The organism is Achromobacter sp. RW408 (genome assembly GCF_003184165.1).
Taxonomy (GTDB): Bacteria; Pseudomonadota; Gammaproteobacteria; order Burkholderiales; family Burkholderiaceae_B; genus Achromobacter; species Achromobacter xylosoxidans.
In genome coordinates, this window is sequence record NZ_QHHO01000049.1 from 1572579 (window position 1) to 1630249 (window position 57671).

General features: G+C 65.9%; 46 protein-coding genes, 2 tRNA genes and 4 rRNA genes (2 of these 52 cut by a window edge). 24 read left to right on the forward strand and 28 right to left on the reverse strand.

The annotated features are described in order from the left end of the window. Positions 1 to 737, forward strand: the 3' portion of a protein-coding gene (locus tag DK459_RS26695) for an ABC transporter ATP-binding protein (RefSeq protein ID WP_006385642.1). It extends 28 nt beyond the left edge of the window; 737 of the gene's 765 nt are visible here — the last part of the coding sequence; its start codon lies off the left edge, out of view; it ends in the stop codon at positions 735 to 737. Between the two features lie 7 nt (positions 738 to 744). Here the strand turns inward: DK459_RS26695 and DK459_RS26700 are convergent, their stop codons facing one another. The 4 genes from DK459_RS26700 to DK459_RS26715 all read right to left on the reverse strand — a co-directional run bounded on the left by DK459_RS26700 (position 745) and on the right by DK459_RS26715 (position 5244). Beyond that, the gene (locus DK459_RS26700) at positions 745 to 2532 is read right to left on the reverse strand and encodes a SulP family inorganic anion transporter (protein ID WP_083301376.1); all 1788 of its coding nucleotides are present in this window, start codon (positions 2530 to 2532) and stop codon (positions 745 to 747) included. A 34-nt stretch (positions 2533 to 2566) separates the two neighbouring features. Further along, positions 2567 to 3439, reverse strand: a complete 873-nt coding sequence (locus DK459_RS26705) for a phosphonopyruvate hydrolase (protein WP_054444430.1) — start codon at positions 3437 to 3439, stop codon at positions 2567 to 2569. Positions 3440 to 3522: 83 nt separating this feature from the next. Further along, positions 3523 to 4071: a hemerythrin domain-containing protein gene (locus DK459_RS26710; protein ID WP_054508466.1), complete on the reverse strand. Its 549-nt coding sequence runs from the start codon at positions 4069 to 4071 to the stop codon at positions 3523 to 3525. A 15-nt stretch (positions 4072 to 4086) separates the two neighbouring features. Then, a complete protein-coding gene (locus DK459_RS26715; RefSeq protein WP_006385646.1) occupies positions 4087 to 5244 on the reverse strand; it encodes a D-alanyl-D-alanine carboxypeptidase family protein in 1158 nt (385 codons plus the stop codon). A 121-nt stretch (positions 5245 to 5365) separates the two neighbouring features. On the opposite strand from DK459_RS26715, the gene DK459_RS30550 reads away from it, so the two are divergent. The 11 genes from DK459_RS30550 to DK459_RS26765 all read left to right on the forward strand — a co-directional run bounded on the left by DK459_RS30550 (position 5366) and on the right by DK459_RS26765 (position 15661). Further along, positions 5366 to 5617 carry a hypothetical protein gene (locus tag DK459_RS30550; protein WP_131727722.1) on the forward strand — a complete coding sequence of 84 codons (252 nt, stop codon included), beginning with the start codon at positions 5366 to 5368 and terminating at the stop codon, positions 5615 to 5617. A gap of 2 nt (positions 5618 to 5619) precedes the next feature. Continuing rightward, the gene (locus tag DK459_RS26720) at positions 5620 to 6078 is read left to right on the forward strand and encodes an HU family DNA-binding protein (RefSeq protein ID WP_006385647.1); all 459 of its coding nucleotides are present in this window, start codon (positions 5620 to 5622) and stop codon (positions 6076 to 6078) included. A 164-nt stretch (positions 6079 to 6242) separates the two neighbouring features. After that, on the forward strand, positions 6243 to 6755 hold the full coding sequence (locus tag DK459_RS26725) for a MarR family winged helix-turn-helix transcriptional regulator (RefSeq protein ID WP_006385648.1): 513 nt from the start codon (positions 6243 to 6245) through the stop codon (positions 6753 to 6755). Positions 6756 to 6807: 52 nt separating this feature from the next. Beyond that, the gene (locus DK459_RS26730; protein WP_006385649.1) at positions 6808 to 8022 is read left to right on the forward strand and encodes an MFS transporter; all 1215 of its coding nucleotides are present in this window, start codon (positions 6808 to 6810) and stop codon (positions 8020 to 8022) included. Between the two features lie 86 nt (positions 8023 to 8108). Continuing rightward, on the forward strand, positions 8109 to 10766 hold the full coding sequence (gene leuS, locus DK459_RS26735; RefSeq protein ID WP_110135173.1) for a leucine--tRNA ligase: 2658 nt from the start codon (positions 8109 to 8111) through the stop codon (positions 10764 to 10766). Between the two features lie 11 nt (positions 10767 to 10777). Further along, entirely contained in the window at positions 10778 to 11440 is a 663-nt protein-coding gene (gene lptE / locus DK459_RS26740) for an LPS assembly lipoprotein LptE (protein WP_006385651.1), read from the forward strand. 3 nt (positions 11441 to 11443) lie between these two features. Beyond that, positions 11444 to 12502, forward strand: a complete 1059-nt coding sequence (gene holA, locus DK459_RS26745) for a DNA polymerase III subunit delta (protein ID WP_070541125.1) — start codon at positions 11444 to 11446, stop codon at positions 12500 to 12502. Between the two features lie 88 nt (positions 12503 to 12590). Then, on the forward strand, positions 12591 to 13871 hold the full coding sequence (locus DK459_RS26750) for a glutamate-5-semialdehyde dehydrogenase (RefSeq protein ID WP_024070010.1): 1281 nt from the start codon (positions 12591 to 12593) through the stop codon (positions 13869 to 13871). 50 nt (positions 13872 to 13921) lie between these two features. Further along, entirely contained in the window at positions 13922 to 14302 is a 381-nt protein-coding gene (locus DK459_RS26755) for a hypothetical protein (RefSeq protein WP_020929079.1), read from the forward strand. A 5-nt stretch (positions 14303 to 14307) separates the two neighbouring features. Next, complete coding sequence (locus tag DK459_RS26760; protein ID WP_054444427.1) at positions 14308 to 15090, forward strand: 2-keto-4-pentenoate hydratase; 783 nt, start codon at positions 14308 to 14310, stop codon at positions 15088 to 15090. Positions 15091 to 15121: 31 nt separating this feature from the next. Then, complete coding sequence (locus DK459_RS26765; protein WP_024070012.1) at positions 15122 to 15661, forward strand: GNAT family N-acetyltransferase; 540 nt, start codon at positions 15122 to 15124, stop codon at positions 15659 to 15661. 13 nt (positions 15662 to 15674) lie between these two features. Here the strand turns inward: DK459_RS26765 and DK459_RS26770 are convergent, their stop codons facing one another. Together DK459_RS26770 and DK459_RS26775 are read right to left on the reverse strand one after the other, a co-directional pair. Beyond that, positions 15675 to 17078, reverse strand: coding sequence for an amidase family protein (locus DK459_RS26770; RefSeq protein ID WP_110135174.1), 1404 nt, complete (start codon positions 17076 to 17078; stop codon positions 15675 to 15677). Positions 17079 to 17192: 114 nt separating this feature from the next. After that, a complete protein-coding gene (locus tag DK459_RS26775; RefSeq protein ID WP_020929083.1) occupies positions 17193 to 18059 on the reverse strand; it encodes a LysR family transcriptional regulator in 867 nt (288 codons plus the stop codon). Positions 18060 to 18206: 147 nt separating this feature from the next. Between DK459_RS26775 and DK459_RS26780 the strand changes: the two genes are divergently transcribed. Continuing rightward, positions 18207 to 19610, forward strand: coding sequence for an MFS transporter (locus tag DK459_RS26780; RefSeq protein WP_024070014.1), 1404 nt, complete (start codon positions 18207 to 18209; stop codon positions 19608 to 19610). Between the two features lie 85 nt (positions 19611 to 19695). Here the strand turns inward: DK459_RS26780 and DK459_RS26785 are convergent, their stop codons facing one another. Beyond that, positions 19696 to 20328, reverse strand: coding sequence for a hypothetical protein (locus DK459_RS26785; protein ID WP_024070015.1), 633 nt, complete (start codon positions 20326 to 20328; stop codon positions 19696 to 19698). Between the two features lie 146 nt (positions 20329 to 20474). Here DK459_RS26785 and DK459_RS26790 point away from each other — a divergent pair, with 146 nt between their 5' ends. The 3 genes from DK459_RS26790 to DK459_RS26800 all read left to right on the forward strand — a co-directional run bounded on the left by DK459_RS26790 (position 20475) and on the right by DK459_RS26800 (position 22178). Next, the gene (locus tag DK459_RS26790) at positions 20475 to 21419 is read left to right on the forward strand and encodes a 3-hydroxyacyl-CoA dehydrogenase NAD-binding domain-containing protein (protein ID WP_054471113.1); all 945 of its coding nucleotides are present in this window, start codon (positions 20475 to 20477) and stop codon (positions 21417 to 21419) included. Between the two features lie 82 nt (positions 21420 to 21501). Next, on the forward strand, positions 21502 to 21774 hold the full coding sequence (locus tag DK459_RS26795) for a GNAT family N-acetyltransferase (protein ID WP_006385666.1): 273 nt from the start codon (positions 21502 to 21504) through the stop codon (positions 21772 to 21774). An 8-nt stretch (positions 21775 to 21782) separates the two neighbouring features. Next, a complete protein-coding gene (locus DK459_RS26800) occupies positions 21783 to 22178 on the forward strand; it encodes a YchJ family protein (protein WP_006385667.1) in 396 nt (131 codons plus the stop codon). Here the strand turns inward: DK459_RS26800 and DK459_RS26805 are convergent. After that, positions 22170 to 23057, reverse strand: a complete 888-nt coding sequence (locus DK459_RS26805) for a LysR substrate-binding domain-containing protein (protein WP_054483411.1) — start codon at positions 23055 to 23057, stop codon at positions 22170 to 22172. The genes DK459_RS26800 and DK459_RS26805 overlap by 9 nt on opposite strands. Positions 23058 to 23252: 195 nt before the next feature. Between DK459_RS26805 and DK459_RS26810 the strand changes: the two genes are divergently transcribed. Both DK459_RS26810 and DK459_RS26815 read left to right on the forward strand, forming a co-directional pair. Continuing rightward, positions 23253 to 23966, forward strand: coding sequence for a haloacid dehalogenase type II (locus DK459_RS26810; protein WP_054499964.1), 714 nt, complete (start codon positions 23253 to 23255; stop codon positions 23964 to 23966). 123 nt (positions 23967 to 24089) lie between these two features. Next, positions 24090 to 24854, forward strand: a complete 765-nt coding sequence (locus tag DK459_RS26815) for an aldolase (RefSeq protein ID WP_026384027.1) — start codon at positions 24090 to 24092, stop codon at positions 24852 to 24854. A 134-nt stretch (positions 24855 to 24988) separates the two neighbouring features. Here the strand turns inward: DK459_RS26815 and rrf (DK459_RS26820) are convergent. The 6 genes from rrf (DK459_RS26820) to DK459_RS26845 form a co-directional block, all read right to left on the reverse strand. Further along, a 5S ribosomal RNA gene (gene rrf, locus DK459_RS26820) occupies positions 24989 to 25101 on the reverse strand. 176 nt (positions 25102 to 25277) lie between these two features. Next, a 5S ribosomal RNA gene (rrf, locus tag DK459_RS26825) occupies positions 25278 to 25390 on the reverse strand. Between the two features lie 199 nt (positions 25391 to 25589). After that, a 23S ribosomal RNA gene (locus DK459_RS26830) occupies positions 25590 to 28470 on the reverse strand. Positions 28471 to 28766: 296 nt separating this feature from the next. After that, positions 28767 to 28842: transfer RNA gene (locus DK459_RS26835), tRNA-Ala, on the reverse strand. Between the two features lie 30 nt (positions 28843 to 28872). Beyond that, a tRNA-Ile gene (locus DK459_RS26840) sits at positions 28873 to 28949 on the reverse strand. Between the two features lie 130 nt (positions 28950 to 29079). After that, a 16S ribosomal RNA gene (locus DK459_RS26845) occupies positions 29080 to 30610 on the reverse strand. Together the 16S, 23S and 5S rRNA genes with 2 tRNA genes alongside form the textbook arrangement of a ribosomal RNA operon. 1251 nt (positions 30611 to 31861) lie before the next feature. Between DK459_RS26845 and rng the strand changes: the two genes are divergently transcribed. Next, positions 31862 to 33325, forward strand: a complete 1464-nt coding sequence (gene rng, locus DK459_RS26850; protein ID WP_026384722.1) for a ribonuclease G — start codon at positions 31862 to 31864, stop codon at positions 33323 to 33325. Between the two features lie 334 nt (positions 33326 to 33659). After that, entirely contained in the window at positions 33660 to 34361 is a 702-nt protein-coding gene (locus tag DK459_RS26855) for a DUF3053 domain-containing protein (RefSeq protein ID WP_006384024.1), read from the forward strand. 90 nt (positions 34362 to 34451) lie between these two features. Here the strand turns inward: DK459_RS26855 and DK459_RS26860 are convergent, their stop codons facing one another. The 4 genes from DK459_RS26860 to msbA form a co-directional block, all read right to left on the reverse strand. Beyond that, positions 34452 to 35924 carry a sensor domain-containing diguanylate cyclase gene (locus tag DK459_RS26860; protein WP_054448397.1) on the reverse strand — a complete coding sequence of 491 codons (1473 nt, stop codon included), beginning with the start codon at positions 35922 to 35924 and terminating at the stop codon, positions 34452 to 34454. Between the two features lie 266 nt (positions 35925 to 36190). Further along, on the reverse strand, positions 36191 to 36418 hold the full coding sequence (locus DK459_RS26865) for a hypothetical protein (protein WP_006384026.1): 228 nt from the start codon (positions 36416 to 36418) through the stop codon (positions 36191 to 36193). 146 nt (positions 36419 to 36564) lie between these two features. Continuing rightward, positions 36565 to 38382 (reverse strand): monovalent cation:proton antiporter-2 (CPA2) family protein, encoded by a 1818-nt coding sequence (locus DK459_RS26870; protein ID WP_054500050.1) that lies wholly within the window; start codon positions 38380 to 38382, stop codon positions 36565 to 36567. A gap of 50 nt (positions 38383 to 38432) precedes the next feature. Continuing rightward, entirely contained in the window at positions 38433 to 40208 is a 1776-nt protein-coding gene (msbA, locus tag DK459_RS26875; RefSeq protein ID WP_054448396.1) for a lipid A export permease/ATP-binding protein MsbA, read from the reverse strand. A gap of 108 nt (positions 40209 to 40316) precedes the next feature. Here msbA and DK459_RS26880 point away from each other — a divergent pair, with 108 nt between their 5' ends. From DK459_RS26880 to DK459_RS26890, 3 genes are read left to right on the forward strand one after another with little or no spacing between them, the layout of a single operon-like run. Further along, positions 40317 to 41288, forward strand: coding sequence for a glycosyltransferase family 9 protein (locus DK459_RS26880; protein WP_026382735.1), 972 nt, complete (start codon positions 40317 to 40319; stop codon positions 41286 to 41288). 15 nt (positions 41289 to 41303) lie between these two features. Then, complete coding sequence (locus DK459_RS26885) at positions 41304 to 42068, forward strand: YdcF family protein (protein WP_006384031.1); 765 nt, start codon at positions 41304 to 41306, stop codon at positions 42066 to 42068. Between the two features lie 2 nt (positions 42069 to 42070). Next, the gene (locus tag DK459_RS26890) at positions 42071 to 42343 is read left to right on the forward strand and encodes a YkgJ family cysteine cluster protein (RefSeq protein ID WP_024068310.1); all 273 of its coding nucleotides are present in this window, start codon (positions 42071 to 42073) and stop codon (positions 42341 to 42343) included. Between the two features lie 51 nt (positions 42344 to 42394). Here the strand turns inward: DK459_RS26890 and DK459_RS26895 are convergent, their stop codons facing one another. The 7 genes from DK459_RS26895 to dnaE are packed head-to-tail and all read right to left on the reverse strand — an operon-like array spanning position 42395 to position 51552. Next, complete coding sequence (locus DK459_RS26895) at positions 42395 to 43543, reverse strand: glycosyltransferase family 4 protein (protein WP_024068309.1); 1149 nt, start codon at positions 43541 to 43543, stop codon at positions 42395 to 42397. Beyond that, on the reverse strand, positions 43518 to 44243 hold the full coding sequence (locus DK459_RS26900) for a polysaccharide deacetylase family protein (RefSeq protein WP_006384034.1): 726 nt from the start codon (positions 44241 to 44243) through the stop codon (positions 43518 to 43520). Before DK459_RS26900 ends, DK459_RS26895 begins: the two co-directional genes overlap by 26 nt. Before the next feature lie 17 nt (positions 44244 to 44260). Then, positions 44261 to 45376, reverse strand: coding sequence for a glycosyltransferase (locus DK459_RS26905; protein WP_110135175.1), 1116 nt, complete (start codon positions 45374 to 45376; stop codon positions 44261 to 44263). Continuing rightward, positions 45373 to 46128: a glycosyltransferase family 2 protein gene (locus DK459_RS26910; protein WP_006384036.1), complete on the reverse strand. Its 756-nt coding sequence runs from the start codon at positions 46126 to 46128 to the stop codon at positions 45373 to 45375. Before DK459_RS26910 ends, DK459_RS26905 begins: the two co-directional genes overlap by 4 nt. After that, on the reverse strand, positions 46125 to 46973 hold the full coding sequence (locus DK459_RS26915; protein WP_006384037.1) for a polysaccharide deacetylase family protein: 849 nt from the start codon (positions 46971 to 46973) through the stop codon (positions 46125 to 46127). Before DK459_RS26915 ends, DK459_RS26910 begins: the two co-directional genes overlap by 4 nt. Then, positions 46970 to 48061, reverse strand: a complete 1092-nt coding sequence (locus DK459_RS26920; RefSeq protein WP_054500048.1) for a glycosyltransferase family 4 protein — start codon at positions 48059 to 48061, stop codon at positions 46970 to 46972. The genes DK459_RS26915 and DK459_RS26920 overlap by 4 nt, the downstream gene beginning before the upstream one ends. After that, positions 48061 to 51552 (reverse strand): DNA polymerase III subunit alpha, encoded by a 3492-nt coding sequence (gene dnaE / locus DK459_RS26925; protein ID WP_006384039.1) that lies wholly within the window; start codon positions 51550 to 51552, stop codon positions 48061 to 48063. The genes DK459_RS26920 and dnaE overlap by 1 nt, the downstream gene beginning before the upstream one ends. A 129-nt stretch (positions 51553 to 51681) precedes the next feature. On the opposite strand from dnaE, the gene lpxO reads away from it, so the two are divergent. Then, the gene (gene lpxO, locus DK459_RS26930; protein WP_020924404.1) at positions 51682 to 52581 is read left to right on the forward strand and encodes a lipid A hydroxylase LpxO; all 900 of its coding nucleotides are present in this window, start codon (positions 51682 to 51684) and stop codon (positions 52579 to 52581) included. A 72-nt stretch (positions 52582 to 52653) separates the two neighbouring features. On the opposite strand, the gene DK459_RS26935 is transcribed toward lpxO, so the two are convergent. From DK459_RS26935 to hrpA, 3 genes are all read right to left on the reverse strand, one after another. Continuing rightward, positions 52654 to 53949, reverse strand: coding sequence for an AAA-associated domain-containing protein (locus tag DK459_RS26935; protein ID WP_006384041.1), 1296 nt, complete (start codon positions 53947 to 53949; stop codon positions 52654 to 52656). Positions 53950 to 53957: 8 nt separating this feature from the next. Beyond that, complete coding sequence (locus DK459_RS26940) at positions 53958 to 55691, reverse strand: ABC transporter permease subunit (protein ID WP_070542628.1); 1734 nt, start codon at positions 55689 to 55691, stop codon at positions 53958 to 53960. 171 nt (positions 55692 to 55862) lie between these two features. Further along, on the reverse strand, positions 55863 to 57671 hold part of the coding region annotated (gene hrpA, locus DK459_RS26945) for an ATP-dependent RNA helicase HrpA (RefSeq protein ID WP_233256866.1) (this coding region is incomplete at its 5' end). The annotated region continues 2056 nt past the right edge of the window; 1809 of 3865 annotated nt are visible.

Genomic DNA, 57671 nt, shown 5'->3' on the forward strand with positions numbered 1-57671 from the left:
TCCAGGGACTGCGCAAATCCTTCGGCGGCATCGACGCGCTGGCCGACGTCTCGTTCGAGCTGGAGGCCGGCCGCATGCTGGCGTTGATCGGCCCGAACGGCGCGGGCAAGTCCACCTGCTTCAATGTGGTCGGCGGGCAGTTGCGGCCGGACGCCGGTTCGGTGCGGCTGGACGGTCGCGAACTGATCGGCCTGTCGGCCGGCAGGATCTGCCGCCTGGGCGTGGGACGGACCTTCCAGACCGCCGCCACGTTCCGTTCGATGACCGTGCTGGAAAACGTGCAGACCGCGCTGCTGTCGCGCGACCGCCTGCTGCTGCGGCCCTGGCGCCGCGCCGCGTCACACCGCGCCGACGAGGCCCTGGCGCTGCTGGAGCAGGTGGGCATGGCCGACCGGGCCGGCGCCCATTGCGGCGCCCTGGCGTACGGCCAGGTCAAGCGGGTGGAACTGGCGATGGCGTTGGCGCACCGGCCGCGGCTGTTGCTGATGGACGAACCCACCGCCGGCATGGCCACCAACGAACGCCACGCGCTCATGCGCCTGACACGTGAACTGGCCGATACGCAGCGCATGGCCGTGCTGTTCACCGAGCACAGCCTGGACGTCGTTTTCAAGCACGCCGACCGCATCGCCGTGCTGGTGCGCGGCAGCCTGCTGGCCGAAGGCCCACCGGGCCGCATCGCCGTCGACGCGCGCGTCAAGGCAGCCTATCTGGGCACCGACGCGCCGCGGGCCTGAACCACGCTCAACCGCCGGCCTGGGGGCTGTCCGGCTGGCATTCCCAGAACACCTTGGCGCTGCAGCGCGCGCAGATGCCGCGATCGAGCCGCGCATAGATGGCGTGCAGCGCCGTGGCCTTGTCGGGAAACACGTGGTCCGCGCCCAACCGCTCCAGGAATCCCGTGCGGCGCCACATATCCAGCACTTCCGGCCGCGGCCGGTGGAAATACAGGTCGCCGCCCATCGCGCGGCGCGCCGCCAGCTCGTCTTCCCAGACCTGGGCGCCGGCCAGGTCGATGAAATTCATGCTCTTGGCCATCACCAGCAAATGGCGCGGCGCATCGGGTCCGCTGCGCAGGTCCTGCAGCCGTTGCGCCACATGCTCGGCGGCGCCGAAATAAACCGAGCCCTCCATGCGCAACAGCTTGAGCTGGGGGCATTCCGGCAGCGCTTCGGGCTGCTGCGCCAGCACCACGAAGCGGCGCTCCAGCCCGCGCGAATCGAAGCCCATGGTGCGCATCGCCGGCCGCGAGGTGCGATGCAGATACGCCATCAATGACAACACGGTGCCCAGCAGGATCGCGACTTCCATGCGGATCGTCACCGTGGCCGCCAGCGTGGCGGCGGCTATGGCGCTTTCGCCCCGCTGGGTACGGATCGACTGCCGCCAGCGCGGCACATCCAGCAAGGTCCAGGCGACCAGCAACAGCAGGCCGGCGATGGCCGCGTGCGGAATCCGCGCCAGCAAGGGCCCGCTCAGCGCCACCAGCGCCATCAGCAGCAGGGCCGAGAACACCGCCGCCAGCGGCGTCTTCGCGCCCGCCTCGTAGTTGGGAATGGAACGGTTCAGCGAACCGCAGGACAGGTAACAGGAAAAGAAGCCACCGACCACGTTCGACAGCCCCTGCCCGATGAATTCGCGATTGGCGTCGATGCGCTGGCCCGAACGCGCGGCCACGGCCTTTGCAATCGAAATGGACTGCGCCAGCGCCACGATGGTCAGGGCGAAGGCCAGGCTGAGCAGATCGGGCAAGGCGCGCCAATCCACACGGGGAACATGGAACGGCGGCCAGGGTTGGGCCAGGTCTCCCAATACCGGCACGGCGGCGGCGCCCCAGCGCGGCGCCAGGGCATTGAACGCGGCCGCGGCCAGCGCGCCCGCCGCCAGGCCGGCCAGCATGTAGGGCTTGCGTTTGTCCAGCCGCTTGAGCAGCAGGGCCGCCGCGATCGTCACCGCCGTGACCAGCACGGCCCCCGCTTGCGCCTGGTCCGCGCTGGCGGCCAGGCCGACCAGCAAGGCGCCAGCCCCGTGCGACGCGGGCGCCGGCAATCCGAGCGCATCCTTCAAGGCGTGGACCGCAATCAGCAGGGCCGCGCCGCTGGTGAAGCCGAACAGCGCCGACGGCGAGATGAAATGCGCCAGAGACCCCAGGCGCAGGGCGCCCACCAGCCACTGCATCAAGCCGACCAGCACCGTCACCGCCAGGGCCAGCTCGATATAGCCCGGGCTGCCCGCCACCGCCAGCGGCGTCAGCACGGCGAACAAGGCCAGCGAGTTGGCATTGGTGGGACCGGACATGACGTGGCGGCTGGAGCCGAACAGCGCCGCGACGATACAGGGCACGATGGCCGAATACAGGCCGTACTGCGGCGGCAGGCCGGCCAGCGTCGCAAACGCCACGCCCTGCGGCAACACCAGGAGCGCCCCCAGCAGTCCCGCCGCCAGGTCGGCGCGAAGTGTCGCGGGGCCGACTTGCGGCACCCAATCGCCAAACACCCGCACCAGCCACGCCCCGCGTCCCGCCGCCATCATTCCCCGTCCTTGTTCTTCTCGATGCCGGGCGCGCTCAGCGCAGGAACCTGCGCTCCAGTTCGCGCATGTCCGCATCGCCCTGCAGGTCGATGATATCGCGCACCGTGGGCAGGCCGGCATCGACGCCATGGATGCCGCCGTCCTTGCGGATGCGGGCGAACACCTCGCGCATGGCGCCCACGGCGGCGCGGATCGCGTGATTGCCGTAGATCACCAACCCCACCTTGCCCAGGGCCTGGATATCGGCCTCGCGCAATTGCGGATAGGCGGTCGGCACCAGCACCAGCGGCACGCGGCCGGACCAGGCCGCGATGAAGGCCAGCACCTCGTCAGGCGTGGTCTGCTTGGAATGGATCAGGATGGCATCGGCGCCGGCGGCCTCGTAGGCCGCCGCGCGCGCCAGCGCCTCGGCCTGGCCGAGCCCGGCGATCAGCGCCTCGGTGCGGGCAATGACGCAGAAATCCGGATCGCGGCGCGCCGCGCAGGCAGCCTCGATCTTGCCCTGGAATTCCGCGACGCGCACCAGTTCCTGGCGGCCATCGGCGCGCAGGCTGGTGTCCTTGGGAAAGGTCTTGTCTTCCATGACCACGGCCGATACGCCCGCCGCTTCGTATTGCGGCACGACATAGGCGACATTGATGGCGTTGCCGAACCCCGTATCGATATCGGCGATGACCGGCACATCGACCACCGCCGCGATGGCCCGCATCATCTCCAGGTGCAGCCCGGCCGACAGGATGTTGGCGTCCGGCACCGCATGGCTGGCCGACAGTTCGAAGCCGCTGCCCCAGATCGCGTCGAAGCCCGCCTCGGCCGCCAACTTGGCCGACAGCGGGTTGTGCGCCGACATGGCGTGCATCAGGACGGGGGCCTGCAATTTCTGGCGAAAGCGTGCGTGGCGGTGCATGGCGTGAGGGTCCGGAGATCCGGCGCCCAGAGCGCCGGCTGTGGATCATTTAACACGAAAAGCGGCCGCGGGTGCGACGGCGTTCAGCCCGCTCCGCCGCCGCGGCGCGCCCTCATCGCCCGGCTGATCGCGGCCAGCGCCTCATCGGAAACCAGGCGCGCGGCCATCGGCAACAATTCGTCCTCCTCGCGCCGGATGTGCTCGGCGTAGGCAGCCGCGAAAGCCTCCACTTGCGCCGCCGGCAGCTCGGCGGGACGGCCGTCGGCGACCGCTTCCAGGGTTTGCCGCAGCGGCGCCCACAGCGCCGCCAGGCGCGCATGGTCGGCAACCAGGCCATCCACCAGCGCGCGCAGGCAAACGGCGTCCGAGCCGGCCATGGACTCGATCAAGGCCGGAAACAGATCCTCTTCCTCGTCCTCGTGGTGGTGCAGCGCGGCGGTCTGGAAATAGCGCACGACAGCCGCCGCCGCCACCTGGGCCGCGGCATCGCTGCCATGCGCCGGCAAGTGCGCCGCCAGCCGGCGCAAGGTTTCGCATTGGCGCGCTATGCGCCCATGACAGGCCGACAGCAGGCCCAGCGGATCATCGGGGGTCGGCGCCGCCACCGGCCCGCCGGGAAAATTCACTGCCATGGCGCCCCTCCTTGATCAAGAATGCCCGCGCCACCACAGCCGGATGGAATCCCAGGCGCGTCCGGCCAGGCCCGCCTCGGCCACCGGTTCCAGCGCCACCACCGGAAACTGCATCGCGGGCTTGCCGTCGACCATGACGCGCACCGAACCCACCGTGGCCTGGGCCGGAATCGGCGCCACCAGCGGATCCTGCGGCGTCCACACCGGTTCGACCTTGGCGCCCGCGGGCACCGTGACGTAGGCGTCGCGCGCGAAGCCGGCCTTGAGCGTATCGGCCTGGCCCTTCCAGACCTCGGGCGTGGCCACGGCCTGGCCCTTTGCATATAACTTGATGGTATTGAACCCCTGGAAGCCCCATTCCAGCAACTCGCGGCTTTCCTGGGTGCGCAGCTTGTCCGACGCCGTGCCGACCACCACGGTGATCAGGCGGCGCTGCTCCTTGCCGTTGGGCCGGTGCGCGGTGGCCACGATGCAATATCCGGCCGCGTCGGTGTGGCCTGTCTTGAGCCCGTCGACGCTGGGATCGAGCCACAGCAGCCGGTTGCGGTTGGGCTGGGTGATGTTGTTGTAGGTATAGGTCTTGGCCGAATCGTAGGTCTTGTACAGCTGGGGGTAGTCGCGGATGAAGCGCGTGGCCAGGATCGACAGGTCGCTGACGGTCGAGTACGTGCCCGGATCCGGCAGGCCGTGCGGGCTGGCGAAATGCGTGCCATGCAGGCCCAGTTGCACGGCGGTGTCGTTCATGCGGGCCACGAACGCCTCGACGCTGCCCGACACCGCCTCGGCCAGGGCGATGGCGGCGTCATTGCCGGACTGGATCATCAGGCCGCGCAACAGTTGGTCGACCGAGACCCTGGAGCCCGGCTCCAGGAACATCTTCGAACTGCCCGGCGGCACTTTCCACGCCCGCGTCGAGATCACCACTTTCTGGTCCGGCGACAGCTCCTTGTTGTGGATCGCGCCGAACACCACGTATGCCGTCATGATCTTGGTCAGGGACGCCGGCTCGATCCGGGCAGTGGCCGCGTGCGACGCGATCACCTGGCCGCTGGTCTCATCGAGCAGCAGCCAGGCCTTGGCGGACAGGTCCGGCTGCGGCATCGATTGCGCCAGGGCGCCGGACATACACGCGGTCGCAACGAGCAGGCTCGCCGCCAACTTCTTCATCAACATAAGGGGCTTCACTTCCATGCAGGGTAAGGATGGCGCGCGGGCAACGCTCGCAGGCGGCCTTCCGGCCGCCCTCGCGCAGCGCCGACGCGCGGCGCGAAGCATTGGAACATGGGAACCGGGGATGGTTCAAAACCCCATTGCACAGGCACTTTGCGTGAAGCAAGCAGCACTGAAAAAATCGCAGCGATTGTCACCGCATTTTGCAGAACCCCTTGTAGAAGGGGTTTTTCTGCCTGGAAAACAACAAAGATTGATCGAAAGGCCTTGCGAAAGCCGCTATAACCGCCACTCTTCCGCTATCATCGGGCGCGTGGCGTTAAACGTCGATACCCGGCGCGCGCGCTGCTCCATGTCCTCAACATACGGATTTTGACCATGGCCACGAAAGCTAAAGCTCCTGCCAAGAAAGTCACCAAGCCCGCCGCCAAGGCGCCCGCAAAGAAGGCTACCGCCGCCAAACCCGCTGTGAAGCCCGCAGCCAAGAAGGTCGTCGCCGCCAAGAAGGTCGCTGCCGCGCCCAAGGCTATCAAGGCTGCTCTGAACAAGACCCAGCTGATCGCCTACATCGTCGAGCAGTCCGGCGTTGAAGCCAAGTCGGTCAAGGCCGTCCTGGCCAGCCTGGAAACCTCGGTGCTGAGCTCCGTGGACAAGAAGGGCGCCGGCGAATTCACGCTGCCCGGCCTGTTCAAGGTTGCCGTGCAGAAGGTTCCCGCCAAGGCCAAGCGCTTCGGCAAGGATCCGTTCACCGGCGAAGAGCGCTGGTTCCCCGCCAAGCCGGCTTCGGTCAAGGTGAAGGTTCGCCCGCTCAAGAAGCTGAAGGACGCCGCGCAGTAATTCCGCACGGTTATCCGGTCAAGCCGGAAAGGGCCTGCCCCGCATGGGGCGGGCCCTTTCTTTTTTTGCGCGCGCTTTTCCCGCGGCGAACGCGCGCCTTGCGCCATGTGGGGCCGGGCTGCTAGAATTTATCTTTACGTGAAGATACTTTATATAAAAACATCATGAACGATCTGGTCGACCTGGTGCTGTCGCAGTGGGAACGGGAATGCCCCAACCTGGACATCTCGCCCATGAGCGTTGCCAGCCGCCTGTTCCGCCTCCACGCCTTCGCCGCGCGCGACGTGGGCCGCGCGTTCAAGCGCTACAACCTGCACCAGGGCGAATTCGACGTGCTGGCGACCCTGTACCGGACCGGCGCGCCGCACGCCATGAATCCGCAGAAACTGGTCGCGGCCCTGCTGCTGACCTCGGGGGCCATGACCAACCGGCTGGACCGGCTGGAACAGGCCGGCCTGCTCGCGCGCACCCCCAACCCGGAGGACCGCCGCGGCGTCATCGTCGCCTTGACCGCCGAAGGCGTGCGCGTCATCAAGCTGGTTCTCAAGGACTATCTGCGTGAACTGGAAACGCTGCTCGCCCCCCTGAACGCCACCGAGCGCCGCCAGATGGCCGGCCTGCTGAAGAAACTGCTGATCCCGCACGACCGGGAAACGCCCGGCGGCATCGCCGCCTAGGGCCTGTTCACACCAAGCCCTTGCCCCGCAACACCCAGACTCCCTGCCCCACATGAACGCCGCACCCGCCCAACCCGCTCCGCTCACCGCGCCCGTCATCCTGCTGATGTCCGTGGCCACCGGCCTGGCGGTCGCCAGCAACTATTACGCGCAGCCGCTGCTGCACACCATCAGCCAGCAATTCTCGCTGTCCAACGCCACCGCGGGCAGCATCGTCATGATCGCGCAGCTCAGCTACGCGCTCGGCCTGATCCTGCTGGTGCCGCTGGGCGACCTGTTCGAACGCCGCGGCCTGATCGTGCTGATGACCCTGCTGTCTTCCGGCGGCCTGCTGCTGTCGGCCTTCGCCCCCAATATCCAGATGCTGATGCTGGGAACTGCAGTGACCGGCATGCTGTCGGTGGTGGCGCAGGTGCTGGTGCCGTTCGCGGCCACCCTGGCGGCGCCGCACGAGCGCGGCAAGGCGGTCGGCACCGTCATGAGCGGCCTGTTGCTGGGCATCCTGCTGGCCCGCACCGCGGCCGGCGTGCTGGCCGACCTGGGCAGCTGGCGCACCGTCTACTGGGTCGCCGCGATCCTGATGCTGGCCATGTCCGCCGCGCTCTGGAAGGTGCTGCCGCGCCACAAGAGCCACGCCGCCATGAGCTATCCGCGCCTGCTCGGCTCGATCTTCCGCCTGTTCGCCGAGGAGCCGCTGCTGCGCGGCCGCTCGCTGCTGGGCGGCCTGCTGTTCGCCGCCTTCAGCATGCTGTGGACGCCGCTGACCTTCCTGCTGTCGGGCCCGGACTACGGCTTCAACAACACCACCATCGGGCTGTTCGGGCTGGCGGGCGCCGCCGGCGCCTATGCCGCCAACCGCTTCGGCCGGCTGGCAGACCGGGGCCTGGGCAACCAGGCCACCCGCATCGGCCTGCTGCTGTTGCTGGCTTCCTGGGGCCTGATGGCCTTCGGCCAGGCCTCGGTCATCGCGCTGCTGGTCGGCATCCTGATCCAGGACCTGGCGATCCAGGGCGTCCATGTCACCAATACCAGTTCGCTGTACCGCACCCGGCCCGAGGCTCGCAGCCGCCTGACGGCCGGTTACATGACCAGCTACTTCATCGGCGGGGCGAGCGGATCGCTGGTATCGTCCTGGCTGTACTCCCATTACGGCTGGCCCGGCGTGGTCACCGCGGGCGCGGTTCTGGCGGCCATGACCCTGGCCTACGGCATGCTGGGCGCCAGTGCCCGCATCCCGGAAATCGCCCCGTCCCCTATCCGCGCCTAGCACCTCCTATAATCAGGGGTTTTGGCCGCCCCCGCGCCTGGCGCGCGGGGGCGGTTCACCCATTTTTCGCCATCGCGCACGAGCCCATGCAGGAACGTTACCTCCCCACTACCGTCGAAGCGGCCGCCCACCAAGACTGGCAGGCCCGCGACGCCTATCTGGTCCATGAACACGCGAAGAACCCGGACGGCTCCGAGAAGCCGAAGTTCTACGCCTGCTCGATGCTGCCCTATCCCAGCGGCAAGCTGCACATGGGCCACGTGCGCAACTACACCATCAACGACATGATGGCGCGCCAGTTGCGCATGCGGGGCTACAACGTGCTAATGCCGATGGGCTGGGACGCCTTCGGCATGCCCGCCGAGAACGCCGCCATCAAGTCCAAGGTGCCGCCCGCCAAGTGGACCTACGACAACATCGCCTATATGAAGAAGCAGATGAAGGCGATGGGCCTGGCGATCGACTGGTCGCGCGAGATGTGCGCCTGCGATCCCGAGTACTACAAATGGAACCAGTGGCTGTTCCTGAAGATGCTCGAAAAGGGCGTCGCCTACCGCAAGACCCAGGTCGTGAACTGGGACCCGGTCGACCAGACCGTGCTGGCCAACGAACAGGTCATCGACGGCCGCGGCTGGCGCTCGGGCGCCCCGGTCGAAAAGCGCGAGATCCCGGGTTACTACCTGCGCATCACCGATTACGCCGACGAACTGCTGGGCGCGGTGCAGAACGACCTGCCCGGCTGGCCCGAGCGCGTGCGCCTGATGCAGGAAAACTGGATCGGCAAGTCCGAGGGCCTGCGCTTCGCCTTCCCGCACCAGATCACCGGCCAGGACGGCCAGTTGATCCAGGACGGCAAGCTGTACGTCTTCACCACCCGCGCCGACACCATCATGGGCGTGACCTTCTGCGCCGTGGCGCCGGAACACCCCCTGGCCACCCACGCCGCGCAGTCGAACCCGGCGCTGGCCGCCTTCATCGAACAGTGCAAGCTGGGCGGCACCACCGAGGCCGAGCTGGCCACGCGTGAAAAGGAAGGCCTGCCCACCGGCCTGTTCGTGACCCACCCGATCACCGGCGACCAGGTCGAGGTCTGGGTCGGCAACTACGTGCTCATGACCTACGGCGATGGCGCCGTGATGGGCGTGCCGGCCCACGACGAACGCGACTTCGCCTTCGCCAAGAAATATGACCTGCCGATCCGCCAGGTCGTGGACGTGGCCGGCAAGGCCTATTCCACCGACGCCTGGCAGGAATGGTACGGCGACAAGCAGAGCGGCCGCACCACCAACTCCGGCAAGTACGACGGCCTGTCGCACAAGGAAGCCGTGGACGCCATCGCCGCCGACCTCGGCGCGCAAGGCCTGGGCAAAAAGCAGACCACCTGGCGCCTGCGCGACTGGGGCATCTCGCGCCAGCGTTACTGGGGCACCCCGATCCCCATCATCCACTGCCCCGATTGCGGCCCGGTGCCGGTCCCCGAAAAGGACCTGCCGGTGGTGCTGCCGGACGACCTGATCCCGGACGGCAGCGGCAATCCGCTGGCCAAGAACGAAGCCTTCCTGTCGTGCGCCTGCCCCAGCTGCGGCAAGCCGGCGCGCCGCGAGACGGACACGATGGACACCTTCGTGGACTCGTCCTGGTACTTCATGCGCTACACCTCGCCGGGCAACGACAAGGCCATGGTCGATGCGCGCAATGACTACTGGATGCCGATGGACCAGTACATCGGCGGCATCGAACACGCGGTCCTGCACCTGCTGTACGCGCGCTTCTGGACCAAGGTCATGCGCGACATGGGCCTGCTCAACTTCGACGAGCCCTTCACCAAGCTGCTGTGCCAGGGCATGGTGCTGAACCACATCTACTCGCGCAAGAACGCCCAGGGCGGCATCGAGTATTTCTGGCCCGAGGAAGTCGAGAACGTCTACGACGCGCGCGGCGCCATCACCGGCGCCAAGCTCAAGTCCGACGGCTCCGAGGTGACCTACGGCGGCGTGGGCACCATGTCCAAGTCCAAGAACAACGGCGTCGATCCGCAATCGCTGATCGACACGCTGGGCGCCGACACCGCGCGCCTGTTCGTCATGTTCGCCAGCCCGCCCGAGCAGACCCTCGAATGGTCCGACTCCGGCGTCGAAGGCTCGAACCGCTTCCTGCGCCGCCTGTGGTCCATCAGCTACGCGCAGCGCGACGCGATCGCCCGCGGCCTGGCCGCCGGCGCCGACTGGACCGACGCGCCCGCCGCCGTCAAGGACCTGCGCCGCGAGGTCTACAACCTGCTCAAGCAGGCCGACTACGACTACCAGCGCATCCAGTACAACACCGTCGTGTCCGCGTGCATGAAGATGCTCAACGCCATCGACGACGCCAAGCTGCCCGAAGGCAAGCACGCCGACGCCGCCTACGCCGAAACGCTCGGCGTGCTGCTGCGCGTGCTGTATCCGGTGGTGCCGCACATCACCTGGCAACTGTGGCGCGACCTGGGCTACGCGCACGAGCTGGGCGACCTGCTCGACGCGCCGTGGCCGCACGTCGACGAAGCCGCGCTGGTGGCGGACGAAATCGAACTGATGCTGCAGGTAAACGGCAAGCTGCGCGGCTCGATCCGCGTCGCGGCCAAGGCCGCCAAGGAAGACATCGAAAAGCTCGCCGCCGCCCAGGACGAAGTCGCCCGCTACCTGGAAGGCCGCCCGCCCAAGCGGGTCATCGTGGTTCCGGGCAAACTGGTCAACGTCGTAGGCTGATGAGGTCAAGCATGCACTTCGCCGGGCAACAAACGCACTCCCCCCGCCAATCCTGGCTGCTGCGCGGCGCCTGCCTGGCGCTGTTCATGCTGCTCTCCGCCTGCGGTTTCGCGCTGCGCGGTGTCACGCCGATGCCGTTCAGCACGCTCTATGTCGGCATAGCCGACAACACGCAGTTCGGGGCCGACGTGCGCCGCGCGTTGCGGGCGGCCTCGCCCGATACCAAGCTGGTCGCTTCGCCCAAGGATGCGCAGGCGATCCTCCAGGAAGTATCCAACACGCGCGCCTTGCGCGAGGTGTCGCTGAACGCCCAGGGCCGTGTCGAGGAATACGAACTCGGCATCAACTACACCTTCCGCCTCATCGACGCCCAGGGCCGCGCCCTGATCCCGGACACGACGCTGTCGATCTACCGCGAAATGCCCTATGACGACCAGATCGTGCAGGCCAAGCAAGGGCAGATCGAATCCCTCTACATCGCCATGCAGCGCGACCTGGTCTCGCGCCTGCTGCGCCGCATGACGGCGCCGGAGGTGCGCAAGGCGTTCGAGAATCGCGAACAGCGCGGCGAAGACGGCGAAATACCGTTGTACGACCCCGCCGCGCCCATGCCGCGCAGCACGCCGGCGCCGTGGCAGACGCCGTCCACCACCGATCCGGCCTATACGCGCTGACCGATGGCACAACCCCTGGACGCGGATCGCCTGGCCGACCACCTGCAGCGGGCGGGCAACCGCCTCGCCCCGCTGTACACGGTGTCCGGTGACGAACCTCTCCTGGTGACCGAGGCGGTGGATGCGCTGCGCGCCGCCGGACGCGGCGCCGGCTACACCGAACGGCTGTCGATGGTGATGGATGCGCGCAGCGACTGGAGCGCCGTCATCGCCGCGACCCAGAGCGTGTCGCTGTTCGGCGAACGCCGCATTCTCGAACTCAAGATCCCCACCGGCAAGCCGGGCAAGTCGGGCGCCGACACACTGGCACGCCTGGCCGAGCAGGCTGAAAAGCAGGCCGACAACCCCGATACGCTGATCCTGGTGGCGCTGCCTCGCCTGGACAAGGCCACCCGCGAAAGCCGCTGGATGCAGGCCCTGGCCCGCGGCGGCATGACCGTCGACATCGCCAACGTCGAACGCGGCCGCCTGCCGGCATGGGTCGGCCAGCGCCTGGCGCGCCAGAACCAGCGCACCGACAACGCCACCCTGCAATGGATGGCCGACAAGGTCGAAGGCAACCTGCTGGCCGCGCACCAGGAAATCCAGAAGCTGGGCCTGCTTTATCCCGAAGGCCAGCTGGCGCCCGAGGACGTCGAGCGCGCCGTGCTCAACGTCGCCCGCTACGACGTGTTCGGCCTGCGCGACGCCATGCTCGCTGGCGACATCGCCCGCACCATCCGCATGATCGACGGCCTGCGCGCCGAAGGCGAGGCCCTGCCGCTGGTGCTGTGGGCGGTGGGCGAGGAAATCCGCCTGCTGGCGCGCGTGGCCGAGGCGCGCAGCCTGGGGCAGGACGCCAATGGCTTGATGCGCCGGCTGCGCATTTTCGGAGCGCATGAACGGCTGGCGCTGCAGGCGCTGGGCCGGGTCCGTCCCGACGTCTGGCCGGCCGCGGTGCAGCATGCCCACGAGGTCGACCGTCTCATCAAGGGCCTGTCGGTGCCGGGGCGCCTGTCCGATCCCTGGGAAGAAATGACCCGCCTGGCCCTGCGCGTGGCCGCGGCCGGCACCCGACCGTGAAGGCGGCTGCGGCCGCCGCCTCGTCCTCCCGGCCCCCGGCCGGATAAACTAATCCCATCAGCGGCGCCCTCGCCGCCCCCTCTTCACTATGAATGACGCCGTCATGTCCTCGTCCTCCATCGAACAAGCCATGCTGACCCTGGGCGAGAATGCGCGCCGGGCCTCGCGCGCCATGATGCGCGCCAACAGCGCCGCCAAGAACCAGGCCCTGCTGGCCATGGCCGAAGCGCTGGCAGCCAACCAGGCCGAATTGCTGGCCGCCAACGCCAAGGACGTCGCCGCGGCGCGCGCCAATGGCCTGGAGCCGGCCTTGCTCGACCGCCTGACGCTGTCCGAGAAAACACTGGCCCATATGGCCGAAGGGCTGCGCCAGATCGCCGCCCTGCCCGACCCGATCGGCAGCGTCACCGCCACCACCGTGCGCCCCAACGGCATGCGCGTGGCGCAGATGCGCGTGCCGCTGGGCGTGATCGGCATCATTTACGAATCCCGGCCCAACGTCACCATCGACGCGGCGGCGCTGTGCCTGAAGTCCGGCAACGCCGCCATCCTGCGCGGCGGCAGCGAAGCCCTGCACTCCAACGTGGCGCTGGGTCGCATCGTCCAGATGGGCCTGGCCGCCGCCGGCCTGCCGCAGGACGCGGTGCAGGTGGTGGCCACGGCCGACCGCGCCGCGGTCGGCAAGCTCATCACCATGACCGAGCACATCGACGTCATCGTGCCGCGCGGCGGCAAGGGCCTGATCGCCCGACTGTCGCAGGAGGCGCGCGTGCCGCTGATCAAGCACCTGGACGGCAACTGCCACATCTACATCGACGCGGCCGCCGACCCGGACAAGGCCCACGCCATCGCCTTCAATGCCAAGACCTATCGCTACGGCATCTGCGGCGCCATGGAAACCCTGCTGGTGGACGCCGTGGCGGCCGTCTCGATCCTGCCGAGCCTGGCCGCGGCGCTGACCGAACACGGTGTCGAACTGCGCGGCTGCCCCCGCACGCTGGCGCTGCTGCCGCACGCCAAGCCGGCCACCGACGAAGACTGGGCCACCGAATACCTGGGCCCGATCCTGGCAATCCGCATCGTCGACTCGCTCGACGACGCCATCGAACACATTGCGCGCTGGGGCTCCGGCCACACCGACGCGATCGTCACCGAAGACCTGTCGGCGGCGCAGCGCTTCCAGCGCGAGGTCGACTCCAGCTCGGTCTATGTCAACCTGCCGACCTGCTTCGCGGACGGCTTCGAATACGGCCTGGGCGCCGAGATCGGCATTTCCACCAACCGCCTGCATGCGCGCGGCCCGGTCGGCCTGGAAGGCCTGACCACGCTCAAATGGGTGCTGACCGGCGAAGGCCAGACCCGCGGCTGATCTTCCACTTTCTTCAAGCTCGCGGCCTGCCGCGCACTACCGGGATTTCCATGCATTCACCCGCCATGGCCATGGCCTTCAGTCTGTTCGTGCTGTGCTTCATCACCTGCTCGCTCTGCGGCCTGGTGCTGTTCTTCGTCAAGAGCAAGCAGATCAACGCCGCATTCAAGCACCCCTATCTGCAGCATCGCCCGTTCGAGCGCTACCCGCTGGCGATCAAGGCAGCGATCATGCTGGATTATTTCTTCCGCCTGATGTTCCCGGGCACCCGCTTCTGGCTGATTGGCAACGCCAATGACCTGCTGGCGCACCTCGATCCCAAGAAAGCGCCGTTGGCCTTGAAGTGGCCGATCGTCGGTTTCTGGGGTTCGTGCTGGCTGGGCCTGATCGCAATGATCGTGCTGTGGACGATGCTGTTCCTGGGAGCCTGAGGCCCATGCGGATCGAGATCGAAGACTACCCGGGTTGCACGGAAGCCGCGCGCATCCTGATCGCCGCCCGCGAGGCCGGCATCGCCGGCCCGCGCCTGCCCGCCGCCTGCCGCCCCCAGACCCAGGGCCAGGCGTTCGCCGTGCAGCAACGCACCGCGCAGTTGCTGCGCGAGACCCGCCGCGATGGCATCGGCGCCTGGAAAAGCGCCCTGCCGTCGCCCGAGAAAACCGTGGTCGCCCCCATCTACGCCTCGACCGTGGCGCTGGCCGGCAGGCTGTCCGCCTCCACGCAGGTGGTGCGCATCGAACCGGAAATCGCGTTCGAACTGGCGCGCGACCTGTCCGCCCGCGCCGAACCATACAGCCCAGCCGAGATCGACGCCGCCATTGGCGGCGCGCGGCTGGCGCTGGAAGTGCTGGGTTGCCGCTATGCCGCGCCCGAGCACGCCAGCCTGCCCGAGCTGCTGGCGGACCACATGTTCAATGCCGGGCTGGTGCTGGGCCCGCGTATCGCCTCGCCGGACGCCGCGCCGGCCAGTATGACCATCACCCTGTCCGTCGATGGCGCCGAAGTCGAGCAGCATCCCGGCATCCATCCCAACGGCCACGCCAAGGCCGGACTGTACTGGCTCGCCAATTTCCTGCGCGAACAAGGCCTGGCGCTGGCCGCGGGCCAGCACGTCATCACCGGCTCGTACGCGGGCTATCTGGACGTGCCCGCAAACCGCGACCTGGAACTGGCCTATGGCGACCTTGGCGTCCTGAAACTGCGCTTTATCGTCGATTGAATCGACACCCGCCATCGCCCGAGGCCATGCCATGCTGACCCTGCGTCCCTTTGCTCCCGCGGACTACGCCCTGCTTTCGAGCTGGTTCAATTGCCTGTCCGACGTGGTGCAATGGGGAGGGTCGCATCTCTCGTACCCGCTGGCACAGGCCGATCTGGATGCCATGCTGCGCGAAGGACAGGTCCAACCGCCCACCCGGCGTTGCTGGATGGCATGCCGCGGCGACACGCCGGTGGGTCACGCGCAACTGGCGTACGACTGGCGCGACGGCAATGCCCGCCTGGGCCGTGTCGCCATCGCCCCGGCCGAACGCGGCCAGGGACTGGCCGGCCCGATGGTGACGCTGCTGATCGACGAGGCCTTTCGCACGCCAGGCATCGAACGCCTGGAGCTGAATGTCTACATGTTCAATCAGCCCGCCATCCGCACCTACCAGAAGCTCGGCTTCACGCTCGAAGGCGTGCGGCGCTCATCCACGCGCGCCGGCGAGGCGCGCTGGGATACCGGCATGATGGGACTGCTGCGTACTGAATGGCGGCCGGCTGACGCCGCCATTCAGCGCGCAACCTGAGCTGCTCCGCCGGCTAGCGGACCACCGGCTCCGCAATGCCGACGGCGGGGCCACCGGCCTCGATCGCTGCCCCGGCAGCAAGGCACAGATCCTCGCGGTAGCGCCCCGCCACCACCTGGACGCCCACGGGACTGTCGCCGGCGCTGCCCATGGCCACGGTCAGCCCGGGCAATCCCATGAAAGGCAGGCCGATCTGCGTCATCTGCGCGCGCCATACGCGACGGTAGGCCGCGTCGCCCTCCAGGTCCAGGTTGTCGGAAAACGGCAGCTCGGCGGACACCGGCAGCAACAGCACGGGATATTCCGTCAGGAACAGCTCCCACAGGCGCGTCAGCGTCGCGCGGCGCGTCAACACCGCCGAGAACCCGGCCATGTCCATGCCGGCCACGTTTTCACGCTGGCCCTCCAGGGCCACCTGCGCGCCGCGGTCTCCTTCCTTGCGCGCGGCCTCGACCATGGCGTCGTAGCCATCCGCCATCCACATGCGGATCTGCAGGTCGGCGGCCTCCTGCAGCGGCGGCAGGGTATCGATCGTATCCACCGCCCAGCCCGCCTCGCTCAAGCGCCGGGCGGCATCCTGCAAGGCCTTGACCACCGCCGGCGCGGTCTCCATGCCGTCGGGATTCAGGCAAAGCGCCGCGCGCCGCGGCCGGTCCGGACCGGTCAATGGCGCCGGCACCCACCACGGATCGCGCGGATCGGCCGCGGCCATCACGGCCAGGCCCAGCCGCAGGTCGGCGATGCTGCGACCCAGCGGACCGGACACCGCCGTGATCTGGCCGCCGATGGTGCGTTCGGGCAGGGCTGCGTTGTAGGCGGGCACACGGCCCAGCGACGGACGCAGGCCGTGCACGCAGCAAGCATAGGCGGGGTAGCGGATCGAGCCCGCGATATCGGTGCCATGCGCCAGATGGCCAATGCCCGCCGCCACCGCCGCCGCGGCGCCGCCGGACGAGCCTCCCGGCGTCAGCGCGGGATTGCGCGGGTTCAAGGTATTGCCGTGCAGCCGGTTGCCGGTGAACCATCGCAATGAAAACGCGGGGGTGTTGGTGCGGCCGATGATCACCGCGCCCGCCTTGCGCAGGTTGTCCACCACCGGGTTGTTGACCGTCGCGATCACGTCCTTCTGCAACGTCACGCCGTTGGTGGTGGCAAAGCCGGCCTGGTCCACATTGACCTTGACCGTCACCGGCACGCCCGCGAGCGCGCCGGGGTCTTCGCCGCGCGCCAGGGCCTGGTCCACCAGGGCAGCCTGCGCCAACGCATCCTCGGGCCGGTGATCGACCACGGCGTTGATCAGGGGATTCACCGCCTGCAGGCGATCCAGCGCGCTCTGCGCGGCCTGGACTGCGGAAACATCGCGCCGGCGGATACGGGCGGCAAGCTCAACTGCGGACAAACGCCAAAGATCGGACACGCGGCACTCCTCTATCTGGTCAACGGAAACCGGCGGCCAGGCGCCGCCGGACGGCCAACCTTAGCGCCCCTTGCACGCGTCCACAAGCCGGAACGCGCCGCCAGGCCATGCGCCTCAGTCCTCTTCGAACACCTCGACAATCGCGTCCGCGACGGCGCGCACCCGCGCTGTCCGGTTCAGGTCGCCATGCATCACCAGCCATAAATCATAGGGCTCGCTGCGATGAGGCCAGATCCGCACCAGGTCCGGATACTGCGGCGCCATATGGATGGGCAGTTCGCCGATGCCCAGGCCCGCCGCCACCGCCTCGATGATCATCAGGCCCGAATTCAATTCCATGGCAATGCGGCCATTCCCGGTGGGCTCGCCACAGAAGGTGTCCGACCAGCCCGGCAGCACGGCCTGCTGGTAGGTCACCAGCGTATGGCCGGCGAAGGCGGTTCCGGGACGCGGCTCGCCATGCGCCTCGAGATAGGAGCGGGAGGCATACAGCCCGACTTCCTTGCGCGCCAGATGGCGCTGGATCAGGTCGGGATTGTCCGGCTTGATATTGCGGATTGCCAGATCGGCTTCGCGCCGGGTCAGATTGCTCAGCTGAATCGAGGTCGACAGCGCGATGCGGATGTCGGGATGCTGCACGTGCAGCCGGCTGATGGCTTCCATGATGAAATAACTGGCCACGGTCTCGGACGTCGCCACCCGCACCACGCCCGACAGCCGGTGATCCAGCCCTTGCATCTGCCGTTGCAGCTGATCGGCGGCCTGCTCCATGCGCTCGGCCGCGGCAAATGCCTGTTCACCCGCGGCGGTCGGCACATAGCCCGACGGCGTGCGCAGGAACAAGCGGGCGTCCAGCGAAGCCTCCAGCGCCGCCAGCCGGCGGCCGGCCGTGGCCTGATCGATCTGTAAGAGGGCCGCGGCGCCACGCAGGGTGCCATTGCGGTAGATCGCCAGGAAGATGCGCGCGTTGTCCCAATCCATGCAGGCGGCTCCGCCAAGGCCCCGGCGGATCGCCACGGCGCCAAATGTTGATGCAATTTTGCATCACTATAAAGCAGATTCTCCTATTTTTTTGCATCAACGGAACCCCTAATCTGTGCACCTCGGAAGTCCCCGGAAGTTCCTGTCATGCGCCCCGCCTGTTCCACTGCCCCGCTCCCCGTCGAACCCGCCCTTCGTCCCGCCGCGACCGGCCTGCTGCCCCTTGTCACCCTGGCCATCGGCTTCGTCATGGCCATGCTCGACGTCACCGTCGTCAACGTCGCCCTGCCCAGCATCGCGCAGCAGTTCACCGTGCCGCTCACCGATCTGGTCTGGATCGTCGACGGCTACACCCTGACCTTCGCCGCCCTGCTGCTGGTGGCCGGCGCCTTGGCCGACCGCTATGGCGCCAAGACCGTCTATCTGGCGGGGCTGGGCGTCTTTACCCTAGCCTCGCTGCTATGCGGCATCGCGCCCGGGGGAGACCTGCTGATCGCCGCCCGCATGCTGCAGGGCCTGGGCGCCGCGCTGTTCATGCCCAGTTCGCTCAGCCTGCTGACCCATGCCTATGAAGACGACCAGGTGCGCAATCGCATGCTGGCCGCATGGTCGGCCATCGTGGCCGTGGCCGGCGCCGCCGGTCCGCTGCTGGGCGGCGTGCTGATCCACCAGTTCGGTTGGCGCGGCATCTTCCTCATCAACCTGCCGCTGGGCCTGGCAGGCCTGTGGCTGGCGCGGCGCCGCATCCAGGCGGCCCCGCGCCGCCCTCGCGCGCTCAATCCGCTGAGCCATGTGTTCGGTGTCGTCGCGCTGTCATCGCTCTGCTTTGCGTTGATCCAGGGCAACGCCTACGGATGGGACTCGTTGCCCATCCTGGGCGCGGCGCTCGTGTTCCTGCTCGCCGCCACGCTGCTGATACACCGCGAGCGGCGCCACGCCGAGCCGATCATTCCGCGCGCGCTGTTCCAGACCACGCAGTTTGCGGCGGCCAACGGCGTGGGCTTTCTCATCAACCTCGCCTCGTACGGCCAATTGTTCCTGCTCAGCCTGTTCCTGCAACAGGCCCGCGGCGCCGACGCCCTGGAGACCGGCATCCAACTGGTGCCCATGCTGGCGGTGTTCTCCATCGGCAACCTGATCTCGAGCCGCATATCGGCGCGCTGGAACGTATCCGCCTCGCTGCTGGGCGGCATCCTGTTGGCGACGGTCATGAGCCTGGCGGGCCTGGCCGCGTTCACGCCCGACATGCCCTACCGGCCCTTCGCCGCCGTGGTGGCGCTGGCGAACCTGGGAGTCGGTATCGCGGTGCCGGCGATGACCAGCGTGGTCATGCAGGTGTCGGGCAAGCATCACGCCAATAGCGCCGCGGCCGCGCTCAACGCCAACCGGCAATCGGGCGCCCTGGTGGGGGTGGCACTGATGGGCACCATCCTGCACCTGCTGCCGGACTGGCATGCCCGCCTGCCCGCCTCCTACGTCATCATCGCCGCCGCTTATCTGGTTGCCGCGATGCTGGTATGGCGGCACCTGCGTCACGCCCGCAACACCTGACGGGCATCGGCGGCGGGCCGTCATCTGGCGGCGAGGCCGCGCCGCCGTGAAGCCACGCTGCCTGAACGGCGCGCGGCGCGGCCGATCAATCTCGACGCAGGATCGCGATCCCGCGGCCGGCAAAAAAACGGTCGAAGACATCCAGCGGCACACAGGCATCGGCCTGCGCGCCCGGCTCGCCGGAAGGATTGTGGAAAGTCACGTGCTCCGGCGTGGCCCGCGTCACCAGCACCAGGTGGCCGCCCCGGGCGGGCGGTTCACGATCCGGCCATCGGATCCACGGATGAACCGATGCCATGAAATAGGCGGCGCGGCTCATCATTGCCGGCAGCGCCTCTCCCCGCAGGTCCACGCACACCTCGGCTTCGAGCCCGAACTCCTCGGCCACGAAGCGCACGAACGGCGCGTAGATCAGCCCTTTGATGCGCCCCTCGCCGTCCTCGGTGTAGGCGCCGTGGGGCATGCCGCGACGCGCCAGTTCCAGGGTCGGATGTACCTGCCCGGTGGTGGCGGCCAGCACCATCTTCAAGCAGGCCATGCCGCAGACATGGCTGGCCCAGCGGGCATATTCCGCCACGTCCCGCGCGCCGGAGGCGCGCCAGGAAGGATCGTCCTCCAGCCGCAGTTCCTTGCGTATGATGGCGCCGGCCAGATGGGCCGATTCCCATTGGCAGAAATACGGCACCGCCCGCCGTTCGGCTGACCGCGACACGTCCATGAATCGCTCCGGCAAAAAGTGGATGGCGGTGTTGCGCAAGCAGGGGCCGCCGGCATCCCGCCATCTTGCCCGCCGAGGCCCCGCGTGGCAACCCAGCCCGCTTTGCTTCACAATGGACCTTCCTTGGACACCTTCCGGAGCCTCGCATGACCGACACGTCCCCCTCCCCCGCCATACGCCGCGTCGCCATTGTCGGCGCGGGCACCATCGGCGCCAGCTGGGCCGCGCTGTTCCTGGCGTATGGACTCGAAGTCGTGGTCTGCGATCCCGCCGCCGACGCGGAATCCCTGACACGCGCGCGCGTCGCCGCCGCCTGGCCGGTGCTGACCGAGCTCGGCCGCGTGGCCGCCGGCGCCAGCCCCGAGGCGCTGCGTTTCGATGCCGACCTGGCCGGCGCGTTGCGCGGCGTGGACTTCGTCCAGGAAAACGGTCCTGAACGCGAAGACTTCAAGACCGACCTGTTCGCGCGCATGGACGCGCTGCTGCCGCCCGAAGTGATCGTCGCCTCCAGCTCCTCCGGACTCATCATGAGCCGCCTGCAGGCACGCTGCCAACATGCGGCGCGCTTCGTCATCGGCCATCCGTTCAACCCGCCTCACCTGATCCCGCTGGTCGAGGTGGTGGGCGGCAAGCAGACCTCCGAAGCGACGGTCGAGCGTTGCATCGCTTTCTACCGCCAGCTGGGCAAGCATCCGATCCGCGTCAACAAGGAAGTCCCGGGCCATATCGCCAACCGCCTCCAGGCCGCGCTGTGGCGCGAGGCGATCCACCTGGCCGCCGACAATGTCGCCAGCGTCGCCGATATCGACGCCGCGGTGTCGCAAGGCCCGGGACTGCGCTGGGCCCTGTTCGGGCCGCACATGACCTTCAACCTCGGCGGCGGCCCCGGCGGCATGGCACATTTCATGGACCACCTGCTCGGCCCCATCCAGACCTGGTGGGACGACCTGGGAACGCCCGAGGTCACGCCTGAGCTGCGGCGCCGCCTGATCGAAGGCGTCAACGCCGAAGCCGGCCAGCGCGACATCGCCGACCTGGTGCGGGATCGCGACGCGCAGCTGACGGCGCTGCTGAAGGTCCTGCAGCGCTGATCCGGCCCGGCGGCCCGCCGCTGTTATGCTGTCCGTTGCCCGGGACGCCACGCCGCCCGCTCTTTCATACGCAGGGATTCCCATGCTTTCCGTCATCCACGACACCGCCCATTCCCGCTACACCGCCACCGTCGACGGCGTGCTGTGCGTACTGGACTACCACCTGCGTGATGGCGTGATGACCATCACGCACACCGGCGTGCCCAGCCAGGTGGGTGGACGCGGCATCGCCGCCGAGCTCACCCGCGTCGCCCTCGACACAGCCCGCGCGCAAGGCTGGAAAGTCCGTCCGCAGTGTTCCTATGCCGACGTCTACATGCGCCGCCACCCCGAATACAACGACCTGCTGGCCTGAGCCCTGCCGTGACCGCGCCTGATTCCACCGCCTGTCCCTGTGGCACCGGCAAAACCTACACCGCCTGCTGCGGCCGCTGGCACCAGGGCCCCCAAGCCTTGCAGGCTCCCACCGCGCAAGACTTGATGCGTTCGCGTTACAGCGCCTTCGTGCTGGACAAGCTCGACTACCTGCTCGAAACCTGGCATCCCACGACCCGCCCGGCCTCGCTCGAACCCAATCCGCCCGCGATGAAGTGGCTCGGCCTGGCCATCAAGCAGGCCCGCGACCAGGATGCCGATCACGCCACCGTCGAATTCGTGGCCCGCAGCCGCCTGGCCGGACGCGCCAGCCGCATGCATGAGGTCAGCCGCTTCGTGCGTGAAGCCGGGCGCTGGTATTACCTGGATGGCGACCTAAGCTGAAGCCCGCCGGCGCGGCGGCATCTGCACGTCCTGGCCTACCGCCTGCGCCAGCACCGTCACCAGGTTCTTCAGCGCCGCATCGGCCGCGGCGCCCGCTCCTCCCACGATCGCCAACTCCGTCCGAGGCGCTGGCGCCAGCCCCGACTCCGGCCCCAACACACCATGCTCGGGCAGACACGCGAAAGCCGGCAGCAGCGAAATCCCCAGCCCCGCCGCCACCGCGGCCTGCACGCCAGCCAGGCTCTGGCTGTGATACGCGACGCGCCACGACCGACCGGCGCTTTCCAGCGCATAGATCATGCGCTTGCGATAGATGCAGCCGTGCGGAAACAACACCAACGGCAGCGGCTCCACGCCCTGCAGCAAACGCTCATCCCCGACCCACGCCAGTTGCTCGGGCCACGCCGCCAGGCAAGGGCCTTCGCCGGGCTCCCGCTTGATCAGGGCCAGATCCAGTTCCCCGGCGCCGAGCCGGGCTTTCAGCTCCATGCTCATGCCACTGCCGGTCTCCAGGCGGATATCCGGATGGCTCACGGCAAACCCCGCCAGCAGCGCCGTCAGTCGCGCCACATCGAAGTCCTCGGGAATGCCCAGCCGGATCGCCCGCGTGCGACGCGGCGTCGCCAGCGCCAGTTCCGCCTCGTCCGCCATCGCCAGCAGTTTGCGCGCGTAGGCCAGCATCAGCTCGCCATCGTCGGTGGCCTGCACCTGGTTGCCCGCGCGATCGCGCAGCAACAGGGTCCTGCCCACGGTCTGCTCAAGCTTGCGTACCTGCTGACTCACGGTCGATTGTGTGCGGTGCACGCGACCGGCGGCCCGTGTGAAGCTGCCTTCATCGACCACGCAGACCAGGGTGCGGAGCAATTCGAGATCGAGCATGAGATATCCGTTTGAGAAGCCTCGGGGTCGCGGTTTCCGCGAACCTCGCCGAGGGGCCAAGCGTTTTCGCGTTCGTTTTCACCTGCCAGGAATGATATTTGAAATATCACTGAAAGCAGTTTTATTATTAATTTTACAACTTACCTGAGCAATCCTAAGCTGGCACCCGTCTTCAACGATCTTCAAGGAAACGCCATGCCCCTGGATCACCTCCCGCGCCCGCAATGGCTCACTTTCGACTGCTACGGCACCCTGATCCAATGGGATGAAGGCCTGCAAGCCGCCGTGGCCCGCATTCTGGCCGCCAATCAGGAGGCACAGCGCGCCCCGACGCCCGCGCGGTTCCTGCGTATCTACGACGAGCACGAACATCGGTTGGAGCGCACCCCGCCCCATCGGCATTTCGCCGACATCACGCGCGAAGCGCTGCGGCTGACCATGCACGACCTGGGACTCGAATATCGCCCGCAGGATGCCGCGCTGCTCACCGACAGTATTTCGGCCATGCCGCCATTTCCCGAAGTGGTCGACACGCTTGCGCTGCTCAAGCGCGCTGGCTTCCGCCTCTGCATCATCTCCAATACCGACGACGCCATCATCGCCGGCAATGTGGCGCAATTGGGCGGTCACGTCGACCGCGTCGTCACCGCCGAACAGGCGGGCGCCTACAAGCCGTCGCGCCGCATCTTTGCCCACGCCCATGACAGCCTCGGCGTCACCCCGGACGAAGTCGTGCACATTTGCGCCAGTCCCCACCTGGACCATGCCGCCGCGCGCGACATCGGCTTTCGCTGCGTGTGGATCGACCGCGGTACCGGCCGCCAGCCCTTGCCGGACTACCGTCCCGACGCTACCGTATCGACTCTGGACCAAGTACCCGGGCTGTTGCGCCAGGCCGGCTGGATGTAGGGAATCGGGCGGGCGCATATCACCGCCCGTTCCGATCCGGCATCCCGGCCGGCTCGACGCCGCCGCCCGGCACTCTCGCTCACGACGCCATCCTGGCGATTTCCAACTTCAATCGGGCAGCCAATGAACCACGATCCTCATTTCGCCAACGCGCTGTTCCACGCCGAGCACGTCAGCGCCCTGCGCGATGACCTTGCGCTGGCGCTGCGCGCCGCCGCCGCCCACGGGCTCGGCGAAGGCGTCTGCAACCATTTCAGCGTGGCGCTACCGGGAGACTCCGACCATTTCCTGCTGAACCCGCGCGGCCTGATGTGGCATGAGGTCCAGGCTGCCGATATCGTGCTGGTCGATGCCGAGGGTCGCAAGCTGGCGGGACGCCACGAAGTCGAACCCACGGCCATGTTCATCCACGCCGCAATCCATCGCATCGCCGGCAAGGCCTGTGTATTGCATACCCACATGCCCTACGCCACCGCATTGACGCTCACCAGCACCCGCGCCCTCGACACCACGCTCTCGCAGAATGCGATGCGCTTCCATGGCCGCATCGCGGTCGATGACGAATACAACGGCCTGGCGTTGGACGCCAGCGAAGGCGAACGCATTGCCCGCGCCATGCAGGGCGCAGACATTGCTTTCCTCGGCAATCACGGTGTGGTGGTCTGCGGCGAGCGGCTCGACTACGCCTACGACGATCTCTTCTTCCTCGAACGCGCCTGTACCGCGCAAGTGCTTGCCGAATCCACCGGCCGCGCCTTGGCCCCGGTGGATCCGCTGATCGCCGGCAAGGTGGCCGCGCAAATACAGAGCGAACGCCTGCAGTCGGAACTGTTCTTCGCCGCATTGCGGCGCCAGTTGCCGGACGCCGCGCAGCGTCAGCCCGGCTGAACTTCCTTCTTCCCCGGGGAGGCCGGCACCTGCCTGGCCCCCGCCCGCGGCGCCAGATCGTAGTAGCCGGAAAGCAACCGCCAATGAAAAAACCCCGCAGGCGTCAGCCTGCGGGGTTTTCTTCTTGAATAACTGCCTGATACTGACCTACTTTCACAGACGTCCGTCCACTATCATCGGCGCGAAGGCGTTTCACTGTCCTGTTCGGGATGGGAAGGAGTGGTACCACCTTGCTATGGGCATCAGGCTTGACCTGCCGAGCATCCCGCCTCGATGGCGAGCGCTCCAATCCTGGGTACTGCATGGCCAGCTTTGTTCGCGACGATCAGAGCCGGGCTCGATAATCGTGGCGCACGCATGAACGGGCTTTTCATAAAAACAAAACCCCACAGGCGCGAGCCTGTGGGGTTTTGAGCAATAAAAGCCTGACGATGACCTACTTTCACAGACGTCCGTCCACTATCATCGGCGCAAAGGCGTTTCACTGTCCTGTTCGGGATGGGAAGGAGTGGTACCACCTTGCTATGGTCGTCAGGCGTAACGGGTTGAGAGATTGTCTTTGGGGACAACCGCTCCAATCTTGGAAGAAGCGCAACGTGTGGGGATCAGAGAGTGTCTCGATGATCCCGCACAGTGGGTGTAATTGGTGTTGGCTGGCTGCTGACGGGGCAGCCAGATTTTGTATTGAACGACACTTGGAACGCTATACCACCAGGTCATAACCATCAGTGTTATAGGATCAAGCCTCACGAGCAATTAGTATCGGTTAGCTTAACGCATTACTGCGCTTCCACACCCGACCTATCAACGTCCTGGTCTCGAACGACTCTTCAGGGGGATCAAGTCCCCGGGATACCTAATCTTCAGACGAGTTTCCCGCTTAGATGCCTTCAGCGGTTATCTCTTCCGTACTTAGCTACCCGGCAATGCCATTGGCATGACAACCGGTACACCAGAGGTACGTCCACTCCGGTCCTCTCGTACTAGGAGCAGGCTCCGTCAAGTATCCAACGCCCACGGCAGATAGGGACCAAACTGTCTCACGACGTTTTAAACCCAGCTCACGTACCTCTTTAAATGGCGAACAGCCATACCCTTGGGACCGGCTACAGCCCCAGGATGAGATGAGCCGACATCGAGGTGCCAAACACCGCCGTCGATATGAACTCTTGGGCGGTATCAGCCTGTTATCCCCAGAGTACCTTTTATCCGTTGAGCGATGGCCCTTCCATTCAGAACCACCGGATCACTATGTCCTGCTTTCGCACCTGTTCGACTTGTCAGTCTCACAGTCAAGCACGCTTATGCCATTGCACTATCAGCACGATTTCCGACCGTACCTAGCGTACCTTCGAACTCCTCCGTTACACTTTGGGAGGAGACCGCCCCAGTCAAACTGCCCACCATGCACTGTCCCCGATCCGGATAACGGACCAAGGTTAGAACCGCAAACAAACCAGGGTGGTATTTCAAGGATGGCTCCACGTGATCTAGCGACCACGCTTCAAAGCCTCCCACCTATCCTACACAGGCCGGTTCACAGTCCAATGCAAAGCTACAGTAAAGGTTCATGGGGTCTTTCCGTCTAGCCGCGGGTAGATTGCATCATCACAAACACTTCAACTTCGCTGAGTCTCAGGAGGAGACAGTGTGGCCATCGTTACGCCATTCGTGCAGGTCGGAACTTACCCGACAAGGAATTTCGCTACCTTAGGACCGTTATAGTTACGGCCGCCGTTTACCGGGGCTTCGATCAAGAGCTTGCACCCCATCACTTAACCTTCCGGCACCGGGCAGGCGTCACACCCTATACGTCGACTTTCGTCTTTGCAGAGTGCTGTGTTTTTAATAAACAGTCGCAGCCACCGATTCTCTGCGACCCCATCATGCTAAGCGCGCAGGCGCTTCACACTACCGGGGTATACCTTCTCCCGAAGTTACGGTATCAATTTGCCGAGTTCCTTCTCCTGAGTTCTCTCAAGCGCCTTGGAATATTCATCCCGTCCACCTGTGTCGGTTTGCGGTACGGTCTCGTACAGCTGAAGCTTAGAGGCTTTTCTTGGAACCACTTCCAATCACTTCGCAAGCAATGCTCGCTCGTGCCGTACCCTTGATTTACGCGCCCGGATTTGCCTAAGCGCCATCTTCGATACGTCAACAGGGACATCCAACACCCTGATGATCTTCCGCGATCCGTCCCCCCATCGCACTGTACGACGGTGCTGGAATATTAACCAGCTTCCCATCAGCTACGCATCTCTGCCTCGCCTTAGGGGCCGACTCACCCTGCGCCGATGAACGTTGCGCAGGAAACCTTGGACTTACGGCGAGGGGGCTTTTCACCCCCTTTATCGCTACTCATGTCAGCATTCGCACTTCTGATACCTCCAGCAGCCTTTACAAGCCACCTTCGCAGGCTTACAGAACGCTCTCCTACCGCGTGCACAAAGTGCACACCCGCAGCTTCGGTTTATCGCTTAGCCCCGTTACATCTTCCGCGCAGGACGACTCGATCAGTGAGCTATTACGCTTTCTTTAAAGGATGGCTGCTTCTAAGCCAACCTCCTGACTGTCTATGCCTTCCCACTTCGTTTCCCACTTAGCGATAATTTGGGACCTTAGCTGGCGGTCTGGGTTGTTTCCCTCTTGAGTCCGGACGTTAGCACCCGGTGCTCTGTCTCCCAAGCTGTACTTGCGGGTATTCGGAGTTTGCCATAGTTTGGTAAGTCGCCATGACCCCCTAGCTATAACAGTGCTCTACCCCCCGCAGTAATACTTGAGGCACTACCTAAATAGTTTTCGGAGAGAACCAGCTATTTCCAGATTTGTTTAGCCTTTCACCCCTATCCACAGCTCATCCCCTAATTTTTCAACATTAGTGGGTTCGGTCCTCCAGCACGTGTTACCGTGCCTTCAACCTGGCCATGGATAGATCATCTGGTTTCGGGTCTACACCCAGCGACTGAATCGCCCTATTCGGACTCGCTTTCGCTACGGCTTCCCTATTCGGTTAACCTTGCCACTGAATGTAAGTCGCTGACCCATTATACAAAAGGTACGCAGTCACCCCACAAGGAGGCTCCTACTGTTTGTATGCATACGGTTTCAGGATCTATTTCACTCCCCTTCCGGGGTTCTTTTCGCCTTTCCCTCACGGTACTGGTTCACTATCGGTCGATCACGAGTATTTAGCCTTGGAGGATGGTCCCCCCATCTTCAAACAGGATTTCACGTGTCCCGCCCTACTTTTCTCACGCTTAGTTCCACACACAAAATTTCGTCTACAGGGCTATCACCTGCTACGGCCGGACTTTCCATTCCGTTCGACTATCTTGCATGCTAAAACGTGAAGGCTCTTCCGATTTCGCTCGCCACTACTTTCGGAATCTCGGTTGATTTCTTTTCCTCGAGCTACTGAGATGTTTCAGTTCACCCGGTTCGCTTCCACTGACCTATGTATTCAGTCAGGGATACTGCTTGCGCAGTGGGTTTCCCCATTCGGACATCTGCGGATCAAAGCTTGTTTGCCAGCTCCCCGCAGCTTTTCGCAGGCTACTACGTCCTTCATCGCCTGTGATCGCCAAGGCATCCACCATATGCACTTAGTCGCTTGATCCTATAACGCTGTAGGCTATAGGACCTGAGTATTAGCGTTTGTGCCGTTCATAAGTTTCAAAGCAGTCTGAGGTTATTCACCCCAGTCTTGAGAACTTGGAACAAAATTAATGCAATCACAACCCGTACCCATCTTCATCAGCAAGCTGATTACTTGATGAGCACATTTCGTTGTGCTTCTTCCAGATTGTTAAAGAACGAATATAGCTGTTGAGTAAAACCCAACTCATAAGACCGGGCAGATACTATCCGCACGACACTATGAGTTAGCCTCTACATCCCACCAGGCACAGGTCTTGGTGGAGGTGAACGGGATCGAACCGATGACATCCTGCTTGCAAAGCAGGCGCTCTCCCAGCTGAGCTACACCCCCATATTCACGGCATCTCTACCTGCGAATACTTGGTGGGTCTGGTTGGATTCGAACCAACGACCCCCGCCTTATCAAGACGGTGCTCTAACCGACTGAGCTACAGACCCAAAACCTTCCCGGATCAGTAGTCAGAAGTCATGGACACAGGGAGGAGTCCCTCTACCCAAGCCCACAACCGATCCCAGCTATATCAAACAACCGATAAGAGTGGACGCTTAACACGAGCACTAAGCTCTGAAAGGAGGTGATCCAGCCGCACCTTCCGATACGGCTACCTTGTTACGACTTCACCCCAGTCATGAATCCTACCGTGGTAATCGCCCCCCTTGCGGTTAGGCTAACTACTTCTGGTAAAACCCACTCCCATGGTGTGACGGGCGGTGTGTACAAGACCCGGGAACGTATTCACCGCGACATGCTGATCCGCGATTACTAGCGATTCCGACTTCACGCAGTCGAGTTGCAGACTGCGATCCGGACTACGATCGGGTTTCTGGGATTGGCTCCCCCTCGCGGGTTGGCGACCCTCTGTCCCGACCATTGTATGACGTGTGAAGCCCTACCCATAAGGGCCATGAGGACTTGACGTCATCCCCACCTTCCTCCGGTTTGTCACCGGCAGTCTCATTAGAGTGCCCTTTCGTAGCAACTAATGACAAGGGTTGCGCTCGTTGCGGGACTTAACCCAACATCTCACGACACGAGCTGACGACAGCCATGCAGCACCTGTGTTCCGGTTCTCTTGCGAGCACTGCCAAATCTCTTCGGCATTCCAGACATGTCAAGGGTAGGTAAGGTTTTTCGCGTTGCATCGAATTAATCCACATCATCCACCGCTTGTGCGGGTCCCCGTCAATTCCTTTGAGTTTTAATCTTGCGACCGTACTCCCCAGGCGGTCAACTTCACGCGTTAGCTGCGCTACCAAGGCCCGAAGGCCCCAACAGCTAGTTGACATCGTTTAGGGCGTGGACTACCAGGGTATCTAATCCTGTTTGCTCCCCACGCTTTCGTGCATGAGCGTCAGTGTTATCCCAGGAGGCTGCCTTCGCCATCGGTGTTCCTCCGCATATCTACGCATTTCACTGCTACACGCGGAATTCCACCTCCCTCTGACACACTCTAGCCCGGTAGTTAAAAATGCAGTTCCAAAGTTAAGCTCTGGGATTTCACATCTTTCTTTCCGAACCGCCTGCGCACGCTTTACGCCCAGTAATTCCGATTAACGCTTGCACCCTACGTATTACCGCGGCTGCTGGCACGTAGTTAGCCGGTGCTTATTCTGCAGGTACCGTCAGTTTCGCGGGGTATTAACCCGCGACGTTTCTTTCCTGCCAAAAGTGCTTTACAACCCGAAGGCCTTCATCGCACACGCGGGATGGCTGGATCAGGGTTTCCCCCATTGTCCAAAATTCCCCACTGCTGCCTCCCGTAGGAGTCTGGGCCGTGTCTCAGTCCCAGTGTGGCTGGTCGTCCTCTCAAACCAGCTACGGATCGTCGCCTTGGTGAGCCGTTACCCCACCAACTAGCTAATCCGATATCGGCCGCTCCAATAGTGCAAGGTCTTGCGATCCCCTGCTTTCCCCCGTAGGGCGTATGCGGTATTAGCTACGCTTTCGCGTAGTTATCCCCCGCTACTGGGCACGTTCCGATACATTACTCACCCGTTCGCCACTCGCCACCAGACCGAAGTCCGTGCTGCCGTTCGACTTGCATGTGTAAGGCATCCCGCTAGCGTTCAATCTGAGCCAGGATCAAACTCTTCAGTTTAATCTCTGTATTTGTTTCGTATTTCTTAGTTCCGAAGAACCGAGTCATACGTCGCTACTCAAAGGAAGTGAGGTATGTGCTTAGACTTGACATCTAAGGTACTTCACTTCTAGTGAGCACTTGATTTCATTGTGCTTGTGAAAGGGTTTAAAACCCAGTCACTGCGCACCCGCATCAAGCGCCCACACTTATCGGTTGTTTAATTGTTAAAGAGCGGTACTGCCAAATTCTGTACTACCAAACTACTTACTGCATCTTCTGCTTTCTTCGGCGATTTCGCTTTCGCGTCGATCGCTGTGTCAGCAGCAGAGAAACGAGATTATGAAGAAGTTTTTATCGTTTGTCAAGTCAGCGTCGCTTGCTTCACTTCGCTGCCTTGCCTACGACCTCTTCAGGTCTCACCAGGCTCGCGCCCGGCTTTCTCTCTTTAGCAGCTATCGAAATATCAGGGTTAACCCTAATTTTTCGGTAACTGCCAAGCCTGAAACTATAACACAACTTTTGCAGATTATGCAACCGGCTTTTGCCTAACTTGCATCCTATCTTGCAACCCCGCCGTTTCGTGAATCGCTTCACTTCGCAGTAGCCCCGAATCGCTTCGGAGGTTGGTTACCGCCCCAGTTGGCCTGCAACGCTGACCAGACCACCCTATCGGGTAAACCCTGATTCGCCGTCACCAGCCAAGCCCAAGACTATAGCACAATTTTTGCAGATCGTGCAACTGGCTTCTGCCTGATTCGCACCATCCTATGCAAAATTCGCTGACCGCCGGTTCGAGAGAATCATCGCTGACTCACCGCCTTGCTGCCCTGCGGCAGACCCGCTTGCCGTAGCCCTTCGGATCCGTTGCACTTGCCTGGCCCCGCCGCTCAACAAAACTGCTTGAACTGCGAAGGAGCGAGACTATAGCACAGAATTTTCGACTGTCACACGCCGGACGCAAAAAGACTGATGGATTTTGCAGGACGTCGGAACGCAAGCCGCCCGCGGGCCTTCCGTCCCCTGCTCGCGCACTTGTCCAACGCCTCGTCTCTCTATATAGATAGCGTTGTGTGCCCGCGTGCCGATGGCGCAGTCTTCCCTATCTATACAGATATAGGGCGCTTCCCTCGCCCCCCTATCCATATGGATAGGCGATCTCGCCAGCCGGGCGCCGCGCCGCTTGCCCGGCGCGCCGGTACGTTTACTATTCGCCTTGCGCCGCACTGCCCTTAACTTGGAGAAGATGCCCCCATGCCCCCCACCATCGCGTTGAGCGAAGATATCCTGATCAACGTCACGCCTTTCGAGACCCGCGTCGCGCTGGTCGAGCAAGGGTCGGTGCAGGAGCTGCACGTGGAACGCAGCATCCAGCGCGGGCACGTCGGCAATATCTACCTGGGACGCGTGGTCCGGGTGCTGCCGGGCATGCAGAGCGCCTTCATCGACATCGGCCTGGAGCGGGCCGCCTTCATCCACATCGCGGACCTGCGCGAGAACCGGGGCGAGCGCAGCCAGGGCCTGACGCCAACGCCCATCGAAAAACTGCTGTTCGAGGGGCAGACCATCATGGTCCAGGTGGTCAAGGATCCCCTGGGCACCAAGGGCGCCCGCCTGTCGACGCAGATCAGCATGGCCGGCCGCATGCTGGTATACCTGCCGCACGATCCGCACATCGGCATTTCGCAGAAGATCGACTCGGAGTCCGAGCGCATCCAACTGCGCGAGCGGCTGCAGGCGTTGATGCCGAGCGAGGAAAAAGGCGGCTTCATCGTGCGCACCCAGGCCGAAGGCGCCAATGACGAGGAATTGGCGGCCGACCTGGAATACCTGCGCAAGCTCTGGACCAGTGTGCAGGCCGCGGCCCGCACCCAACCGGCGCCGGCGCTGCTGCACCAGGACCTGACACTGGCGCAGAGAGTGCTGCGCGACATGGTGGGGCCGTCGACGGGCGCCATCCTGGTCGACTCGCGCACCACCACCGCGGCGATGCTGGAATGGGCCCGCGTCTATACGCCTTCCGTGGTCGATCGCATCCAGCATTACAGCGGAGAGCGCCCCCTGTTCGATACGGCCAATGTCGACGAGGAGATTGCGCGGGCCCTGTCGCGCCGCGTCGACCTGAAGTCGGGCGGCTACCTGATCATCGACCAGACCGAGGCGTTGACCACGGTCGACGTCAATACCGGCGGCTTCGTCGGCGGCCGCAACTTCGACGACACCATCTTCAAGACCAATCTGGAAGCCGCGCAGGCCATTGCCCGTCAATTGCGGCTGCGCAACCTGGGCGGCATCGTGATCCTGGACTTCATCGACATGGAGGAACAGGAGCACCGCGAGACCGTGCTGGCCGAACTGAAGAAGGCGCTGGCGCGCGACCGCACCCGCATGACGGTCAATGGCTTCACGCAGCTGGGCCTGGTGGAAATGACGCGCAAGCGCACCCGTGATTCGCTGGCGCACCAGCTGTGCGAGCCCTGCCCCATGTGCGAGTCGCGCGGTAACGTGCGCACGCCGCGCACGGTCTGCTACGAGATCCTGCGCGAGATCCTTCGCGAGGCGCGCCAGTTCAATCCCAAGGAATTCCGCATCCTGGCGTCGCAGGACGTGGTGGACCTGTTCCTGGAAGAGGAAAGCCAGCACCTGGCGATGCTGGGCGATTTCGTGGGCAAGCGGGTGTCGCTGGAAGTCGAGAGCACGTATTCGCAGGAAAAGTACGACATCATCCTAGTTTGAAACCCGCAGCCTTGCCGGCCCATGGCCGGTACTCCATGATCTGTGATGCCGGAAAGCCGCGACAGCGGCTTTCTTCTTTCATGGCGACCTTATTCCATCGTGACCATCCTTCATGGCGGCCGTATTCCGGCATGCCTACGCCCGCTCGCGCGTACCAGCTGCCATGCAAATTTTCACGTCAATGTGTGTGAATTTTGTATCTTGGCACTTCGATTGAAATGAAGTTTGAAACCAATGGCGACGAAGGCCACGACCCGATAAGCTCGCCCCCGGCTGGCCACCCCCGATTTTAAAAGGGGCGCGCCATTTCCCATGTTTTCCGGAGAATCACGTAATGAAATCCCTATTCCGTCCTTTCGTGCTGCTGGCCCTGGCGTTGCCGCTGGCGCTGACCGCTTGCGGCAACAAGGAGCCTGAGCAACGCGCGGCGTTCACGCAGTTCCTGCAGACCCGCATCGTCGACAAGCCGGGCGTGCGCGTGCCGCAGCTGACGGAAGAAGAGAAGAAGTCCTTCGGCGACTACGCCGCGCAGTATGCGGTGATCACCGATTTCAACGCCGGCATGGACGCTTCGGTCAAGCCGATGGGCAGCCTCATGCAGAAGGGCGCCGTGCGTTCGCTGAACGACGTGGTGGCCCGGCGCGACGACATCAAGACGGTGCAGACCGCGCTCAAGGACATGGGCGAGGCCCTGACCAAGGAGCAGGCCAAGGCGGACGCGGCGCGCGCGCAACTGAAGCAGCCCGACGACCTGAAGGCGGTGTATGACAAGGCCTACGCCAAGACGGTGACGGTGCCGGCCGACACCTTCCGCGAAGTGTTGCCGCAAATCAGCGGCACGCTGGACAGCAGCCTCAAGGTGGCGGAATACGTCGAAACGCACAAGGCGCAGATCGACCTGACGGGCCCGGCGCCGCGGGTGCAGGACCCGGCCGTGCTGGCCGAGCTGAACAAGCTGCTGCAGGAATTGACCGCCCAGGCGCAGAAGGTGCAACAGGCGCAAACTCGCCTGCAGGCCGTCATGCTCGGCCGCTGAGCGCCTCGCTGGCATCTCGACGGGACGGTCCTTGCAACGGCCGTCCCGTTTTTCTTGGCGTCCGCGACGGCGGCGACAGGCCGACGCCCGTCATGGGCCGGCAGCCACGACGCGGTTGCGCCCGGCCTCCTTGGCACGGTAGACGGCCGCATCGGCGGCTTCAACCAGGGCGGCGACTTCGTCGCCCGGCCGGGGCACCGCGGTGGCCACGCCGATGCTGACGGTGACAATGCCGCCTTCGTTGTCTTCGTGCTGCGCGTGCAGGCCGACCACGGCCTGGCGTATGCGTTCGGCGATGTCGATCGCATGCTCGAGCGGGGTATTGGGCAACAGTGCCACGAACTCCTCGCCGCCGTAGCGCGCCGCCAGGTCGCGAGGGCGCCGCGCCTTGCCGCGCACGGTCAGCGCCAGTATCTTGAGCAGCTCGTCGCCCTCCTGGTGACCATAGCGGTCGTTGTAGAGCTTGAAGCGGTCGGCGTCGAGAAACAGCAGTGACAAGGGTTCGCCGTCGCGGCCCGCGCTGGCCCATTCGCGCGCCAGTGCTTCATCGAAGGTGCGGCGGTTGGCAATACCTGTCAGGCCATCGGTCTGGGCCTCTTTTTCAAGCCTGGTCTCCACTTCCAGGCGCAACCGCGTCTCGCGCCGGTACAGCACGACCTGCGCCACCACCGAGGCGAACAGCGCCAGGGTGATGGGGATGACCAGCATCGCCCGTCGTTCCCATGGCGCCAGGACTTCGTCGACCGCCATCGCGACGTCGATGACCAGCGGCGTGCCGGGCACGCTGTCGAAGGTATAAAGACGGTCGACGCCATCCGGAGCCAGCGCGCCGACGAACACGCCTTCGCGGCGGATCAGGAATTGCTGGAAGTCCGGTTCCTGGCCGATGTCGGCGTCCAGGTCCGCGGAGGAATAAGGCGTGCGCGCGAGCACCGCGCCATCGTTGCGGAAGATGGTAATGGAATCGCGCGGGCCGATCGACAGCCCGGCGAAGCGCTCGCGGAAATAGGCCAGGCGCAGCGACCCGGAGACCACGCCGGCGAAGCTGCCGTCGGGCGCGGCAAGCCGGCGACTGATGCCGATGCTCTCGTCGCCGCCGCGCAAGCGGCTGAGGTACGGACGGCTGACATACATGCCGGCGTCGGGCCTGTCGCGATGGACCTGGAAGAAGTCGCGGTCGGCGAAATTGGCGATGGGAGGATCGAGACTCTGTGAGTCGTAGCGGACGTTTCCGTCGCGGTCCAGGATGAGGATGGTGCCAAGGTACTCGGCGCTGGCGGCGCGGTCGAACAGGAAGCGATGCAGGGTGCCGCGTGGCAGGTCTTCGATACCCGGCTCTTGCAGGCGTTCAATGACGCCTTGCAGCGACAGGTCATAGACGCGAATGGTGCGGCCGATGTCGGCCGACAGCACTTCCGTCAGGTTGCCGGCGGCGACGTAGGCGAGGTTCCAGGTGATGCGCCGGTCCGTCCAGAGCAACGCGATCGAGGCGGCGCAGATGCCGATGGCGATCAACCCCGCGAGGGCGTACAGGCTGCGATGTAGAAACCCATGGGACTTCAATACGGCGCTCCTTCGCGATCGCGGCGGGGTGTCATGCCTTTTACGGGTCATGATGCCGCAAGCGCGGGCGACCATGCAAGATGGCGCCCGTTCACAGCCAGGAACGGCGTCGGCGGATCCACGCCGGGGCGTACCGATCGATATCGAAAGCCGTATCGGCATGGCGCCGACCGGGCATCTTGCCTGGTGGCGCCAGGCCGGCAAGCGCCGCGTGGCGATGGCAGCCGGCCACGCGCCCCCCACGGCCGCGCGGCCGGGCCAGCGCGTCAGGACAGCGTGGCGGCGATCCGGAAGGGGAAGGCCTTGGCGCCGCGCGCCTTGTCGGTTTCGCGATGGGCGCTGATGGCCCAGGCGGGGCCGGCCCCGCCCGCCGACAGGACGAGCTGGCGCATGGCGCCCGCGCAAAACCCGCAACGCAGGGTCGTGGCTTGACGGCGTGCAAGCTCAAGCGCGACCGCTTGCGGGGTCGTGGAAATCCGATCCGATTGCAGCATGGCAGCCCCCCTGGCAGAAACGCTCCGGAAGTGGAGCGCGCTTGAAGCTAAATCTACCTCAGCCGATCGGACTTGCGCGTGAAATGATGCGTAAAGTAATGCAAAGAGGCTGTAATACGCGATACAGGTCGCTTGTCATACGGCGGTCATGCCGGCGCGCCAGGCTCCGCATGCCCGGCCGGCGCCACGGTTTCACGGTCCGGCTGGTCGTTCCTGCCATCCGCCGGGCCGGTCATGTTGCCGTACAGCAGCGAGCGCCCGGCGAACAGGCCGCCGGCCACCTCCAGCTCGAACCGGTCGGTGTCCCGCTTGCGCACGTCCGCCACCACGTCGGCGGCTTCGTCCGGCGGCACGCCGATGGCGCGCAGCGCGGCTTCGCCGAAAACCAGGGCCGATTCCAGGGTCTCGCGCACCTGGTAGTCGACCCCTTCCCTGGCCAGCGCCAGGGAATGGATGCGGTCATAGGCCCGCACCACCAGTTGCACCAGGGGGAATTCCGATTTGATCAGCTTGACCATGTGGTTGACTGACTGCGGATTGTCGATACAGATCAGGATGGCCTTGGCGGTTTCGGCGCCGGCCGTGCGCAGCATGTCGATGCGGGTACCGTCCCCGTAATACACCTTGACGCCCCATTTGGCGGCCGCGCGGATGGCATCGGTGTCGATATCCAGGATCGAGACCTTCATGTCGCGCGCCAGCATTGCCTGCGTCACGATCTGGCCGAACCGGCCGAAACCCACGATCAATGCGCAACCTTCCAGGTCCCGGGCCACGTCCACCCCTTCCATCGAGGGGACGGGTTTGGGCAGCAGCCAGCGCAGCGCCAGTACGCACAAGGGCGTCAAGGCCATGGAAATGATGACCACGGCGATCAGCACGGCGGCCAGGTGCGCATCAAAGATGCCCGCGGCCGCGGCGGCGCCGTAGAGCACGAAGGCGAATTCGCCCCCTTGGGCCAACAACGCCGCGCGGGTCACGGCCTCGGCATGGCTGGCGCGCAACAGCCGGGCGACCAGGTAGACGCCCACCGATTTGACCAGCATGAAGACCAGCACGCCCGCCAGGATCAACTGCCATTCACGCGCCACCGCGGCCAGGTCCAGCGACATGCCGACGCCCAGGAAGAACAGGCCCAGGAGGATGCCGCGGAACGGCTCGACCTCGGCCTCCAGCTGATGGCGGAAGGTGGACTCGGACAGCAGCACGCCGGCCAGGAAGGCGCCCATGGCCATCGACAGGCCGCCCAATTCCATAAGCAGCGCCGCGCCCAGCACCACCAGCAGCGCGGCGGCGGTCATCACTTCGCGGGCATGCGCGGCCGCCAGCAGGCGGAACAGAGGATTGAGCAACCAGCGCCCGGCCGCCAGCAGCGCCAGGACGCAACCGATGGCGATGGCCGCCTGCAGCCAGGGATCGCCATGCTCGGTGGTGCCTGCCGGCGCCAGCAACGCCACCAGGGCCAACAGGGGCACGATGGCGAGGTCTTCGAGCAGCAGGATGGAAACGATGCGCTGGCCCTGGGCGCTGGCGGTCTCGTCGCGCTCGGCCAGTATCTGCATGACGATGGCGGTGGACGACAGCACGAAACCCATCGCCGCCATGAAGGCCGCCGGCCCCGACAATCCGGCCAACAGGCCGACCGCCGTCAACAGCGCGCCACAGGCCACCACCTGGGCCACGCCCAGGCCGAAGATCTCCCCGCGCAGCTTCCATAGTCGCGACGGCTGCATTTCCAGGCCGATGATGAACAGAAACATCACCACGCCGAGTTCGGCCACATGCAGGATGGAACGGGGGTCGGAGAACCAGCCGATGCCGAACGGGCCGATGGCCAGGCCGGCGGCCAGGTAACCCAGGACGGAACCGAGTCCCAGGCGCTTGAACAAGGGCACCGCCACCACCGCCGCGCCCAGCAGGACGACGACGTTGACCAGCTGGTTGCCTTCTGCGGGCAGGGACATGGGCGGCTCCTGGGTGGCCTGGCGCGGCGCCCCGGGCGCCGCGCACGCGATCAGTCTTCGCGGAACTGCATGTTGTAGAGCGAGGCGTACAGGCCGTCGGCGGCCAGCAGCTCGGCGTGGGCGCCCTGCTCGACGATCTTGCCGGCGTCCAGCACGATGATGCGGTCGGCGTTCTGCACCGTGGACAGGCGGTGCGCGATGACCAGCGTCGTGCGCCCCTTCATCAGGCGCTCGAGCGAGGCCTGCACCTGGCGTTCGGACTCGTTGTCGAGGGCGGAGGTGGCCTCGTCGAGGATCAGGATCGGCGCGTTCTTGATCAGGGCGCGGGCGATCGCCAGGCGTTGGCGCTGGCCGCCGGACAGGCGGGCGGCGTTTTCGCCCACCGGCGTGTTGATGCCCTGCGGCAGGCCTTCGACGAAATCGAGCAGGTTGGCGGCGGCCAGCGCGTCACGCACCTGCTGCTCGCTGGCTTCGCCCAGGGCGCCGTAGCCGACGTTGGCGGCGATGGTGTCGTCGAACAGCACCACGTCCTGGCTGACCAGCGACAGGTGCGAACGCAGGCTGCGCAGCTTAAGGTCGTTGATCGGCACGTCGTCGACGTAGATGGCGCCGCTGTCGGCCAGCACGAAGCGCGGCAGCATGTTGACCAGCGTGGTCTTGCCGCTGCCGGAGCGTCCCACCAGCGCCACGGTCTGGCCGGGTTCGACCACGAAGGACACGTCATTGACGGTGTCGCGGTCGGCGTCGGCGAAGCGGTGGGTGACGTTGCGGAACTCCACCTTGCCGCGCACGGGCTCGGGCAGTTCGCGCGTGCCGGTGTCGCTTTCGGGCACCTGGTCGATCAGGGTGAACACGCTTTCGGCCGACACCAGCATCTTCTGCATGCGCGCGGCCAGGTTGGTCAGGCGCTTGATGGGGTCGAAGATCTGCGCCAGCGCGGCCATGAAGGAGGCGAAGCTGCCGACCGTGAGCGAGCCGTTGTTGGCCTGGCCCAAGGCGACGGCGATGACCGCGCCCACCGAGATCGAGATGCACACCTGCGTCAGGGGCGTCAGGGCGGCGTCGGCGGTGGCGGTGCGCATGGCGAAGCGGCGCAGGCGGCTGCTGACGAAATCGAAGCGGCCGCGTTCGACCTCGTAGCCGTCGAACAGCTTGATGACGCGCTGGCCGTCGATGCCCTCGCTGACCACCCGGGTCAGTTCGGCGTTCATGTTGACGGTGTCGCGGTTGATGCGGCGCAGGCGCTTGATGAAGCTGCGCGCGATCAGCACCGAGACGGGCAGCATGATCAGGATGATCAGGGTCAGCACCCACGAGGTGTACAGCAGCACGCAGATCAGGGCGATGACCACCAGGGTTTCACGCACCAGCACCGTGATGACGTCGGTGGCGTAGCCGGTGACGTTGCCCGCGTCGATGGTGAATCGGTTCAGCAGGCGGCCGGTGTCGCCGCGCTTGAAATCGGCGTCGGGCAGGCCCAGCAGGCGTTCGAACATGTCGCGCCGCATGCCCAGCAGAACGTTGTTGGCGACCCAGGCCAGCAGGTAGTCGCTGAAGAAGTTGCAGACGCCGCGCAAGAAGATCAACCCGACCACCGCCAGCGGCAGCGCCCAGACATAGTACGGTTTGGCGCCCGAGAAGCCGTCGTCCAGCAGGGGCTGCATAATGACGGCCAGCGTGGGCTGCGTGGCGGCGGCGCCGGCCATCAGCAGGGTCGCCAGCACCAGCCCCTTCCAGTAGGAACCGACCCGGCTATAGATTCGGCTCCAGAGTTCAGCTTTGACAGGCTGGGAGCCTGCGGGCGCGTTGCGTGCGGCAGAATTCAATGGAATCACTCGCTTTTATACAATTGTGCCCCGGATTGTACTGGCTACGCGTTGCCGCGCGGGGCCGGGCGTCCCCCTTTCAGTTCCTATCGCGCGGTGCGCCTGTCCATGTCCGAAATCAGTTGCCTCTACGTCCGCCTGCCCAATTGGGTGGGCGATGTCTGCATGAGCCTGCCCAGCCTGCGGGCCTTGCAGGCCGCCGGCTTGCCCCTGGTTATCTGTGCCCGCCCCTGGGCGCGGGACCTGTTGGACGGGATCGACAAACGGGAGTTCCTGCCGATGCTGGGAAAAGTGGGGCCGGATAGAGCCACGGTCAGCGCCCATCGCCGCGCCCTGGGCGCCGAGGGGCGGCGCGCCCGCGGCCTGTTGTTGCCGGATTCGCTGTCCAGCGCGCTGGTGTTCCGGCTGGCGGGAGTGCCATCGGCGGGCTATCGCGACGACGGCCGCAGCTTCCTGTTGCGCTGGCCGGTGGCCAAGCCGGACGCCGCCCTGCACGCGGTGCAGTCCTGGCATCACCTGACACGCGAAGCGCTGGCCCGCTGGGGTCTGCCCACCGGCCCCGCCGACCCGGCTCCCACACTCGACCTGCCCCTGACGCCAACGCACCAGGGCGCCGCCGACCTGGCCCTGGAGGCGGCGGGCCTGGCCGGGCAGCGCTTCGTCCTGATCGCGCCCACGGCCACCGGGCTGCACAAGGGAAAGATCAAGGTGTGGCCAGGATTCGATACACTTACCCGCGCCTTGCAGGCACGGGGCCATACCGTGGTAATGTGCCCCCCTCCGGCGGAAACCGACGAAGCCCGGCGCAATGCCCCGAGCGCGCAGTTGCTGCCACCCTTGTCCCTGGGCGCGTTCGCCGCGTTGACGACCAAAGCAGCGTTGGTGGTCTGCAACGATTCCGGCGTTTCGCACGTCGCCGCGGCGGCCGGCGCGCGGGAACTCACGCTATTCGGCGTCACCCGCCCCGGCCGGACCGGACCGTGGTCGCCCCGGGCGGTGTGCATCGGTTCGGAAACGGCATGGCCATCCGCCGAGGCGGTGCAACAGCAGGCCAACGCCATGCTGGACGATGCGCGGTAAACAGTTTGTCTTGAAATGACCATGTCGAGCTACCTCACGAATCTGATCATTCCCTACAACCTGTGCCTGACCCTGGTGGTGGTCGGCCTGGTGCTGGGCCTGTTCCGGCTGCGCAAGACCGGCGGCGCCCTGATCCTCGCCGGCCTGCTGTGGGCGCTGGCGTGGTCGCTTCCGGTGACCTCGCTCTGGCTCGGCGGCGCGCTGGAAAACCGCTATCCGCACCTGCCGCCCGCCGAGTCTCCCACCGCCGACGCCATCGTGGTGCTGGGCGGCAATACCGCCAATGGCCGCGCCAATTGGTTCCTGCCCTACGACAAGGACACCGCCGTGGTGCGCGTCGACACCGCGGCCCAGCTCTACCTGGCGGGCCGGGCGCCCAAGGTGGTGCTGTCGGGCGGCGCGCTGGAAGGCGACGTGAGCGAGGCGCGCGGCATGGCCCACGCCATCCGCCAACAGGGCGTGCCGGAATCGGCCCTGATCCTGGAAAACGCCAGCCGCACCACTTACGAGAATGCGGCCCTGACCGAAGACCAGCTCAAGACCCGCGGCATCGGCAAGGTGCTGCTGGTCACGTCCGCCCTGCACATGCCGCGCGCCATGGCGGCGTTCTCCAAGCAGGGCGTGATCGCCATCGCCGCGCCCGCGCCCCCGCAGATCGTGGCGCCCGCCGACGGTTCGCTGAACCCGTGGCTGCCCGACCAGCGCACGTTCGACGCCAGCCGCTCCATCATCAAGGAATACGCCGGCCTGTTCGTCTACTGGTTGCGCGGGTGGGTCTGAAGATGCCGGCCTCGCTGGCGTGCCGGCCAGGGTGCGGCGCCTGTTGCATCGCGCCGTCGATCACGCGGCCGATCCCCGGCATGCCCGACGGCAAGCCGGCAGGCGTGCCCTGTATCCAGCTGCTGCCGGACATGCGTTGCGCCCTCTTCGGCCAGCCCGAGCGTCCGGCTTTCTGCGGCGGGCTGCAGGCCCAGCCCGAAATGTGCGGATCCGAGCGCGAATATGCGATCCGCTGGCTGGGGGAACTGGAACGGGCCACGGCGCCGACGCATTGAAAGCGAAAACGGGACCTTGCGGTCCCGTTTTTTTTTGCTGGCGGCCGCGTCTCAGCCGCGCTCGGCCAGCACCCCGTGGTACAGGTCTTCATAGCGCGACGCCACGGTCTCCCAGCTCTGGTCGCGCGCGATCGCCAGGCCGCGCTCGGATAGCGCCGCGCGCAGTTCGGGTTCGTCGCCCAGGCGCTGCAGGGCCTGCGCCAGCTGCGCGCCATCGCGCGGATCCTGCAGGATGAGGGCATCCTTGCCGGCCGACAGGTATTGCGCGAATCCGCAGTAGGCGGGGGAACTGACCACGACCGGCAAGCCATGCGACATGGCTTCCAGCGGCGCCATGGCGTAGCTGTCGTTGAGCGTCGGATGGGCGTAGATGTCGGCCGCGGCAAAGTACCTGGCGACATCGGGCGTGGGATCGACCAGCGTGACGCGATTGGCCACCGCGCCGGCCGCGCGCACCCGTTCGCGGGTCGCGGCGTCGGCTCCCACCACCAGCAGGCGGTACGGCGCGGGCAGCAGCGCCAGCGCGTCCAGCAGCGCGGGCAGCCCCTTGCGCAGCGGGTTGCGAGCCACCAGCAGGCAGCCGATCGTGTCCGCCTCCCAGCCCAGCGAGGCGCGCGTGGCGGCGCGCGAGTCCGCCGCTTCTGGCGCGGGCAGCTTGACGCCGGGCGCGATGATCTCGACCGGCAACTGCGGACCGTAGCTGCGGTGCAACTGGTCCATGATCAGGCCGGACACCGCCACTACCCGACGGGCGGGCGCGCGGCGCACCCGGGATTTCTCGAGCAACAGATACGTGGCCAGCCGCGGGCTGAGCCAGGCGAGTACACGCTTGAGCGGCTTGGCCCGGGTCAGGCGGTTGTAGCGTACCGGCGTGACGTGCATGACCTGGATTTCGCCGGCCCAGCCGTTCATGTGCGAATGGACGATGTCATAGCGGCCACGGGTCAGGCGATCGGCCTTCCAGGCGAAATACAGCACCCGCATCCAGCTGGGCAGCCAGCCGGGAAAGCGCACCGGGTGGAAGGGAAACGGCAGATCGCTGTCGAAGTCGCGCGCCACCACGGAAATATCGTGGCGCTGGCCCAGCACGCGCATGAGTTCGACGCCGTAGGCCTCGGCGCCGCCGAAGCGGTTGCCGAAGCGGTCGACCAGCAGTGCGATGCGCAGCCGCCGCTCAGCGGCGCCCGCGGGTGTCTTCATAGCGCGTCAGGCATTTCTGCAGGAAACGGAAGATGCCGGTCGATCGCGACACGGTCACTCGCGGCAGGCCGAAGGGATCGTCGCTGGCGCGCGCCAGGCCGCGCTTGGTCAACGTGGCGTTGTCGTAGCCCGCCTCGCGCGCCATGACCAGGTGTTCCGGGCCATGGTCGCCGTAGGGATAGCAGAAGGCGGTGACCGGCGCGCCGAGAGCCTGCTCCAGCACGTCCTTGGATTCGACCATCTGGCGGCGCGCCTCTTCGGGCGTCATTTCGGGCAGGTGGACGTGATCCAGGGTGTGCGAGCCGACCTCGTGGCCGGAGGCGGCCCACTGGCGCATCTCGTCGACGGTCATCAGGGGCGAAAAGGGAATGCCGATCTTGGCGTCCCAGACATTGCCGCCGTCGAACTGGTTGGCCACCAGGTAGTTGGTGGCCGTGAAGCCGAGCTTGTCCAGCACCGGCATCGCATTCTGGACCACGTTGCGGTAGCCGTCGTCGAAGGTCAGGCCGAATACCTTGCCGTGGCGCTCGCCGCGCACGTACGGCATGATGTCGCGCATCGACAGGCCGCGATAACCCAGGAAGCGCATCCAGCGCATCTGGCGCGCGAAATCGTCCGGGTGCACCGTCAGGCCGCGAAACGGCGTGCCCTTGGGATTGGGTTCGCCGATCTGGTGGTACATGAGAATTGGGATAGACATAGCGCGGATTATAAGGCTCAGTGTCCGCCCAACGTACGCTGGTAGACGTCGACCGTGGCTTGCGCGAAACGCGCCAGGTTGAAGTCGCGCACCGCGGTTTCGCGGGCGTTCGCGCCCATGGCCCGGACCTGGCCGGGATCGTCCAGCATGATGCGCAGGCGCGCCGTCATGGCGGCCACGTCGCGCACCGGCACGATCCAGCCGTCGACGCCGTCATTCACGTTCTCGGGCAGGCCGCCGACGTTGGTGACCAGGGCAGGCAGGCCCAGGCCCATGATCTCGCGGCAGGCGAACGACAACGCCTCGCGGTACGACAGCACGAAACCGGCGTCGCACGCGGCCAGGGCCGCCCGCACGTCGTCGAGCAGGCCGGGAAAACGCAGCTGATCGGTCATGCCCAATTCGCGCACCCGATCCAGCTTGGCTTCGGACGGCGGATCGCCAGCCACGAGCAGCAGCACCCGCTCCTTGTCGCCCGGCGGCAAGGCCGCCACCGCGGCCACCAGGTCGAGCCAGCCCTTGTCGTAGTCGGTGCCGCCGGCGCTGCCCAGCAGCAGCTTGCCGCGCCATTGCGGGCCGAAAAAGAGTTCGCGCAGCTTATCGACGCTCTCGGGCGCCGGCGGCGCGAAGAACTGAGTGTCGATGCCGTGGCGGATGGTGGTGATGGGACGCTTGCGGTACGGTGAATCGGACAGCAGGCCGTGGATGTAGTCGCTGACCGCGATGCTGTGGTCGGTGGCCAGCGCCACCCGCAGCTTGTGGCCGAAACTGGTGAGCGGATGGTCGTTGTGCTTGGTGAACACGATGCGCGGGCGGCGCGCCATCGCCAGTGTGGCCAGCATCACCTGCTTGTGATCGGCCGAGCCGTTGGCATGGATGATGTCGAAGCCGCCGTCCTTGATCAGGCGGCGCAGCCGCGCGCGGTCCTTGAACCAGGACGAGGGCCGCGTGGTGTAGCGCATGTCCGCGACCGTGACGCCCGGGATCGCCTTGGCGTAGCGGTACAGGCGGCTGCTGGCGGGCGCGGCGACCGTGATCTGGTGCTCGGCGGCCAGGACGCGGCACAGGTTGATGATGTAGGTGACGTGTCCACCGCCGTTGCCGGCGTGGAAATTGGTGTAGAGAATCTTCACTTGTTCTTCTCGGCCAGGAACATCAGCTTCGAGTAACGGAAGAAACTGCCCGCCGCCGCGGTCACCGCCAGCACCAGGCCGTGGCGGCCGTCGAGGAAGCCGCGCCGGATCAGGTAGATGCGCACGAAAGTCCAGAAGCTGTGGCCCAGCGCGCCGAACACGGAAGTGCGGCGCCCCTTGGCGTACATCATGGCGGCGGCGTCCGACGAGTAGCGGTTGATCTTGGTGACCAGCGCGTCCAGGTTGTCGTACGGGTAATGATGGAAGTAGCCCTTGAGCTGCAGCGGCGGCTGGCCATTGGCCGGCACCACGCGCTCGTGCACGGCGGCGTCATTGAAGCGCGCGGCGCCGCGCTTGAACAGGCGCAGCACGTAGTCGGGCCACCAGCCGCTGTGGCGGATGTCGCGGCCGCAGAAATTCGACAGGCGGGCGATCTCGTAGGTGTCGGCGCGCGGCGCGGCCAGGGTGTCCTGGATCTCGCGCGCCAGCTCCGGCGTGACACGCTCGTCGGCGTCGATCGACAACACCCAGTCACCGGTGGCCAGGTCCAGCGCGCGGTTCTTCTGCGGACCGAAGCCGGGCCAGTCGGAGGTCACTTCGACCCGCGCCCCCAGGGCCCTGGCCAGCTCCACCGTGCCGTCGGTGCTGCCCGAATCCACGACGATGAACTCGTCGGCGAAAGCAACCGACTTGAGGCATTCGGCGATGTTGGCCGCCTCGTTCTTGGTGATGACTATGACTGATAACTTCATCCGCGATTCCTAAGACGCTTTTTCCAGGCTTTCCAGGCGTGATAGCGCGGCCCCCAGAAGGGATCGCGCGACAGCCAGAGCCGCCGGTTCAACCAGGTACCACCCTGGTTGCGCACCGCGAAGCGGTAGATGTGGCCGGGGTCGGCGCCAGGCGTGTTCTGGCCGAAAGGGTCGGTAGTGTACAAGTGGCGAAAGCCCGCCTGCCTGGCGGCCGCCACGTAGTCGGCGTCGAAATAGCCCTGCGGCCAGCAAAGATGATCACTGGCCTGCCCCAGGCGCTGGATCAGCGTCTCGCGCGAATCGGACAGTTCCCGCGCGATATGGGCCCGCTTGGCCTCGGTGTCGGCGCCGCAGACCTTGTCCCAGCGCGTGTGGGTGTGGGTATGCGAATGAAACTCGAAAGTGCCGGCGGCGCGCATCGCCTCGATTTCGCTCCAACGCAGCATGGCCTCGTCGCCGCGCCCGGCCGCGATCAGCTTCTTGCAGGCGTCGTGGTCGGGTGTAGCCGGCAGCGGCAGGCCCTGCCCCGCGTGCGGGCGCGCCGGCCCGTCGCCGATCCAGCCGGTAATGGTGAACAGCACGGCGCGCATGCCGTGGCGCGCCAGCACCGGATGGGCATGGACCCAGTTGTTGAGATAGCCGTCGTCGAACGTGATCAGCACCGACCGCTCGGGCGCCGGCGCGCCGGCCAGGTAGGCGGCGAACTGGTCGGTCGACAGCGACTGGTAGCCGGCTCGCGCCAGGCGCGCGATCTGCGCCTCGAAAACCTCGGGGGTGGCGGCGATCATGCCGCCGGCCGGCGTGACGTGGTGATACATCAACACCGGGACGTTGGGCGCGTTCATCCGCGCCGCTCCGCCAGCCAGCGGGTGTAGACGGCTTCGGTGGTTTCGGCCAGGCAGGCGGGCGAGAACACGCCTTCTTCCCAGACCATCTTGCGGCCCGCCTCGCCCATGCGGTGGCGCAGCGCGGCGTCATCGACCAGTCTTTCGAGCGCGGCGGTCAGCGCGGCCGGATCCTTCGGCGGCACCAGGATGCCGGTTTCGCCGTCGCGGAACATCTCGGAAACCCCGCCGACATCGGTGCCGATGACCGGCAGGCCGCTGGCCTGGGCCTCGACGTAGACAGTGCCGGACGCTTCCTGCTGGGTCGCCAGCGCGAACAGATCACAGCCGGCCAGCAGGTTGGGCACGTCGCGCCGCATCCCCATCAGGTGGATGCGATCGGCCAGGCCGCGTTCGGCCACGTAGGCCTGGGTCTGCTCGAACACCGGCGATCCCCCGCCCACGAATACCAGGTGCAGCTTGGGACGGGCGGCCATCAGCGGCGCGATGGCGTCGATCAGGTCCTTGTGGCCCTTGGTGGCGCGCATCACGGCCACACAGCCGACCACCACGTCATCGGCCGCCAGGCCGAGTTCCTCGCGCAGCGTGGAATGCTCGACCGGCGGCGGCAACACGATGGGCGAATAGACCGTGGCGACGTGGTCGGCCGGCACGCCGCGCTCGATCAGATGCTCGCGCACGTGGTCGCTGACGGTGGTGACGCGGTGCGGCAGGCGCGTGTATGACCACAGCGAACCGACCTTGTTGGACAAGTGGCGGGTGCGGACGATCAGCGGCGTGCCCGCCAGCCGGCCGGCCGCCGCGGCGATCACCGTATCGCGCCGGCTGTGGGTATTGAGCACGTCGAAACGCCCTTCGCGCAGGATGCGGCGGATGGCGATGACGCCCTTGACGTAATTGACGGGACCGTCCATTTCCAGCGTGTGCACCGTGAACCCGGCATCCGACAGGCGCTCGGCCAGCAGGGCGGTGGGCTGACAGATGGCTTCGAGGTGATGGCCACGCGCGCGCATGGCGTTCATTTCCTTGAAGATCCGGCCTTCCTGGCCACCGAAACTGGTGGCGGCTTCCGAATGGACGATACGCATCAGTAGGTGACCTCCACGCCGTTGGGCTTGGTCCAGGCATTCAGGTTTTCGAGCAGGGTATCGGCCATGCGGACCCGCCATTCCTCGCCCAGCCGCACCGTGCACAGGAAATTGTTCTTGGTGTAGACGATGTCCACCGGCACGCCGGGGATGCCGTTCTCGGGCTCGGCGCGGAACGGGTTGAGCATCTGGCGCAAGCGCGCGGCGTCCGCGCCGCCGTTGAGCTTGACGCGCAGCGATTTGGCGCGCGCCTCGCGCGCCAGTTGCAGGTCGTAGAGCTGCTCGGCGACGATGCGCATGCCGCCCGAGTAGTCGTCGTTGCTGACCTTGCCCTGGACAATGACCAGTTGGTCTTCGCGCAGGCGGTTGCGGTGCTTTTCGTAGAGCTCGTTGAACACCGAGATCTCGACCTGCGCGGTGCCGTCGTCCAGCACCGCGAACACCATCTTGCCGCGACGGGTCATCATGACGCGCACGCTGGCCAGCACCCCGCACATCCATTGCAGGTCGCGCTGCGGCTCGACCCGCGCCAGCTGCATCGGCACGATCTGGCGCACTTCGTCGCGCCAGGCGTCGAACAGGTGGCCACTGTAGTAGTAGCCCAGCGCCGATTTTTCCTCGGTCAGCTTCTTGTGCAGGTCCCACGGCGCGACCTTGGCCAGTTCGCCGGCCACCACGTCGCTGCTGTCGTCGCCGAACAGCGAGGACTGGTTGGCGCTGCGCGCGGCCTGCTCGGCCGCTTCCATGGCGGTGGGCACCGAGGCCAGCATGGCGGCGCGATTGGGTTCGATGGTGTCGAACGCGCCGGCCTTGATCAGGGCCTCGATGGTGCGGCGGTTGACCGCGTGCTTGCTGACGCGGCGGCAGAAGTCGAACAGGTTCTGGAACGGGCCGCCTTCCTTGCGGGCGCGCAGGATGTCCTCGACCGCGCCCTGCCCCGTGCCCTTGACCGCCCCCAGGCCGTAGCGCATGGTGCGCGGCGGCTTGCCCTTTTCGGTGTGCTTGTCAGCCACGGGTTCGAAGCGGTAGCCCGAGAAATTGACGTCGGGCGGCAGCACCTCGACGCCGTTGTCCTGGGCGTCGCGGCAGAAGATCTGCACCTTGTCCGTGTCGTCCATGTCGGAGGACATGGTGGCGGCCAGGAACTCGGTCGGGTGGTAGGCCTTGAGCCAGGCGGTCTGGTAGGAGATCAGCGCGTACGCGGCCGAGTGCGACTTGTTGAAGCCGTAGCCCGCGAACTTCTCCATCAGGTCGAACAGCTTGACCGCGAGGTCGGGGTCGTGGCCCTTTTCCTTGGCGCCCTTCTCGAACAGCTCGCGGTGCTTGGCCATTTCCTCGGGCTTTTTCTTGCCCATGGCGCGGCGCAGCAGGTCGGCGCCGCCCAGCGAGTAGCCGCCGATGATCTGCGAGATCAGCATCACCTGTTCCTGGTAGACGATGACCCCGTAGGTGCTCTTGAGCGTGCTCTCCAGATCGTTGTGGAAGTAGTCCACCGCGGCGCGGCCGTGCTTGCGGTTGACGAAGTCGTCCACCATGCCCGATTCCAGCGGCCCCGGACGGTACAGGGCCAGCATGGCGATGATGTCTTCGAAGGTGTTGGGCCGCAGCTTCTTGAGCAGCTCCTTCATGCCGCGCGATTCCAGCTGGAACACCGCGGTGGTGTTGGCGTCGCACAGGATCTTGTAGGCGGCCGGATCGTCGAGGCTGAGCGCCATGACGTCGAAGTCGCGCTTGTCCTCGTTGAACTGGCGCACGTAGCGCACGGCCCAGTCCAGGATGGTCAGGTTGCGCAGGCCCAGGAAGTCGAACTTGACCAGGCCGGCGGCTTCGACGTCGTCCTTGTCGAACTGCGACACCGCGCTGTTCTCCTGCCCCGGCTGGCAATACAGCGGGCAGAAGTCGGTGAGCTTGCCGGGCGCGATCAGCACGCCGCCGGCGTGCATGCCGATGTTGCGCGTCAGGCCTTCGAGCGGCTTGGCCAGGTCGACCAGCGCGCGCACTTCCTCTTCCTGCTCGTAGCGGTCCTTGAAGGCCGGTTCGTCCTTCAGGGTGCGCTCGAGCGTCCAGGGGTCCATCGGGTTGAACGGGATCAGCTTGGACAGGCCGTCGCAGAACATGTAGGGCATGTCCAGCACCCGGCCGGCGTCGCGCACCACGGCCTTGGCGCCCAGCGTGCCGAAGGTGGCGATCTGGCTCACGGCGGCGCGACCGTATTTTTCCTTGACGTAGTCGATGACGCGTTCGCGGTTGTCCTGGCAGAAGTCGATATCGAAGTCGGGCATCGAGACCCGCTCGGGATTCAGGAAGCGCTCGAACAGCAAGTCGTAGCGGATCGGATCCAGGTCGGTGATGCCGAGCGCGTACGCCACCAGCGAACCGGCGCCCGAACCCCGGCCCGGGCCGACCGGCACGCCGTTGTTCTTGCCCCAGTTGATGAAGTCCTGCACGATCAGGAAGTAGCCGGGGAAGCCCATCTGGATGATGGTCTTGCATTCCCAGCGCAGGCGTTCGTAGTACTGCTCGCGCTTGGACGCGCGCTCGGCTTCATCCGGGAACAGGAAGGCCATGCGCTTTTCCAGGCCCTCTTCGGACAGCTGCACCAGGTAGTCGTCCAGCGACACACCGTCGGGCGTGGGGAAGTTCGGCAGGCGCGGCTTACCCAGCACCAGGCTGAGGTTGCAGCGCTTGGCGATCTCGACCGTATTGGCCAGCGCCGAGGGCACGTCCGCAAAGCGACGCGCCATTTCCTCGGAACTGAGCAGGTACTGTTCCTTGCTGAAGCGGCGCACGCGGCGCGGGTTGGCCAGGATCTCGCCTTCGGCGATGCAAACACGGGCCTCGTGCGCCTGGAATTCGTATTCGTCCAGGAACTGCACCGGGTGCGTGGCCACCACCGGCAGGCCGGCCTCGGCCGCCAGGCGCATGGCGGCCTGGGTATAGGCCTCGTCGCCGTCCATGCCGGCGCGTTGCAACTCGATGTAGTAGCTGCCCGGGAACATATGCGCCCACTGGCGCGCCAAGGCCAGCGCCGACACCGCGTTGCCGGCGTCCAGCGCCTGGCCGACGTCGCCGCCGCGGCCACCCGACAGCACGATCAGGCCGTCCTGGCCCTGCAGCCATTCACGGCGGATCTCGGCCCGGCCCTTGCCCTGGTTGGTCAGGAACGCGCGCGACAGCAGTTCGCACAGGTTCAGGTAGCCCTGGTGGTTGCGCACCAGCAGCAACACGCGAAACGGCTTGGCGGGATCGTCGTCGTTGCTCAGCCAGACGTCACAGCCGGCGATGGGCTTGATGCCCGCGCCGCGCGCGCCCTTGTAGAACTTGATCAGGCCGAACAGGTTCGACAGATCGGTCAGCGCGACTGCCGGCTGGCCCAGCTTGGCGACACGCTTGATGAGGTCGGGAATGCGCACGATGCCATCCACCACCGAAAACTCGGAATGGACGCGCAGGTGGACAAAAGGGGACGGAGTTGTTACGGCTTCGGACATAGGAGGAATTGTACCTAGTCGGAGGGCCTAAAACCGCCCTGCGGACGATTCCTCCACGGCCTGTTCGGCGACGCTGTGTAACAATAGGCGATTGCACCTGACTCACCCGCCGCAGGACGAGATTTACGTATGAAATGGCTGATACCCGGGATCTGGCTTGCCGCCATCCTGTTCGCGCACTTCCGTGGCCGCGTCAAGCTGCCGCTGGGCCGGCAACTGCTGGATCACTCGGTGCTGCTGGCGCCGGTCAACGCCTTCATGGTGCTGACCTCGCGCGTGCCGTCCACCCCTTACCTGACCACCAGCGAGATCGCCGAACTCAAGGTGCTGGACGACAACTGGGAAACGATCCGCGACGAAGCCCTGCAGATGGCCGAGCTGCGCCGCATCAAGGCGGCCGACAGCCACAACGACATCGGCTTCAATTCCTTCTTCAAGTACGGCTGGAAGCGCTTCTACCTGAAGTGGTATGACGCCCGCCACCCCTCGGCCGAGGAACTGTGCCCCAAGACGGTGGCCATCCTGAAGACGCTGCCCAAGGTCAAGGCGGCGATGTTCGCCGAGCTGCCGCCGGGCGGCAAGCTCAACGCCCACCGCGACCCGTTCGCCGGCTCGCTGCGCTACCACCTGGGGCTGACCACGCCCAACGACGACCGCTGCCACATCATCGTCGACGGCGAATCCTACAGCTGGCGCGACGGCGAAAGCGTGGTGTTCGACGAGACCTACGTGCACGAGGCCTACAACCACACCGACCAGAACCGCATCATCCTGTTCTGCGACGTCGAGCGGCCGCTCAAGTGGGGCTGGGCCGAGGCCTTCAACCGCTGGTTCGGCCGCGTGGTGATGTCGGCAGCCAGCTCGCCCAACGACGGCGGCGACCAGACCGGCGCCATCAACAAGCTGACCCATGCGCACTGGGTCATCGACCAGAAGCGCAAGGCCTTCAAGGCCTGGAACCGCAACGTCTACAAGGCCACCAAGTACGGCCTGATCATCCTGGTGATCGCGGGCTTCATCGCCCTGTGATCGGGCCGACCGCGCGGATCGCGCGGTCATCACGCCACCACGGCGGGCCGTCCGGCCCGCCGCTCCCCCACCCTACCCCGCGGCGCGCTCCGGCAAGCTCAACAGGCCGGTGTGGTAGTCGTAGCCATAGATCTCGCCATAGCGGCCCCACTCCACCGCGATCTTCAGCACGCGCTCGGCTTCGTCGGGCTTGAGGAATTCCTCCAGCGAATCCAGGAAGTTCCTTTCCGGCAGCTCGCCGGCGGGTTCCTGTTCCAGGCTGTGGCGGATGTGCGCGGCCAGCGGCACGTGGGCCAGCAGCTGGCGGCCGAAGATGGCCTGCTTCTGGTCCTGGTCGGCCTGAACGTAGCGCTGGCCCAGCGGCGTCAGGTAGATGTCGCCCTTGTCGATCTGGGCCAGCCCGAACAAGCCCAGCGCTTCGCAGGCCGGCAGCAGGTCGTCGTCGGATATCTCGGCTTCCTCGGCCAGCTTGGGCAGGTCGGCGCGGCCATTGAACGGCGCCTCGGCCAGCACGTCGAGCACGCCTTCCATGCGCTCGACCTCGGTATGCGGAAAGCGGTAGCCCAGGCCCTGCTGGCGCGGCGTCGGCATGTCGTGCGCCGGGCGCTGCGTCATCAGCGCGTAGACCTCGTCGATCAGCGCCCGCACCTGCGGCGAATCGGCGTTGCGCGGCCGCGGCAGGCCGATCTGCACCTGGCTGCGGATGCGGCCGGGGTCGCTGGAGAACACGATGATGCGGTCGGCCATCATGACCGCTTCCTCGATGTTGTGGGACACGATCAGGATGCCCTTGGTCGAGATGCGGCTCTCGTCCCATAGTTCGAGCATGTCGTCGCGCAGCGTTTCGCCGGTCAGCACGTCGAGGGCCGAGAAGGCTTCGTCCATTAGCAGCACGTCGGGATTCATGACCAGGGCGCGGGCGATGCCGACGCGCTGGCGCATGCCGCCGGACAGTTCGCGCGGCAAGGCGCCGCCGAACCCGCCCAGGCCCATCAGGTCGAGCACCGCATCGGCGCGCCTGGCGCGCTCGGCCGGCGCCACGCCCTGGGCCTCCAGGCCCAGCTCGACGTTCTGCTGCGCGGTCAGCCAGGGGAACAGCGCGAAGGACTGGAACACCATGGCGATGCCTGCCGCGGGGCCGTACACCGGCTGGCCGCGGTAGGTGACGGTGCCCTGGTCGGCGTTGACCAGCCCCGCCATGATGCGCAGCAGGGTCGACTTGCCCGAACCGGACTTGCCCAGCAGGGCCACGATCTCGCCTTCGCGCAGCGTGAAGTCCACGTGTTCCAGCACGTGCCGGGCAGTGCCATCCGCGGCGCGGAACGATTTGCCGACATCGTGCAGTTCAATCAGGAAATTGGAAGGCATGGAGACTCCTACCGGCCGCGGTCTTCGGCCAGCAAATACAGTTTGCGCCAGAAAAACCGGTTCAGCAGCATGACGAAAATGCTCATGACGCCAATGCCGAGCGCGATGCGGTGGAAATCGCCCTGCTCGGTCATCTGCTTGATGTAACTGCCCAGGCCGTCGGCCACCAGCGAGGTATTGCCCCAGGACACGTACTCGGCCACGATGCTGGCGTTCCAGGAGCCGCCGCTGGCGGTGATGGCGCCGGTGATGAAACTGGGAAACACCGCCGGCAGGTAGACCCGGCGCCACAGCAGCCAGCCCTTCAGGCCCAGGTTGCCGGCCGCCAGGCGCAATTCATTGGGAATGGTCGAGGCGCCCGCCACCACGTTGAACAGGATGTACCACTGGGTGCCGAAGATGATCAGCGGGCTGAGCCAGATGTTCGGATTGAGCTTGAACGCCACCATCACGAACACCACGGCCGGAAACAGCAGGTTGACCGGGAACGCCGCCAGGAACTGCGCCACCGCCTGCACCCGTTGCGAATACCGGGGCCGCAGGCCGATCCAGACCGCGATCGGCACCCAGATCAGCGACGCAAGTCCGATCAGCACCATCACCCGCGCCAGGGTGATGCCGCCCAGGCCGACCACGTGCAGCACCTCGCCCCAGCCCACTTCCTGGTGCACGAACACGACCAGCTTGTAGGTCGCCAGCAGCGCGGCCGCGGCCAGCAGCGAATCCCATATGCGGGTCCAGCGCGGGTCCGGCGCCTTGGCGCGGGCACGGATCGAGGTGCCGTCGTAGGGCACGCTGAACCAGCCCAGCGCGCGCCGCATCCGCGCCCAGAACATGTTCGACAGGGCCTGCATCCAGCGGCTGCGGCGGGTCCAGTCCAGCAACCAGGACTGTTGCGCCACGTCGGCCTGCGATTCCTCGAAGCGGAACTTGTCGGCCCAGGCCAGCAGCGGCCGGAAGAACAACTGGTCGTAGAGCAGGATGCCGGCCATCATGGCGCCGATGGCCCAGGCGATGGCGCGGCCGTTTTCGGCGTCGATGGCCACCGCGATGTAAGAGCCGATGCCGGGCAGCTTGATGTCCTGGCCGGCCACCGAGATGGCCTCGGCCGCCACCAGGAAGAACCAGCCGCCGGACATGGACATCATCATGTTCCACAACAGGCCCGGGGTGGCGTACGGCAGCTCCAGGCGCCAGAAACGCTGCCAGCCGGACAGCCGGAACACCCGCGCGGCCTCGTTCAGCTCGGCCGGCACGGTGCGCATCGACTGGTACAGGCTGAACGCCATGTTCCAGGCCTGCGAGGTGAAGATGGCGAAGATCGCCGCGCACTCCACGCCCAGCAGGTTGCCGGGAAACAGCGCGATGAAGGGCGCGATGGCGATGGCCTGGAAACCCAGGATGGGCACCGATTGCAGGATGTCCAGCATCGGGATCATGGCTTTTTCGGCGGTGCGGAACTTGGCCGCGATGGCCGCGAAGACGAAGCTGAACAGCAGCGAAAAGGCCAGCGCCGTGAACATCCGCAGGATGGTGCGCAGCAGGTAGTACGGCAGGTAGATCGGATCCAGCGAGATCGGCAGTTCTTCGCCGACGGCGAAGGGGCGGCTCATCTGCGAGGCGCCATAGGCCATCGCGGCCAGCACCACCAGCACCAGGGGCAGGAGCGCCCAGTCCCAGCGATTGGGCGTGGAGCGGGACGACGCGGACGGGCGCGTCCGGGTGCTGAAGAGCTCGAACATGTCGGCAATGCTCCAGGGAGCGGGGGGTGAAGGCCCGCGCATTGAAGCATAACCAGATGACGCGTCACTGAACAGAAAACGACTGAAATCTGACGGTAATACGGGACGGCTCGCGCCGCCCCGTATTCCTCGGTTGACGGGGCCGCGCCGGCCACGCCTGAACCTGCAAGATCAGCGCTGCAGGGATTCCCAGCTTTTCATCAGGCGCTTGACCGACACCGGCATCGGCGTGCGCAATTCCTGCGCGAACAGGGCTACCCGCAGCTCCTCCAGCAACCAGCGGAACTCGTCCAGGCGCGGGTCGGGCGCCCCCTTCAGGGCCGAGCGGGCCCGCTGGTACTGGGTCACGAGCGGGGCCATCTCGGCCACCAGCTTGGCATCGCGGCCCGGATCGGCGCGCAGCTTGTCGATGCGCGCCACCGCCGCCTTCAGGTAGCGCGGGAAATGCGACAGCTGGGGGTAAGGGGTGTCGCGGATGAACCACTTGGGCATCAGCGCCCCCAGCTGCTGCTGCAGGTCGGCATAGGCCGCGGCGTGCGGCTTGGCCTGCGGCAGCTTGCGCTGCAGGGCCGCGTATTCGGTCAGGATCGTGCCCGCCAGGCGCGCCACCTCCTGCGCCAGCAGGCCCAGCCGGCCCTTGCCCTCGGCCCGGCGCGCCTCGAACTGCTGCTCGTTGACCGGCCAGGGCTCGGCCAGGCAGGCCTGGCCCAGGGCGCAGTCGATGATCTGGTCGCGCAGTTCTTCCTGCGTGCCCAGCGTCATGTAGAGCATGCTGATCCTGGTCAGGTCGGCCAGGTTCTTTTCCAGGAACTTGACCTGCTCGCGCAGGCCCAGCCGGAACAGCTTGAGCAGGCCGGCGCGGTGCGCCTTGCGGGCCTCGTCCGGGTCGTCGAACACGTCCAGGTCGCAATGCGCGCCGCGGTCGACCAGCGCCGGGTAACCGATGACCGACTGGCCACGGCGCTTGATCTCCATGATCTCCGGCAGCGGGCCGAAGGTCCAGGCGGTCAGGTTCTCGTGCGCCAGCGCCTGCGCCACCTGGGTGTCGCTGGCGGCCAACTGCTGGAAGGTGGCCTGGGCCTGCTTGCCGAACTCGGCGCGCAACTGCGCCAGGTTGCGGCCGGCCGCCAGCATGCGGCCGTGCTCGTCGACCACGCGGAAGTTCATGAACAGGTGCGCCGGCAGCGTCTCGAGCTTGAAGTCGGCGGCGGCCGGGCGCACCTGCACCTGGTCCCACATGTCGGCGATCAGGGCGTCCACCAGGCCGGTCTGCGGGTCGCCCAGGCGCTCGAACCAGCGGTCGTAGAAGCCGGCGGCGTAGTCGGGCAGCGGCACGCAGTGGCGGCGCAGCTTCTGCGGCAGCGACTTGAGCAGCAGGTGCACCTTCTCCTTGAGCATGCCGGGCACCAGCCATTCGCAGCGCGCCGGATCGATCTGGTTCAGGGCGAACAGCGGCACCGCCAGCGTCACGCCGTCGCGCGGCGAGCCAGGCTCGAAGTGGTAATCGAGCGCCATCGACACGCCCTGCCACTCCACCTTCTTGGGGAAGACGTCGGTGGTGACGCCGGCGGCCTCGTGCCGCATCAGTTCGTCGCGCGTCAGCAGCAGCTTGGCGGCTTCGGCCTTGTCGAGGCCGTTGACCCACTTTTCAAGCGTCGCGGTCTGCGAGATGTCGGCCGGCAGCTGGCGGTCATAGAAGGCGTAGATCAGCTCGTCATCGACCAGGATGTCGGGGCGACGGGTCTGATGCTCAAGTTTCTCGATGCCGGCGATCAGCTTGCGGTTGTGGGCCACGAAGGCCAGGCGCGTGTCGATCTCGCCCGGCACCAGCGCCTGGCGGATGAACAGTTCGCGCGCCTCGCGCGGATGGACCCGGCCGTACTGGATGCGACGGCCGCTGTAGATGGTCAGGCCATAGAGCGTGGCGCGTTCGTTGGCCACCACCTGGCCGGCCTTCTTTTCCCAGCGCGGGTCCGACCA

Excerpts from the sequence above, each read along its gene's own strand:
- DK459_RS26700 (WP_083301376.1), bottom strand. The coding sequence starts at position 2,532 with ATGATGGCGGCGGGACGCGGGGCGTGGCTGGTGCGGGTGTTTGGCGAT.
- DK459_RS26705 (WP_054444430.1), bottom strand. The coding sequence starts at position 3,439 with ATGCACCGCCACGCACGCTTTCGCCAGAAATTGCAGGCCCCCGTCCTG.
- DK459_RS26710 (WP_054508466.1), bottom strand. The coding sequence starts at position 4,071 with ATGGCAGTGAATTTTCCCGGCGGGCCGGTGGCGGCGCCGACCCCCGAT.
- DK459_RS26715 (WP_006385646.1), bottom strand. The coding sequence starts at position 5,244 with ATGTTGATGAAGAAGTTGGCGGCGAGCCTGCTCGTTGCGACCGCGTGT.
- DK459_RS30550 (WP_131727722.1), top strand. The coding sequence starts at position 5,366 with ATGGTTCAAAACCCCATTGCACAGGCACTTTGCGTGAAGCAAGCAGCA.
- DK459_RS26720 (WP_006385647.1), top strand. The coding sequence starts at position 5,620 with ATGGCCACGAAAGCTAAAGCTCCTGCCAAGAAAGTCACCAAGCCCGCC.
- DK459_RS26725 (WP_006385648.1), top strand. The coding sequence starts at position 6,243 with ATGAACGATCTGGTCGACCTGGTGCTGTCGCAGTGGGAACGGGAATGC.
- DK459_RS26730 (WP_006385649.1), top strand. The coding sequence starts at position 6,808 with ATGAACGCCGCACCCGCCCAACCCGCTCCGCTCACCGCGCCCGTCATC.
- leuS (WP_110135173.1), top strand. The coding sequence starts at position 8,109 with ATGCAGGAACGTTACCTCCCCACTACCGTCGAAGCGGCCGCCCACCAA.
- lptE (WP_006385651.1), top strand. The coding sequence starts at position 10,778 with ATGCACTTCGCCGGGCAACAAACGCACTCCCCCCGCCAATCCTGGCTG.
- holA (WP_070541125.1), top strand. The coding sequence starts at position 11,444 with ATGGCACAACCCCTGGACGCGGATCGCCTGGCCGACCACCTGCAGCGG.
- DK459_RS26750 (WP_024070010.1), top strand. The coding sequence starts at position 12,591 with ATGAATGACGCCGTCATGTCCTCGTCCTCCATCGAACAAGCCATGCTG.
- DK459_RS26755 (WP_020929079.1), top strand. The coding sequence starts at position 13,922 with ATGCATTCACCCGCCATGGCCATGGCCTTCAGTCTGTTCGTGCTGTGC.
- DK459_RS26760 (WP_054444427.1), top strand. The coding sequence starts at position 14,308 with ATGCGGATCGAGATCGAAGACTACCCGGGTTGCACGGAAGCCGCGCGC.
- DK459_RS26765 (WP_024070012.1), top strand. The coding sequence starts at position 15,122 with ATGCTGACCCTGCGTCCCTTTGCTCCCGCGGACTACGCCCTGCTTTCG.
- DK459_RS26775 (WP_020929083.1), bottom strand. The coding sequence starts at position 18,059 with ATGGATTGGGACAACGCGCGCATCTTCCTGGCGATCTACCGCAATGGC.
- DK459_RS26780 (WP_024070014.1), top strand. The coding sequence starts at position 18,207 with ATGCGCCCCGCCTGTTCCACTGCCCCGCTCCCCGTCGAACCCGCCCTT.
- DK459_RS26785 (WP_024070015.1), bottom strand. The coding sequence starts at position 20,328 with ATGGACGTGTCGCGGTCAGCCGAACGGCGGGCGGTGCCGTATTTCTGC.
- DK459_RS26790 (WP_054471113.1), top strand. The coding sequence starts at position 20,475 with ATGACCGACACGTCCCCCTCCCCCGCCATACGCCGCGTCGCCATTGTC.
- DK459_RS26795 (WP_006385666.1), top strand. The coding sequence starts at position 21,502 with ATGCTTTCCGTCATCCACGACACCGCCCATTCCCGCTACACCGCCACC.
- DK459_RS26805 (WP_054483411.1), bottom strand. The coding sequence starts at position 23,057 with ATGCTCGATCTCGAATTGCTCCGCACCCTGGTCTGCGTGGTCGATGAA.
- DK459_RS26810 (WP_054499964.1), top strand. The coding sequence starts at position 23,253 with ATGCCCCTGGATCACCTCCCGCGCCCGCAATGGCTCACTTTCGACTGC.
- DK459_RS26815 (WP_026384027.1), top strand. The coding sequence starts at position 24,090 with ATGAACCACGATCCTCATTTCGCCAACGCGCTGTTCCACGCCGAGCAC.
- DK459_RS26855 (WP_006384024.1), top strand. The coding sequence starts at position 33,660 with ATGAAATCCCTATTCCGTCCTTTCGTGCTGCTGGCCCTGGCGTTGCCG.
- DK459_RS26865 (WP_006384026.1), bottom strand. The coding sequence starts at position 36,418 with ATGCTGCAATCGGATCGGATTTCCACGACCCCGCAAGCGGTCGCGCTT.
- DK459_RS26870 (WP_054500050.1), bottom strand. The coding sequence starts at position 38,382 with ATGTCCCTGCCCGCAGAAGGCAACCAGCTGGTCAACGTCGTCGTCCTG.
- DK459_RS26880 (WP_026382735.1), top strand. The coding sequence starts at position 40,317 with ATGTCCGAAATCAGTTGCCTCTACGTCCGCCTGCCCAATTGGGTGGGC.
- DK459_RS26885 (WP_006384031.1), top strand. The coding sequence starts at position 41,304 with ATGACCATGTCGAGCTACCTCACGAATCTGATCATTCCCTACAACCTG.
- DK459_RS26890 (WP_024068310.1), top strand. The coding sequence starts at position 42,071 with ATGCCGGCCTCGCTGGCGTGCCGGCCAGGGTGCGGCGCCTGTTGCATC.
- DK459_RS26895 (WP_024068309.1), bottom strand. The coding sequence starts at position 43,543 with ATGAAGACACCCGCGGGCGCCGCTGAGCGGCGGCTGCGCATCGCACTG.
- DK459_RS26900 (WP_006384034.1), bottom strand. The coding sequence starts at position 44,243 with ATGTCTATCCCAATTCTCATGTACCACCAGATCGGCGAACCCAATCCC.
- DK459_RS26910 (WP_006384036.1), bottom strand. The coding sequence starts at position 46,128 with ATGAAGTTATCAGTCATAGTCATCACCAAGAACGAGGCGGCCAACATC.
- DK459_RS26915 (WP_006384037.1), bottom strand. The coding sequence starts at position 46,973 with ATGAACGCGCCCAACGTCCCGGTGTTGATGTATCACCACGTCACGCCG.
- DK459_RS26920 (WP_054500048.1), bottom strand. The coding sequence starts at position 48,061 with ATGCGTATCGTCCATTCGGAAGCCGCCACCAGTTTCGGTGGCCAGGAA.
- dnaE (WP_006384039.1), bottom strand. The coding sequence starts at position 51,552 with ATGTCCGAAGCCGTAACAACTCCGTCCCCTTTTGTCCACCTGCGCGTC.
- lpxO (WP_020924404.1), top strand. The coding sequence starts at position 51,682 with ATGAAATGGCTGATACCCGGGATCTGGCTTGCCGCCATCCTGTTCGCG.
- DK459_RS26935 (WP_006384041.1), bottom strand. The coding sequence starts at position 53,949 with ATGCCTTCCAATTTCCTGATTGAACTGCACGATGTCGGCAAATCGTTC.
- DK459_RS26940 (WP_070542628.1), bottom strand. The coding sequence starts at position 55,691 with ATGTTCGAGCTCTTCAGCACCCGGACGCGCCCGTCCGCGTCGTCCCGC.